A 57671-nucleotide genomic window follows, 5' to 3' on the forward strand; every position below is an offset into this window, starting at 1 on the left:
GCCCGCCGGCTGCCCGCCGTGCCCGCCGCCGGCGGCGGGCCGGTGAACGCGCACCGGGCCCTGGCGCCGGCCGAATCCGTGCCCGACGGCGAGGCGCGGGTGCTGATCGCGGAGAGCGCCGCGCAGGAGGCCGCCGTCATCGCCGACATCCTGCGCCGCGCCCACCTCGTGGACGGGGTGCCGTGGTCGGACATGGCGGTACTGGTGCGCTCGGCCGCCCGTCAGCTGCCCACCCTGCGCCGCGCGCTGTCGGCCGCAGGGGTCCCGGTCGCGGTGGGGGGCGACGAGATGCCGCTGGCCGTCGAGCCGATCGTGCGCGCGCTGCTGCTGCTCATCCGCTGCGCCCTGCGGCCCGAGACCATCGACGAGGCCGCGGCCCATGAGCTGCTCACCAGCCAGTTCGGCGAGGCCGACACGGTCCGGCTGCGCCGCCTGGCCCGCGCCCTGCGCCGCCTCGATCTGGACTACCGCGCCGCCGAGCGCCGCGCGGCCGAAGGCGGGCGGGACTCCGCCGAGCCCGGCCCCGCCCTTGCGGAGCCCGGCCCCGCCGAGCAGAGCGGAGCCCGGTCGCACGGCGGCCCCGGCGGCGCGGAGGCCGCCGAGTCCGCCCCGGACGGGGCGGCGGAGCCCGCCGCGGCCGGGGGCGACCCGTCCGAGCCCCGCCCCCTCGGCGAACCCGCCCACCCCCACCCGCGCGGCAACCGCCCCTCCTCGGCGCTGCTGGCCGACGCGCTGCGCGACCCCCGCGAGCTGACCCTCGTCGACCCCGAGGTCGCGGCGCCCGCCCGGCGCATCGCCGGCTACCTGCGGCTGATCCGCGACCGCGCCGCGGCGGGGGCCTCCGCCGAGGACGTGCTGTGGGAGGTCTGGCAGGCCTGCGGGCTGTCCGAGCGCCTGCTTCGCGCCAGCCAGGCCGGCGGGCGGCGCGGCGCCGCCGCCGACCGCGACCTCGACGCCGTCGTGGCCCTGTTCGAGAGCGCCGCCCGCTACTGCGACCGGCTGCCGCCCGGCCCGCCGCTGGGCTTCCTGGACGACCTGGAGGCCCAGGAGATCCCCGCCGACAGCCTCGCCGAACGCGCCCCCCAGGGCGAGGCGGTGCGTATTCTCACCGCGCACCGGTCCAAGGGACTGGAGTGGGACCTCGCCGTTGTCGCCGGCGTCCAGGAGGGCGACTGGCCCGACCTGCGGCTGCGCGGCTCGCTGCTGGGCGTCGAACAGCTCGTCGACACCGCGAGCGGCTTCGGTGCGGCCGCCGGCGGGCCCGCGGACCCGGCCGGAGCGGCCGGTGCGGCGGCGGCCTCCAAACTGCTCGACGAGGAGCGGCGGCTGTTCTACGTCGCGGTCACCCGCGCCCGCCGGCGCCTCGTCGTCACGGCCGTGGGCGGCGACGACACCGAGGAGCGCCCCTCCCGCTTCCTCGCCGAACTCGGCCTGGGCGAACCCGAGCGCGTCAGCACGGGGCGCCGGTGGCTGTCGCTGTCGGCGCTGGTGGCCGACCTGCGCTCGGTGGTCACCGATCCCCAGCGCCCCGACCCGCTGCGCCGCGCCGCGGCCGCCCACCTCGCCCGGCTCGCCGACGAGGGCGTCCGCGGCGCCGACCCCGCGGAGTGGTACGCCCTCACGCCCGTCTCCGACGACCGCCCGCTGGTCGACGGCGCCGACGACGGCACCATCCGGGTCTCGCCCTCCCAGGTCGAGCGGTTCACCACCTGCGAGCTGCGCTGGCTGCTGGAGAACGCCGCCGGAGCCTCCTCGATGGAGGTCACCTCGGCGCTGGGGAGTATCGTGCACGCGGTCGCCGTACTCGTCGCCGAGGGCGCCGGGATGGAGGAGGTCCGGCGCCGCATGGACGAGATCTGGTCCGAGCTGGACTTCGGCGGCCCGTGGTTCGCGGGCAAGGAGCGCGAGCGCGCCGACGAGATGGTGCGCAAGCTCATCGACTGGCACGAGGCCGGCGAACGCGAACTCGTCGTGACGGAGGAGGGATTCAGGGTCGACATCGGCGGCATCGAGATCACCGGGCGCGTCGACCGGTTGGAGAGGGACGCCCAGGGCCGCGCCGTGGTGGTCGACATCAAGACCGGCAACAGCCGTCCCAAAGACGCCGACCTGGCGCGCCACCCCCAACTGGGCGTCTACCAACTCGCGGTGCTCAAGTCCGCTTTCGCCGGATTGGGGCTGACCGAGCCCGGCGGCGCCGAGCTGGTGCAGGTGGGTACGAAGGCCTCCTTCAAGGGCGGCGCCCGCACCCAGGCCCAGGCCCCGCTGGGCGAGGACCCCGACCCGGGGTGGTCGGCGGAACTGGTGCGCGGTGTCGCCGAGGGCATGTCCGGCGCGCGCTTCCAGGCGGTGCGCAACGACTTCTGCGACTCCTGCGCCGTGCGCTCCAGCTGCCCGGTGCACGACGAGGGGAAGCGCGTGTGACCGCCGCGGAGTCCGGGCCGATCCCGGTCGGCGGCGCACCCGGCGCCGACTTCCCCCGCCGCCGGCTCAGCCCCGCCGAACTGGCCCGCATGCTGGGGCAGCCCGAGCCCACCGCCGAGCAGGCCGACGTCATCGCGGCGCCGCTGGAGCCGGGCGTGGTCGTCGCCGGCGCCGGCTCCGGCAAGAGCGAGACCATGGCCGGCCGGGTGGTGTGGCTGGTGGCCAACGGCCTGGTCCGCCCCGAGCACGTACTGGGGCTGACCTTCACCCGCAAGGCCGCCGCCGAGCTGGCCGACCGGGTGCGCCGGCGGCTGGACCAGCTGCGCGCCACCGAGCAGGTGCCCGAGGAGGTCCTCGACGGCGACCCGGCCGTGTCCACCTACAACTCCTACGCCGCCCGCCTGGTCGGCGACCACGCGCTGCGCGAAGCGGTCGAGCCCTCCACCCGGCTCATCAGCGAGGGCCAGGCCTACCAGCTCGCCGCGCGCATCGTCGCCGACTACGACGGCCCCATGGACGCCGTGACGGTCGGCCCCCGCGCGGTGACCGACCGGGTCCTGGAGCTGGCCGGCGAGCTCTCCGACCACCTGCGCACGCCCGACGACGTCCGCGGCATCGGCGCCTGGATCGCCCAGCGCGTCGCGGCCCTGCCCGGCAGGCCGCGCGCCGAGACCCGCGGCCTGGAGGAGGTCCAGCGCCGCCGCGAGCAGCTGCTGCCGCTGGTGGAGCGCTACATCGCCGCCAAGCGCGACCGCGAGGTCATGGACTACGGCGACCAGGTGGCGCTGGCGGCGCGCATCGCGATGCGCCACGCGGAGGTCGGGCTGATCGAGCGGGGCCGCTTCCGCGTGGTGCTGCTGGACGAGTACCAGGACACCAGCCACGCCCAGCTGCTGCTGCTGCGTGCGCTGTTCGGCGGCGGCCACCCCGTCACGGCGGTCGGCGACCCCTGCCAGTCCATCTACGGCTGGCGCGGTGCCAGCTCGGGCAACCTCACCAGTTTCCCCACCGACTTCCCCGAGGCGCCGGGGCGTCCGGCCCCGGTACGCAAGCTCGCGACGAGCTTTCGCAACGGCGAGCGGGTGCTGCACGTCGCCCGGCGCATCTCCGAGCCGCTGCGCGAGGAGAGCGGGTACGTGCCGGTGCTGCACCCGGCAGCGGCGCGCCGGGGCCGGGGCCGGGTGGCCTGCGGGCTGTTTCTCACCGAGACCCAGGAGGCGCGCTGGATCGCCGAGGCGATACGCGAGCGCATCGACCACTCCGCCCGCTGGGCCCCCGACGGCCTGGAGTGGCCGCCCGGCGAGGGCGGCGAAGGGCTGCGCTACAGCGACGTGGCGGTGCTGTGCCGCAAGCGGTCGCAGTTCCCCGTGCTGCGCGAGGCGCTGGAGGAGCAGGGCATCCCCGTCGAGGTCGTCGGCCTGGGCGGGCTGATGACGGTCCCGGAGGTCCGCGACGTCATCGCCACGCTGCGGGTCCTGCACGACCCCACCGCGGGCAACGAGCTGGCGCGGCTGCTCACCGGCCCGCGCTGGCGCATGGGGCCGCGCGACCTCGTCGCACTGGGCGAACGTGCCGCCGAACTGGCCAAGGAGACCCGCCGCGACCTGTCCGCGGCGGCGCAGGAGCCCGCCGACGACGACGGCGAGGACCTGCTGCGCCGCACGGTGCTCGACCTCACGGCCGAGAGCGGCAGCCTCGTCGACGCCCTGGACGACCCCGGGCCGCCCGAGCGCTACTCCGAGACCGGTTTCCGGCGGTTGGCCGCCCTCGGCGCGGAGATGCGCGCGCTGCGCCGCCTGGCCGCCCAGCCGCTTCCCGACCTGATCGGCGAAGTCGAGCGCGCCCTGGGGCTGGACATCGAGGTCGCTGCGCGGCCCGGGCGCGACCCGGTGGCCGCGCGCGCCGACCTCGACGCGTTCCTGGACGCGGCCGTGCGTTTCGTCGGCAACAGCGAGGATCCCACGCTGGGCACGTTCCTGAACTACCTGCGCTCGGCCGAGGACGCGGAGAAGGGCCTGCAGCCGGGCGAGCGGGTCGGCGGCAGCGACACGGTGAAGCTGATGACCGTGCACGCCGCCAAGGGACTGCAGTGGCCTCTGGTCGCGGTGCCGGGGCTGTCCGGCGGCACGGGGTCGCCGGTGTTCCCCACCAAGGCGCGCGACGCCGGCGGCTGGGTCGCCAAGGAGCAGCGGCTGCCGTTCCCGCTGCGCGGCGACGCGGCCGGGCTGCCCGCGCTCGCCGACGTCGACAAGGAGAGCATCAAGGCGTTCGTCGCCGCCGACCGCGACCGGCACCGCATGGAGGAGCGCCGGCTCGCCTACGTCGCCGTCACCCGGGCCTCCTTCGGCCTGCTGTGCTCCGGGCACTGGTGGGGCCATGCCAGCGCGGGCAGGCGGGGCCCCTCGGTGTTCCTGGAGGAGGTCCGCGAGGTCTGCGAGCAGGGCGGCGGCAGCGTGGCCGCCTGGGCCGACCCGCCGGAGGAGGGCGAGACCAACCCGCAGACCGCCCGGGCGGCCTCGGTGGCCTGGCCGCAGCCGCCCGAGGAGGAGGGGGAGGCCGCGGCACGGCGCCACCGCGAGATCCTGGAAGGCGCCGAACTCGTGGCGCAGGCGCGGCGGGAGCCGTCCTCGGAGGCCGGCGAGGCGCACGGCGGCGGGGCGCACAGCCGCGAGGCGGATGCCCGGGGTGGTGCGGTGCGAGGCGGCGGCGAGGCGCGGGCCGGCTCCGGCGGAGCGGATCTCGCCGGGCCACCGGAGCACCCGGAGCACCCGGAGTCACCGAGGCCCTCGGAGCAGGACGGGACCGCAGTCGAGGCCGAGGGGCGGTCCGCCGACGGATCGTGCACCGGCGGCGACCCGCCCGAGACCGTCGGCCGCCGGTGGCTGGCCACACTCGAACGCGCCCGGATGCCCGAGCGCATGCGGCGGCGCCTGGACGGCTGGAACCGCGACACCGAGCTGCTGCTGGCCCACCGCGACACCGCGCCCGCGGGCACCGACGGCACGATCCCCGTCGAACTTCCCGCCCACCTGTCGGTCTCCTCGCTGGTGTCGCTGGCCCGCGACCCCGCCGCGCTCGCCCGCCGCATCCGCCGCCCGCTGCCTCGGCCGCCCGCGCCGCACACCCGGCGCGGCACCGCGTTCCACGCCTGGCTGGAGCAGCGCTTCGGGCAGCAGAGCCTGCTGGGGCCCGACGAACTCCCCGGCGCGGCTGACGACGGCGCCGGAAGCGACACGGACCTGGCCGAGCTGCAGCGCCGCTTCGACGCCGGCGAGTGGGGCGGGCGGATCCCCCTGGAGGTCGAGGTCCCCTTCGAGACGATCATCGGCGACCGCCTGATCCGCGGGCGGATGGACGCGGTCTTCCACGACGAGGCCGGCGGCACCTACGACGTCGTCGACTGGAAGACCGGCCGCCCGCCCCAGACGGCCCGCGAGCGCCGGGCGGTGGCGGTGCAGCTCGCGGCCTACCGCATCGCCTGGGCGGAGCTGGCGGGCGTGCCGCTCGACCGGGTCCACGCGGCCTTCCACTACGTGCGGGCCGACGAGACCGTCCGCCCCGCCGACCTGCCGGACGCCGGCGGGCTGGCCGCGCTGCTGGACGGCCTTCCGCAGGAATAGCCGCAGGCACCGTGCGGCGGGACTCCGTGTGTCATAGGCCGCGAATATTCTCCTCCGCAACCGATGAGTTTCACCGTGCGCGCCGGTCTCCACCCGGCAAACACGATCGCACCGAGGAGCGTGCCATGACCGAGACGACGACCCGCGAGCCGCAGACCCGCACGGTGGACGCGCCCGGCGCCACCATCCACTACGACGTGCGCGGCGACCTGAGTGAGGCGAGTGCGGACAAGCCCGCCCTCATGCTCGTCGGATCCCCGATGGACGCGAGCGGCTTCGCCACGCTGGCGGGGTACTTCGCCGACCGCCCCGTGGTGACCTACGACCCGCGCGGTGCCGGACGCAGCCCCCGCACCGACGGCACGCAGACGACCCTGCCCGAGGAGCACGCCGACGACCTCCGCCGGGTGATCGAGGCCCTCGGCGTCGACCGGGTGGACCTGTTCGGCAGCAGCGGCGGAGCCCTCAACGGCCTCGTCCTGGTGTCGGGCCGCCCCGACCTGGTGCGGACCCTCGTCGCCCACGAGCCGCCGGTCGCCGAAGTCCTCCCGGACCACGACGTGATCGCGGCCGTCTGCGAGGACATCTACGACACCTACCAGAGCACGGGGATGGGGCCCGCGATGGCGAAGTTCATCGCCTTCGTCCAGTACTCGGGGCCGCTGCCCGCGGACTACCTCGACCGCCCCGCCCCGGACCCCGCCGCATTCGGACTGCCGACCGAGGACGACGGCTCCCGCGACGACCCGCTGCTCGGCCAGAACATCCGCAACAGCCCCACGGTCGGGCTCGACTACGAGGCCCTGGCCGCGTCCCCGACCCGCGTCGTCCTCGCGGCCGGCCGGGAATCGGCCGAGGAGATGCCCGGCCGCGCGGCGGCGGCGGTCGCCGAGCGGATCGGCATCGAGCTGACGATGTTCCCCAGCCACCACGGCGGATTCATGTCCGGGGAGTTCGGCATGGAGGGCGAGCCCGAGGCGTTCGCCGCCACGCTGCGGAAGGTGCTGGAAGCCTCCTGACGCGTCCGGCCCGCCGCCGATCGCCTGCCCGCGCGAATCGGTCCGGGTGCCCGCCGGTGGCGGTGAGCGACGGGGGCAGCGACGGCGGCGGGTGGCTGGGCCGGCGACCACCGGCCCTGGTCGGCGCATGGCCGATCACCCGACGGGGGCGGCGAGGTCGGCGGGTGGCTGGGCCCGCGCGGATCGGTCCGGGTGCCCGCCGGTTGCCCACCCGACGAGGGGCGGTGACGGCGGCGGGGGTCCGGGCCGGCGGTGACCGGTTGCTGGAGGCGGATGGCGGGTCGCCCGATGGGGGCGGCGACGGCGGCGGTGGGTTGGGCCCGCGTGGATCGGTTCGGGTGCCCGCCGGATGCGCGCCCGACGGGAGCGGCGAGGGTCGGCGGGGGTTGGTTGGGCGGTCACCGGTTGCTGGAGACGGATGGCGGGTCGCCCGACGGAAGCGGCGAGGGCCGCGGAGGGCTCAGCCCGCACGGATCGGTTCGGGTGGGCGCCGGTGGCGGTAGGCGACGGGGGCGGCGAGGGCGGCGAAGGGCTGGGCCCGCGCGAGTCGGTTCGGGTGCTCGCCGGTGGCGGTGAGCGACGGGGGCAGCGACGGCGGCGGGTGGCTGGGCCGGCGCCCACCGGCCCGGGTCGGCGCATGGCCGATCACCCGACGGGGGCGGCGAGGTCGGCGGGTGGCTGGGCCCGCGCGGATCGGTCCGGGTGCCCGCCGGTTGCCCACCCGACGAGGGGCGGTGACGGCGGTGGGGGTCCGGGCCGGCGGTGACCGGTTGCTGGAGGCGGATGGCGGGTCGCCCGACGGGGGCGGCGACGGCGGCGGTGGGTTGGGCCCGCGTGGATCGGTTCGGGTGCCCGCCGGTTGAGCGTGCGACGAGGGGCAGCGAGGACGGCGGGGGTCCGGGTCGGCGATCACCGGCTGGTGTGGGCGGGTGGCGGATCACCCGACGAGGCGGCGACGACGGCGCGAAGGGCTCGGGCCGCGGGATCGGTCCGGGTGGGCGCCGGTGGCCCGCGCGACGGGCGGCGCGCCCGGGTGGCGTTCCGGTGCGCCCCATCCACGGATACACCCGGACCGGAACCCCGAATGCCCGATTTAATTTAACTCGCTCCGGCCCCGGTCGCGTCGAGGGTGTCGGTGGGGCCACGCTCGGCGCCGAAAGTGACCCTGGCGACACCCTCGACGCGGAACCCGGACACAGAAACCCGACATTCGGCACCTTCGAGGCGGCGGCGGGGCGACGAGACGCGCCGCGCGATCGCCGGGGCGGGCTCCGGCCGCGCGGAGGGCCGTCCGCGGCGTCGAATCCTCCCGCGATGTCCGGTATGCGGGGGCGCCGGGATGGCCCGCAGGGCCCGGATCGGCGATGATCATGGCGTTTGGAGCGGAATCGGCGCCTGAAGCGCTCCAAACGCGCACCTCGTGGCGCCCCGGCCGCCTCCACCCCCTGCCACAGCCGGGCATTCCGGGTAAACCACCCCGGATTCCTTCCGCATCCCGGAAGATCCGGGGTTGCGGTGCGCCGCGCAGCCCCACCGCGCGCCATCGGCGGGCATCGTCGACCCGCGCGAGGCGATATGCCCGAAAAGTCCCCGCCCAGATCGTGTGCAAGAACGGGAGGGACCGCTTTCCAGGAACCCACCGGGCACCCCGTGGGACGGCCGCCACCGGGGCTGCGGCAATGGGTGCGCCCCGCGAAGCGCGATCACAGCTTGCCGCCGAGCGCACGCAGCCCGTCCCAGGTGGAACCGCACCACCGGTGGCGGGCCTCCGAAACACAGGTGCACCGCCGCTCGGCGGCAAGCTGGCGCACCGTGCTTCGCGCAACCCAGCCCCATTGCCGCAACCTCCTGTGGTGACCGACTCCTTGGACACAACGTAGGCGGCCCCCACCACCGACCTCGCCGCCGCGTCGGGCGGCCCGCCGTCCGCCGCCGGCAACCGGTGATCGTTCGGCCCAGCCCCTACCGCCTCGCCGCCCCGTCGGGTGATCGGCCATACGCCGACCTCAACCGGTGACCGCCGACCCCAACCCCGCGCCGCCGTCGCCGCCCCCGTCGGGCGCGCAACCGGCGAGCACCCGGACCGATTCCCGCGAGCTGAGCCACCCGCGGCCCTCGCCGCCCCGTCGGGTGATCGGCCATACGCCGACCTCAACCGGTGACCGCCGACCCCAACCCCCGCCGCCCTCGCCGCCCCGTCGCAAGCCCAACCGGCGGGCACCCGGACCGATCCGCGCAGGCTGAGCCACCCGCGGCCCTTGCCGCCCCGTCGGGTGATCGGCCATTCGCTGCCAGCAACCGATGATCGCCCAGCCCGGCCATCCGCCAGCCGTCGCCGCCCCCGTCGCTCACCGTCACCGGCGGGCACCCGGACCGATCCGCGCGAGCCGAGCCACCCGCATCCGTCACCGCCCCGCCGGGCGACCCGCCATCCGCCTCCAGCAACCGGTGATCGTCCAGACCGGCTACCCACCGCCCTCGTCGCCCCCGGTACCGTACCGACCGCCACCGGTACCCACCGCCACCGGGACCGACCCGCACGGGCCCCTCGGTGGCGCGCCCGCCGCCGCTCATGGCCGCGTGCCGGCGACCGCGCCGTACTCGCCGACGGCGATCGCCGCCGTGGCGGCCAGGGCGGCGCTGCCCGGGCGGTAGTACTGCGTGTGTCCGCTGATGTGCCCCGGAGCGAATCGGACGGCGCCGAAGGCGGGGTCCATGGGGTCGGCGCCCAGGCCCAGCGGCCCCAGGCGCAGGCTGGGCACCCAGCGGATCCAGTCGTCGGGCGCGCGCGTGGCCCAGACCCGGGCGCGGATCGCCTCGGCGTCGGCCACGCCCATGCCCGGGCTGGCCAGCGCGACGACGTCCTCGGCCACCCCCGCGCGGGCGGCCGCCAGCCCGCACACGGCCGTGCCGTAGCTGTGGCAGGCGAGGGTCACCCGCGCGCCGGAGGGCAGCACTTCCCGCGCGAACCGCGCGAGCGCGTCCGCGCCGCGGCGGGCCCGCGCGATTCCGGCGAGGTCCGCGCTGTAGCCCTGGGGCGGCAGGTAGCCCAGCCACACCACCACCGCGGAGGGGACCTCGGGCGCGCGCTCGCGCATCTCCGCCTGCAGCGCGCGGCCGTTGGCCAGCGGCACAGCGCCCGGGTGGGCGCCGCTCGCGCGGAAGTTGCCCCGGTGCTGCCCCGATCCGGGGACGACGACGGCGATGTGCTCGGCGCCGTCGAGGTCGCCCAGCACCTCCACCACGCGCCCGGAGCCCCAGGGGTCGTCGGCCAGCAGCCGGTGCCCGTCCACGGTGGCCTCGGCGTAGTGCAGCGGCGCAGGCGGCCGCGCCTGCGTCCCGGCCTCGGGGCGTCCGACGCATGCCGCACCGACGACCGCCAGCAGCGCGCCCAGGAACAGAACCCGCAATCCTCGCGTCATGGGGCATGACGCTAGAAACCGGCGCTTCGAGATCGCGTCGCCGCGCAGAGCGAATCCGCCCCTGCCCCCTGCGGGGGATGCCGAGCGGTATCGGGGCCCGGGCGGCCAGGGAGTTCAGTGGGCGGGCGGCGGTACGGAGGCGGGTCGGCGGTAGGGGGAGCCTCAGACCAGCCCGTTCTCGTAGGCGAAGACGACGGCCTGGGTGCGGTCGCGCAGGGAGAGCTTGGTGAGGATGCGGCCGACGTGGGTCTTCACGGTCTGCTCGGCCAGGAACAGCTCCTCGGCGATCTCGCAGTTGGACAGTCCGCGGGCGATCTGGCGCAGCACGTCGACCTCCCGCGGCGTCAGCACTTCGACGCTCTCGGGCCGCGCGTGGATGCGCTCCCGGCGCCGCGCGGCGATGTCGGCGATCAGCCGCCGGGTCACCGAGGGCGCCAGCAGCGCCTCGCCCTCGGCCACCACCCGCACCGCGCTGCGCAGGTCCTCCACCGGCGCGTCCTTGAGCAGGAAGCCACTGGCGCCCGCGCCGAGGGCCTCGTAGACGTATTCGTCGAGGTCGAAGGTCGTCAACATCAGCACCCGCGGGCCGCCCCCGCCGGGCTCGCCCACGATCTCGCGGGTGGCGGCGAGCCCGTTCATGGCGGGCATGCGCACGTCCATCACGACCACGTCGGGGCGGTGCTCGCGGGCCAGCGACACCGCCTCGCGGCCGTCGGCGGCCTGGGCGACGACCGAGATGTCCTCGGCGGCGTCGAGCAGGGTGGCGATCCCGTCGCGGACCATGGCCTGGTCGTCGGCGACGAGCACGGTGATGGGCACGGCGACCAGCTTAGTCGGCGGCCGGGCCGGCGGCGTCGGCGGGAAGCTCGGCCACGACGCGGAATCCGCCCTCGGGCGTGCGCTCGGCCTGCAGCGCGCCGCCGAGCATGGCCACGCGTTCGCGCATGCCCACCAGCCCGTGGCCGCCGGAGTCGACCGCGGTCGCCGGGGGCCGCGCCGCCGCGGCGCCGCCTTCCCCGGATGCGGGCGGCGGGCCGTTCTCGACGCGGATCGTCAGCGCCGCGGCCGTGCGCGCAAGCGCGACGGCGACCGGCGCCCCCGGCGCGTGGCGCCCCGCGTTGCTCACCGATTCCTGCACGATCCGGTACGCCGACACCTCCACCGCGTCGGGCAGGCCGCGCGCGGCGGCGCGCGCGGCCTGGGCGCCGCCTTCCAGGGTGATGTCCATGGCCGCCCGCCGGGCGCTCTCGATCAGGTCGGGCAGCGTCTCCAGGCCCGGCTGCGGCGCCTCGTCGGGCACCTCGCCCTCCTCGCGCAGCAGTCCCACCACGCGCCGCATCTCCGCGAGCGCGTCGCGGGCGGCGTCGCGGATGGTCGTGAAGGTGGCGGCGGGGCCGGTGTCCAGGTCCGCGAACTTGTACGGGGCGGCGTCGGCCTGGATGGCGATCATCGACATGTGGTGGGAGACCACGTCGTGCAGCTCGCGGGCGATGCGCGAGCGCTCCTCCAGCACGGCCTGGCGGGCGCGGTCCCGGCGGCGCAGGGCGGTCTCCTGGGCCAGCCGCCGCTGCGCGGCGCGCCGGCTGCGGACGTTGTAGCCCAGCAGCAGCACGGCCGCGGCGACGGCGGCGATCCAGGCCGTCTGGCCGGGGTGTGTGCCGACCAGCAGGGAGGCGGCGGCGATGTCGGCGGCGACGGTGACCAGCCCGACGCCGAGCGCGATCCGACCCGGGTAGTTCACCGCCACCGCGTACAACACCACCGGCAGGGCCAGCAGCGCCGCCACCGGCCACGGCCACAGCTCGTAGGGCGCTGCGCCGGCCGCTCCCGCGGGGACCGGCGGGGCGCCCAGGCCGATGGCGGCCAGCACGGCGAACAGCCCCGCCGCCGTCATCCGCCACGTCAGCAGCGGGGCGACCGGCAGCAGGGCGAACGGCAGGCCCACCGCGAAACCCAGCACGATCGCGAGCACCGGGTCCAACCGGTGGAACTGGGCAAGCTGCACGGCGACGAGGGCGGAGAGCCCGCCGCTGACCCCGAGCAGCAGGAACCACGCGGTCACCTCGCGGGGCTGCACGGGGGGAAGGCCGCCGCCGTCCCTCCCGGCTCCCTCCTGCGCGCTGTCGTCGGGGACCTCGTCGTCTCGCGGCAGCAGCATCCACAGCAGCAGGTAGACGAGGAGGCCCAGTGGAAAGGAGAACAGGGGGAAGACCACGCGCAGGGTGATGGTCATGGGCTGGGAGCCGCGCGCCAATCCGGCGCAGACCCCCGCGACGATCCGGCCCTCCGCGGGGCGGGACGGACCGTGGAACAGCCGAACCGGGCCCTGGGGGCGCCCGCCGGGGCTGCGCCACAGCGCGTCCCGCACGGAACCCAGGACCCACGCCGGGCCCGGCGGCCGGCCGCGTCCGCTGTCCTGCGCACCCTGCGGATCGGAACCTTCCTCGCCGGACCCGCTCGGCCGCGTGCCGCCGAAGCCTGCACTCGGCGCCGCGGCGGGGACGGGGGCCGCGGACTCCGTCCGGTCGGCGGTACCGGCGACCCCGGCCGGCGCGGACGCGGTCGCGGACACGGCCGGAGCGCCGGGAGCGGCCTGCGCGGCTCCGTCCGGTCCGCCTGCGCAGACCGCGCACCGCAAGCGGGCCGCATCGGCCCGGCGCATCCGCACGTTGTCCCCGATCAGCAGGACCGCTGCCGCCGCGACCGCCGACCACACGCCTGCCGGCGCGGCGCCGGCGAGCATCCCGGCCGCGACCACGACCGCCGCTGTGCAGGCGCCGACCGCGGCGGCGACCGGCCGCGCGTACTGGGCGCCCGCGAGGTACAGCACGAGCAGGTAGGCCGCTGCGGCGGCGGCCGGAACCGGCACGCCGGGAAGCGCCTCCGCCGCCTCCGGCCGTGGGGTGACCGGCAGCGCCGTGACGAGCAGCGCCGCCGTCATCCACCGCCAGGCCAGCAGCACCGAGGTCCGCAGCGCCAGGAGCGGCGCGCCCAGTGCCAGGCCGAGGACGGAGGAGGCCAAGCCGCCCGGTCCCGAGGCGCTCAGCTGCGCCGCGCTCGCAGTGGCCGTGACCAGGGCCGCCGCGGCGAGGAAGAGGCTCCCGTCGAACCGCTCGCGCCCCGCGGCCCCGGGGCGCTCGGCCAGCCGCACCAGCCACAGCAGGGGGTAGGCCAGCGAGGGGGCGACCAGTGCCGCGAAGCGCCGCCGCACCCGCTGGGCCGAGCGCCCGCGGCGTGCGGCGATCCCGGCGCAGACCCCGCCGAGGACCGGGGGAGCGGCGGAGGTGCCGGTGTCGTCGGCGGGCAGCCACCGCGGCACGCCGCTCGGCCGCCGCCACAGCGCGTCGGCCGCGGCGGAGGCCCCAGCCGCGGCCGGACCACGCCCGCGCTCCGCCGCGCCCGCATCCGGGCGGCGCCGCGTCCCGCCGCCGGCCGATCGTTCTTCGCCCGCCATCTCCCGCTCACCGTTCCACCCGCCGCACAGAGCCGCCCCCGGGCGCAGCCCACCGCCAGCCTAGGCCGCACGACCGCGCCCGCGGCATACCTCGGAGGTGCCGCACCGCCGTGGCTCTCAGGTAGGGGAGGGCGGCCATCGCCCGGTAGCAGCGTCGGGACGGCCGCGCCCCGGAGCGCCACTGCCGGGACCGCCGGAACCGCCCCCGCGATCCGTGCCGGGGCGGGCATAGGCTTTGCCTAGCGGCGATCGGCCGCGGGACCGGCGACGAACAGGAAAGGAAGCGGTCGGGAATGGATGTGCGCGGCTACGTCGAGAGGCATCGGGGCGAGTTCGTCGCCGCACTCAAGGAGTGGGTCGCGATCCCGTCCGTCTCGGCCGATCCCGGGCACCACGGCGACGTGCGGCGCTCCGCCGAGTGGCTGCGCGACCACCTCGCGGCCACCGGGTTCCCCACCGCCGAGATCTGGGAGACCGACGGCATGCCCGCCGTCTTCGCCGAGTGGCCGGCCGCCGACCCCGGCGCCCCGGTGGTTCTCGTCTACGGGCACCACGACGTGCAGCCGGCCCGCGCGGCCGACGGGTGGCACACCGACCCGTTCGTGCCCGAGGAGCGCGGGGACCGGCTGATCGGCCGCGGCGCCTCCGACGACAAGGGGCAGGTGCTCTTCCACGCCCTGGGCGTGCGGGCCCTGCTGGAGACCGCGGGGGCGAGCGCGCCGCCGGTCACCGTGCGGATGCTCGTCGAGGGTGAGGAGGAGTCGGGCTCGCCGCACTTCCCCGACCTGCTCCGACGCCACCGCGACCGCCTGGCCTGCGACGCCGTGGTGATCTCCGACACCACCATGTGGTCGGCCGACGTGCCCTCGATGTGCGTGGGCATGCGCGGCCTGACCGACTGCGAGATCAGCGTCTTCGGCCCGGAGACCGATGTGCACAGCGGCTCCTTCGGCGGCGCGGTCCCCAACCCCGCTCGCGCCATGGCCGACCTGCTCGCCGGGCTGCACGACGAACGCGGCCGCGTCGCGGTACCCGGCTTCTACGACGACGCGGCCGCTGTCAGCGACGAAGAGCGGGCGCTCATCGCCAAGCTCCCCTTCGACGAGGCCGCGTGGCTGCGCACCGCCGGCAGTCCGGCCGCCGCCGGCGAGGCGGGCTACAGCACCCTCGAGCGCATCTGGGTGCGGCCCACCGCCGAGATCAACGGGATGTGGAGCGGGCACACCGGCGCGGGAACCAAGACGATCGTGCCGCGCTCCGCCCACGCCAAGGTCAGCTTCCGGCTGGTGCCCGGCCAGGAGCCCGCCCGCGTGCAGCAGGGCGTGCGCGCGTTCGTCGCCGAGCGGGTGCCCGAGGGCCTGCGCGCCGAGGTGGAGTTCGGCGGGCCGGGCGTGCGCGCCTGCGCCTCCGACCTGTCCTCGCCGGTGCTCCGGGCGGCGCGCGCGGCGATGGAACAGGCGTTCGGTACCGAGGTGCTGTTCACCCGCGAGGGCGGCAGCGGCCCCGAGGCCGACATCGCCGATATCCTCGGTGCGCCGCTGGTCTTCCTCGCCGTCGGACTCGACGAGGACCGCATCCACGCCCCCGACGAGAAGGTCGAGATCCCGCTGCTGCTCAAAGGCGCCGAAAGCGCCGCCTACCTGTGGGAGCGGCTGGGCCGGCAGGCGCCGCAGGCGGGGTAGCGGCCTCCGCGGTGTGCGGCGGGCCGTTCGCGGCGGCGCGGCGGCGCCCGTCCCGCCGCCTCCCTACCATGAGAAGGGCCGATGCTTTCCTCAGACGAGACCCCAGCGCTCTCCCGCGGCACGATCGACCCGGTCGGCCACCGGCGCGGCGACCAGGCGTGGCTGGAGAAGGCCTGGGCCGACCCGGACACCCGCGTCGTGGTGCTCCAGGACGCCGACCCGGCCGCCGAAGGGTGGCGCGCGCGGCTGGACCGCCGCTCGCGCGCCCTGGTCGCCGCGGACGACAGCGGCCCCCGGCTGGTGTTCTCCCCGCCCGCGCAGGCGCCCGAGGGGGAGCGGTTCCTGCTCGGCGTCGACGACTCCGGCCGCGCGTACTTCGGCGTCCTTGCCGCGGAAGCCGAGCCGCCGCCCGCCGCGCCCGGCGCCGAGCCGGCCTCCCTGCGCGAGGTCGGGGCCCTGCTGGGCGACCGCGACTCCGGCCTGTTCACGCGCGCGGTCGCACTGGCCCACTGGAACGCCACCCACCGCTTCTGCCCGGCCTGCGGCGCCCCCGCCCGCTCGGCCGGCGCGGGCCACCTGCGGGTGTGCACCCGCGAGGGTACGGAGCACTACCCGCGGACCGATCCCGCGGTGATCATGCTCGTGCACCGCGAGTCCGGCGGGGTCCAGGAGTGCCTGCTGGGCCACAACCCGCGCTGGCCGCAGGGCCGCTACTCCGTGCTCGCCGGCTTCGTGGAGCCGGGCGAGTCGCTGGAGCAGGCCGTGGTGCGCGAAGTGGCAGAGGAGGTCGGCGTGGCCGTGGCCGACCCGGTGTACCAGGGCTCGCAGCCCTGGCCGTTCCCGCGCAGCCTGATGCTGGGCTACACCGCCCGCGCCGTCGGCCCCGCCAAGCGCACCGACGACCAGGAGATCTCGGACTCCCGCTGGTTCTCCCGCCCGGCGCTGCGGGAGGCGGTGGAGTCGGGCGAGGTGCTTCTGCCGGGTTCGGTCTCCATCGCCCGCAAGCTCATCGAGCACTGGTACGGCGGCCGCCTGCCGGGGGAGTGGTAGGCGCGGGCCGGGCGCCGGGGTCGGGGGCGCGGACGGGCGGGCTCGGGTGCGGGTGTCAGCCGCCGCGGCGCGGCGACGCCTGCGCGGCGGCGCCCTCGGCGGCGAGTTCGCCCGGAAGGGCGGTCAGGGGGTTGGTGCAGCTCGACACCACTTCGCGCGCCATGTCGGCGACCTTGCGGCCGCGCGAGCGCGAGGCCGAGCGCAGCAGCTCGAAGGCCTTGCGGGGCGCCACGCTGTGGCGTTCGGACAGCACGCCGATGGCCTGCTCGGTGACGACGCGGGTGTGCAGGGCGTGCTCCAGCTGCGCGACGGTCAGCCGCAGCCGCGCCTGCTCGTCGTCCTGGTCGCTCGCCCGCGGGGGAGCGGGAGCGGAGGAGCGCGGCTGGTCCTCGGCCGCCAGCAGGTCGGCCAGCACCATGGCGTTGAGCAGATCGGGCAGCTCCTCGCCGTTGTGCACGCGCCATCCCGTGGCGGTCCGCTGGATCGCGCCTAAAACGGCGGCCTCCGCGGTCGCCGCCTCGGCAGCGCTGTTCGACGTCACGTCTTTCCCCATTTCCTCACTCCCCCGTGAAGGGCGCCGGCCGCCGTCCCCGCGGGGCGGCGGCCTGGCGTGCCGTACCGGTCGGTCACGAGACCGACGCCGCGATCTTCTCCTTGACCTGCGCCAGCGACGGGTTCGTCATCGCCGATCCGTCGGCGAAGACCACGGTCGGAACGGTCTGGTTGCCGCCGTTCACCCGCATGACGTACTCGGCGGCGCCGGGGTCCTGCTCGATGTTCACCTCGTCCACCCCGATGCCCTCGCGCGCCAGCTGGCTCTTCAACCGCTTGCAGAAGCCGCACCAGGGAGTGGTGTACATCGTGATCGAACCGCCGTCCTGGGTGGTCATCGCACCGTCTCCTTAGAACGTAGGGGCGGGTTCCGACAATCGGAGCCCGCGTGACGTAGACGCGTCATACCCAACGCCGCGTACCGCGCGGAGCTTCCCCGGCACCGCTTCGTGTCAGCTGGTGGGACGTGCGCCGGCAGACCCCGGTTCCGCGAAAAGTCGCCGCAGGCCCGGCCGCGATCGGCCGCGGCGCCGTCCACAGCCGGTCGGGTCGGCGTCGATCGCGCGCGCCGGGCGGGCGAGACTTGAGAGACTGAGCGGACGGATGTGATCGGCGCGGCCGGACGTGGCCGCTGAGACCCGAGCCGACGCGACCCGAACCCCACGGCCCGGCTCCGGCGCCCCGGCGCCGGACCCGAGCGGAATGGAGGCGCAAGCATGGACCCGGACCGCGTGCTGGAGGGGCTCGACCCCGAACAACTGGAGGCGGCGCGCGCCCTGCGCGGACCCGTGTGCATCCTGGCCGGAGCCGGCACCGGGAAGACCCGCGCCATCACGCACCGCATCGCCCACGCGGTCGCCGGCGGAGTCGTCACCGAGCAGCAGGTCCTGGCGGTGACCTTCACCACCCGCGCCGCCGGCGAGATGCGCGGCCGGCTGCGGTCGCTGGGCGCGCCCCGGGTCCAGGCGCGCACCTTCCACTCCGCGGCCGTGCGCCAGCTCTCCTACTTCTGGCCCCAGGCGATCGGCGGACCGATGCCCACGCTCATCGAGAGCAAGATCCAGGAGGTCGCCCGCGCCGCCCATGCCTGCGGCCTGCAGCTCGACCGTACCGGGCTGCGCGACCTCGCCGGAGAGATCGAGTGGTCCAAGGCCACCCAGGTGCGCCCGGCCGACTACGAGAAGTCCATCGCCAAGGCCGGCCGCACCGCCCCCATGCCCGTCCACGACGTCGCCCGCGTCTACGAGGCCTACGAGGAGCAGTGCCGCGACCGCAACCTGCTCGACTTCGAGTCGATGCTGGAGCTGACCGCGGCCATGATCGCCGACCACCCGCGCATCGCCGAGCGCGTCCGCGACCAGTACCGCTACTTCGTCGTCGACGAGTTCCAGGACGTCAACCCGCTGCAGAAGCTGCTGCTGGACGCCTGGCTGGGCGACCGCGACGACATCTGCGTGGTGGGCGACCCCAACCAGACCATCTACTCCTTCGCCGGAGCCACCCCCGGCTACCTCACCGGCTTCTCCGCCGCCTACCCCCACGCCACGGTCGTGCGCCTGGTCCGCGATTACCGGTCCACCCCGCAGGTGGTGCGCGTCGCCAACGGTGCGCTCAAGCACGCCCGCGGGCCGGCCGCCGAGCACCGGCTGGAACTCGTCGCCCAGCGCCCCGACGGCCCCGACCCCCTCTACACCGAGTACGACGACGAGCCCGCCGAGGCCACCTCCGTGGCCCGCAAGATCGGTGCGCTGATCGACGCCGGCACCCCCGCCCGCGAGATCGCGGTGCTGTTCCGCACCAACGCGCAGTCGGCGGCCTACGAGCAGGCCCTCTCCGACGCCGGCGTCGCCTACACCGTGCGCGGTGCCACCCGCTTCTTCGAGCGCCCCGAGATCAAACAGGCCGTCCACACCCTGCGCGGCGCGCGCCAGGGCGCCGGCTCCGACCCCCTCGTGCGGACCGTGCGGGACATCCTCGCCCCCCTCGGGCTGACCCCCGAGCCGCCCGAGGGCCGCCAGGCGCGCGAGCGGTGGGAGTCGCTGGCGGCGCTGGCCCAGCTCGCCGAGGACGTCGCCGCCGCGCGGCCCGGCGCCACCATGGAGGACTTCGCCGAGGAGCTCGACGCGCGGGTGGCCACCGAGCACGCCCCCGAGTACGAGGGGGTCACCCTGGCCTCCCTGCACTCGGCCAAGGGGCTCGAATGGGACGCGGTGTTCCTGGTGGGGCTCACCGAAGGGCTGATGCCCATCGTCTTCGCCGAGTCGCCCGACCAGATCGAGGAGGAGCGCAGGCTGTTCTACGTCGGCGTCACCCGCGCCCGCGAGCACCTGTCGCTGTCGTGGTCGCTGGCCCGCTCGCCCGGCGGCCGCAAGAGCCGTAAGCCCTCGCGCTTCCTCGACGGCCTGCGCCCGGCCTCGCCGTCGCTGGCGGGCCGCGACAACCGCAGGCAGGCGCGCCTGGTGCAGTGCCGGATCTGCGGGAACACCCTCACCGAGGCCGCCGAGCGCAAGCTCGCGCGCTGCCGGGACTGCCCGGCCGAATACGACGAGGAGCTGCTGGACCGGCTCAAGGCGTGGCGTCGCGGCGTGGCCGAGGAGCAGAAGATCCCGGCCTATGTCGTCTTCACCGACGCCACCCTGCAGGCCATCGCCGAACACGTGCCCGCCGACAAGACCCGGCTCTCCCGCATATCCGGCGTGGGTGCGGTCAAGCTGGAGCGCTACGGTGATGCGGTGCTGGCCCTGTGCGCAGGCGAGGAGCCCGCCGCCGACGATCGAGGAGGAGAGCCCCATGGGGGACGGACGCAGCAGCAGACCGGCTGACACCGCCGATCCGCCGGCCCGGTCCGACGCGCCCGAGGAGCCCGGCCGCTCGGCGCAGACGGTCGCCGGACTGCTCGACATCCTCGACCTCGAGCGCATCGAGGACAACATCTACCGCGGCCGCAGCCCCGACGGCGGTCCGCAGCGCGTCTTCGGCGGCCAGGTCGCCGGCCAGGCCCTGGTCGCCGCCGGCCGCACGGTCCCCGAGGAGCGCCGCGTGCACTCCCTGCACGCCTACTTCATCCGCCCGGGCGATCCCGCGGTGCCCATCGTCTACGACGTCGACCGGGTGCGCGACGGCCGCTCGTTCACCACCCGGCGCGTCACCGCGATCCAGCACGGCAAGGCGATCTTCACGCTCTCGGCGTCCTTCCACGCGGCCGAACCCGGCCTGGAGCACCGGGTGGCCATGCCCGAGGCGCCCGCACCCGAGGAACTGCCGACCATGCGCGACCGGCTGCACCGGGCCTTCGGCCGGGTGCCGCGCTTCGCCAGCTGGCACCCGATCGAACTGCGCCCGGTGGGCCCGCTGTCCTTCGAGGTCGAGCGCGACCCCAGCCTCAGCACCACCGACAACCTCGTCTGGCTGCGCGTGGGCGGCAACCTGCCCGACGACCCGATGCTGCACGTCTGCCTGATGACCTACGCCTCGGACATGACGCTGCTCGACACCGTGCTGCTGAGCCACGGGCGCTCGTTCTCCGGGATCTCCATGGCCAGCCTCGACCACGCCATGTGGTTCCACCGCCCCTTCCGCGCCGACGAATGGCTGCTCTACGCCCAGGAGACCCCCACCGCCGGCGGAGCACGCGGCCTGGCGCGCGGCCTGGTGTTCACCCGCGAAGGCGATCTGGTGTGCTCGGTGGTCCAGGAAGGGCTGCTGCGCCTGGTCGAGCCCGAGGGTTCCTAGGGGCGCGTTCAGCGGTTCGGCCCGCGGGCCTGCGGATTCGCCGCGGCCGGCGGGCGGGGCCGCCGCCGTAGCCGGATTCCAACGCCGTCCGCATGCGGGCCATTCCCCGCCGCCGCTGGCCGAGTTCGGCCGAAACCCCTGGTCAAAAATAGGTTGCCGGTTTTCGTTGCGCCACTCTAGTCTTGACTGCGTCAGCGCCCGCGCAGGCTGCGGACGAAAGTCCGCCGGCCCGACTGTGAAGGAGGTGTCCCATCTGATGATCGTGAATTTGCAGCCCGGTCAGTTCGCCGTGTCCGGCGAGCCCGTCGCGATGTCCTGGGACACCCTGCGCAGCGGCGCCATGTGCGCTGAGCCGCAGCGGGGCGACTTCCAGGGCGTCCGGCGGAGCTCCGTGCGGACGCGCCGCGGAACGGGGATGGGGCACCGCTATGCCCGCCTCGCCTCCGGCGCGGATATCAGCCGACTGGAAACCGGATTCGCAGGAACCCCGCGCCTCAAGGGCGTAGTGGGGGAGTGTCCACGGGGCATTCCGGCCTAATACGACGGCCGGGTGTCTTCCCCGTGGCCGCGGACCCCACATCGGGGCCGCGGCCTTTTTGATCCTCAGCGGAGAACGCCCCTTCCACGGGGCGGCACCGTCTCCGCCGAACGCATCGCAGGTCTTGGCCCCACCAGCCGGACAGCCGTCCGGCCGATGCAGACGCCAACCGCGTTCGACACCAATGATCAGGGAGGACACCGATGCTTGCGTCGGTCCTGGAGACGTCGAGTTTCGGCGAGATAGAGATCCCCTGCAGGCAGGAGCCCGACCTCTTCTTCGCCGAGGCGCCGGCGGAGGTCGAGGCGGCCAAGGAAATCTGCCAGGACTGCCCGGTCCGCGAGCAGTGCCTGGCCGACGCCCTTGAGCGCCGGGAGCCGTGGGGAGTCTGGGGCGGTCAGCTGCTCGTCTCCGGCAAGGTCGTGCCGCGCAAGCGCCCGCGCGGCCGTCCCCGCAAGAACGCCGAGCCCGTGGCGGCCTGAGCCGCCGCAGACCGCGCCGCCGATCTCGCTATCCCTTCGACCGCTTCGACACACACCGCACACTCCCCGAAAAGGACATCCGCGATGCTTCTCTACGAACTCGTCAACCTGCAGCGCAACGTCGACGAACGCCGCGAGCGCCAGCGCCGCCTGCTGTCGGCCCGCCGCCTGCGCGCCGCGCAGCGCGAGCGCGAGCGCTCGGAGCGCCTTCTGATGGAATTACCGTGGTCGCGCCTATCCTGACGTGACCTGCCGCGCCCCGTACACCCGCGGGAAAGCCCGAGCGGGTGTCCGGGGCGCTCTACGTCGTGTTTAAGAGGCCGGTCACCACAGGGGTTGCGGCAATGGGGCTGCGATGCGCGAAGCGCTGTGGGCCGGCTTGCCGCCGAGCGCACGGCGCACTTTTGCGCCGGAGGCCCGCCCCCGGTGGTGCGGCTCCACCTGGGAAGAACCGCGTGCGCTCGGCGGCAAGCTGCGAGCGCGCTACGCGAAACGCGCCCATTGCCGCAGCCTCGGTGGTGCGGGCTTTCCTGCGGTTCCCGGTAGGTTCCTGGAGAGCGGCGCCTCCGCCGTTCTCAAACACGGCCTGAGCGCCCCGCACGCCCGCGGAGAAATGGCGCTGAGCACGGGCCCGCCCCGGTCCGCTGTGGCCACAACCGGACAGTGCGCATGCCGCGGCAAGGCGCCCAGGTCGCTGCGGATCGCGGTGTTCGCCCGGTCGGCGACGGCGGCGCAGACGGGACCACACTTCCGATAAGGAGCAAAAAGTCACAACACGGCCCTGTGGTGCCCGTCTCGTCTGAGCTACCGTGAAGCTGTGCCTCAGAACACCAAGGTCGAGGTACGCCGAAGTCCCCGCCGGCGGCGAACGGTGTCGGCCTACCGCGACGGGGACAAGACGGTGGTCCTCGTTCCCGCCACGTTCTCCCGCGCCGAAGAGAAGCGCTGGGTCGATCGCATGCTGGAGCGCCTTGAGGCACGCGAAGGGCGCCGCCGCCCCGACGACGAATCGCTGCACTCCCGCGCACTCGACCTCGCCGACCGCTATCTCGAAGGCCTCGCCCAACCCACCAGCGTGCGCTGGGTCGACAACCAGCAGACCCGCTGGGGCTCCTGCACCCCCGAAAACGGCTCCATCCGGCTGTCCCGTCGGCTTTCGGGCATGCCCGCCTGGGTCGTCGACTACGTCCTGCTGCACGAGCTGGTGCACCTGATCATCCCGCACCACGGCCAGGAGTTCTGGGACCTGGTGCACCGCTATCCCAAGGCCGAGCGGGCCCGCGGCTACCTTGAGGGCGTCAGCGCCGCGCCGCGGCTCGACGCCGGCCACAGCGGCGACGTCGGCGAGGACGAGGACGACATCGAGGGCGATCTCGGTGCCGACCTCGACCGCTCCGACAGCGCCTGACCCCCCGACCGGGGAAGCGCCCTCTGCCGGAGTCAGCGCCCGAACGGGCGCGGAAGCGGTGCCGGCTCCCGTTCCGATACCCGGCGCGCGGCACGGGCCGCCGCGCCGACCAGGAGGCGGCAGGCCTCATCGCTGGGTTCGGGCAGGTCCTCGACCGCGAACCACCCCAGATCGGCGGACTCGGCGGCGTCGATGGACAGCGCCGCCGCGGGATCGGCCGCCACCACCGCGTACTGCACGTCCAGGTGCCAAGTGCCGCCGCAGCAGCCCACCCGGTGGCGGTCGAGCCGCACCGGCCCCGGCAGCAGCCGCAGGCCCGCCAGCCCCGACTCCTCGGCGGCCTCGCGCAGCGCCGCGCCGCCCAGCGAAGCGTCACCGTCCTCGCAGTGGCCGCCCGTCTGCAGCCACTTGCCGATCTTGCGGTGCAGGGTCAGCACCACCCGGGTGCCGCCCGGGTCGACCACGGCGGCGCTGGCCGTCAGGTGCCCGGCCGCGCAGGTGCGCGAGCAGGCGTCGGGATGGCGGTCCAGGTGCTCCAGGTAGCTGCGGCGCAGGCGGTCCTGGTCGGGGTCGGGGGCGTTCCAGGCGGCGAGTTCGGCGCGGGCGCGGCCGTGCAGCTCGGACAGGGTCACGCGGAGCCCTCGCCGGATCCCGTGCCGCGGTCGTCGCCCCGGTCCCCGCCCTCAGGGCCGCCCCGGTCGCCGCGGTCGTCCCCGCCGGCGGGCTCGCCGCCACCGGATGCGTCCTCGGTGAACTGGCTGATGTCGATCTCGTCGGCCGCGGACTCCCCGCGGCCGTGCACGAACGCCTCGGGATCGTCCAGGTCCTCGCCCGAGGGCATCAGGTCCGGGTGCTCCCACACGGCGTCGCGGCCCTCGATCCCGCGGGCCTCCTCCAGCGCGGTCCACAGCGCCGCGGCCTCGCGCAGCCGGCGCGGCCGCAGCTCAAGCCCCACCAGGGTGGCGAAGGTGTGCTCGGCCGGCCCGCCGGTGGCCCGGCGGCGCCGGGTGGCCTCGGCCAGCGCGGCCGACTGCGGCAGCCGCTCGGCGACCGCGGAGTCGACCACCACCGACAGCCAGCCCTCCACCAGCGCCAGCGTGGTCTCCAGGCGCGCCAGCGACGCCTTCTGCTGCGGGGTGTCCTGCGGCTGGAACAGGCCCTCGCCCTCGCTGCCCGAGAGCGCCTCCTGCAGCGCCTCGGGGTTGGCGATGTCGATCTGGCCGAGCTTCTCCTCCAGCCCGCTCATGTCGAAGGACATGCCCCGCGCGTACTCCTCGACCAGGCTGAACACGTGCGCGCGCAGCCACGGCACGTGCCCGAACAGCCGGTGCAGCGCGGCCTCGCGCGCGGCCAGGTAGAGCCGGATCTCGTCCTCGGGGATGCCCAGGCCCTCGCCGAAGGCCGCCACGCCGTCGGGAAGCAGCGCCGCGGTGCCCTCGCCGGCCAGCGGCAGCCCCACGTCGGTGGAGCCCACCACTTCGCCGGCCAGCTCGCCGATGGCCTGGCCGGCCTGCTGGCCCACGAGCATGCCGCCCATCTGGCGGACCATGCCCATCAGCGGGCCCGCCATCGACTGCATCTCCTCGGGCAGGTTCTGGCCCATGGACTCCACCAGCCGGCCGGTCAGCGGCTCGCACAGCTTCGACCAGGTGGGCATGGTCTTCTCGACCCACTCCGACCGGCTCCAGGCCTGCATGGTCTGCACGCCGGACGGCAGCGTCGTGGCCTCGTTGGTCCACAGGTCGGCCAGCCGCAGGGCCTCCTGCACCTTGGCGTAGTCGTGCGCGCCGACGCTGGAGTCGCCCTTCTGCGACACGGCGTGGCGCGCGATGTTCTTGGCCATGTCCCAGTTCACCGAACCGGAGGAGGACTGCTGCTCCCCGGGCGAGGACTGCGCCGCCATCATGTCGGCGAACTGGCGCAGCATCTGCGCCATCTGCTGGGGGTCGCCGAAGGGGAAGCCGCCGGGCATACCCGGTTCGCCACCGCCTGGGCCGCCGCTGCCGGCGCCCGAGCCGGAGTCGCCCGATCGGCGCCCGGACTCGTCGTCGGGGTCGTTCGGCATGCTGAAACCAAAAGGCAGGTCGCTCACGATTAGACCTCAGGCAGGATTAGGTTTGTCTCCACTGTCACGTTAGCTGGGAGCCGCCCGGAGTGAATACCGAAACCAGCCAGGTTCGCCCACAGCACACCACGCGCCCGGGTGCCCCGGTGGTCGCTGTCACCGGCGCCGCCGAGGGCATCGGCCGCCTCCTTGTGGAACGCCTGGTCACGGCCGCGGGTTCCGGTGCCGTCGCGCAAATCGTCGCGATCGGCGACCGCGACGCCGAAGCGGCGGGCGTTCCCCTGGGCACGACCTGGCGCAGGGCGGATGTCCGGAACCCCTCGCTGGCGGGCTGCCTCGCCGGCGTGGACGTGCTCGTGCACACCGACGACGACCGCACCCTGGAGACTCCGCCCAAGCAGCGGCGCGCCGACAACCTGCGCGCCGCCCAGACGGTGCTCACCGCGGCCGCCGCCCAGCGCGTCCCGCGGGTCGTCCTGATCACCAGCACCATGGTCCACGGCGCGAGCCCCGACAGCCCCGTGCCGATACCCGAGGACTCCGAGGTCTGCACCGAGACCGGGCCCGGGCTGGTCGGCGACTGGGTCGAGATCGAGGACCTGGCCTGCCGCGCCCGGCGCGCCCACCCGGGCCTGTCGGTGACCGTGGTGCGGCCCGCGCCGCTGGTGGGGCCCGGACTCGACACGGCGCTCACCCGGCATTTCGCCGCACCGCGCCTGCTGTCCGTGCGCGGCCGCGAGCAGAGCTGGCAGTTCTGCCACGTCGACGACCTCGCCGGCGCGCTGGAGCACGTGGTCGTGCACGGGATCGAGGGCAAGGGCGGCGCGCTGGCGGTGGGCTGCGACGGCGCGCTGTCCCAGAGCGAGGCCGAGGAGATCGCCGGGCTGCGCCGCTTCGACATGCCCGCCAGCCTGGTCTTCGGCGCCACCCAGCGGCTGCACAGCGCGGGCGTCACGCCCGCGTCGGCCGGCGAGGTGAAGTTCCTGGTCTATCCCTGCGTGGTCGACTGCGCGACGCTGCGCGAGAGCGGGTGGCGGCCCGCCTACGACAACGCCGAGGCGCTGCGGACGCTGCTGGAGGCGCGCAGCGGCAAGTCCGCGCTGGTGGGTCGCAACGTCGGCCGCAAGGAGGTCACGATCACCGCGGCCAGCGCCGCCGGGGCCGCGGCCGCGGCCATCGGGACCGCGGCGGCAGTGCGCCACCTGCGCAAACGGCGCGGGCGCTGACTCGGCAGCACCGGGGGAGCGGCACACCCGCCGCCGTAGGCCCGGGGCCGCGAGAAGTCCGCTTCCGGGAACCGGCCGCGGCGGGACATCTGTTGATACGGTCGGCATGTGGATGCCATCAGCCTGGTAGGACTGCGCGAAACCCCGATCTCGGTCGACGAGGTGCTCGCCGCCGTCGGCGATCCCCGGGCCGGGGGAACCGCCTTCTTCATCGGAACGGTCCGCGACCACGACCACGGCCGGGCCGTCTCGCGCCTGGCCTACTCCGCCCATCCGCGCGCCGAGGCCGACATGCGGCGCGTGATGGAGAAGGTCGCGGCCGACACCGCGGGCGAGGGCCGGCCCGTGTGGCGGGTGGCCGCGCTGCACCGCGTCGGCGACCTGGAGATCGGCGACACCGCCGTGGTCGTCGCCGCCGCGGCCGGGCACCGCGACGAGGCGTTCGACGCCTGCCGCCGGCTCATCGACGACATCAAGGCCGAGGTGCCCATCTGGAAGCACCAGGAGTTCACCGACGGCCGCAGCGAGTGGGTCGGCGCGGAGTAGCGCGTCGCCCGGAGACGGGATGACCGCGAGGACGGGCCGAGCGCGATAACGGACGACCCCATGGGCGGGGCGTCCGCGGCGGCGGGTCCCGGTCGGAGCGACTGCCGCGCCGTTTAGGCTGTGCAGCATGTTCCGTCGCGCTATGACCCTGATCGTCGCGGTGATCCTGTTGGCAGGGCTCGCGGCGGGAGCGGTGTATTTGCCCGTCCCCTACCTGGTCGCCTCACCCGGCATCGCGCTGAACACGCTGGGCACCTACGACGGCGAACAGGTCATCCGGATCGACGGAACCGAGAGCTACACCCACGACGGCGAGCTGTCCATGGTCACGGTGCAGTACTCGGGCGGACCGGACGTGCGCATGGACCTGTTCACGGTGCTGGGGGCCTGGCTGTCGCCCACCCAGGCGGTGCTCCCCCAGGAGGCGCTGTTCCCGCCCGACCAGACCGTCGAGGAGATCACCCAGACCCAGACGGTCGAGATGAACAGCTCGCAGCGCAGGGCCACCGCGGCGGCGCTCACCCAGATGGGGGTCGACTACGAGACCAAGGCGTTCGTCGCCGAGGTCATGAAGGACATGCCGGCCCAGGGCGAGCTCCGCAAGGGCGATGTGATCACCCGGGTCGACGGCGAGCCCGTCGCCGACAAGGAAGAGGCCGTCGAGCTGGTCGGCGACCGCCGTCCCGGCGACACGGTCGCGCTCACCGTCGACCGCGGCGGCGAGAAGGTCCGGGTCGAGGTCGCCACCGAGGAGAACGACGAGGGCGAGCCCATCATCGGCGTCCTCATCGCCGACCGGATGAACTTCCCCTTCGAGGTCGAGATCAGCGTCGGCGAGATCGGCGGACCCAGCGCCGGCATGATGTTCGCCCTGGGGATCATCGACAGGCTCAGCGAGCAGAGCCTCACCGGCGGCCACGAGATCGCGGGAACCGGCACGATCACGCCCGAAGGCGAGGTCGGCGGCGTAAGCGGCGTGGCGCAGAAGATGGTCAGTGCCCAGCGCCTGGGCGCCGAGTACTTCCTCGTCGCCGGCGAGAGCTGCGCGCAGACCTTCGAGTCCGCGGCCACCGGCGAGATCGAGGTCGTCAAGGTGCAGACCCTGGACGACGCCGTCGAGGCGCTGAAGGCCATCCGCACCGGCGAGGGCGCCGGGGACCTGCCGAGCTGCCGGCCCCGGTAGCGCCGCCCCGCGCGGGGCGCGGAGCGGCCTCGCGCTCACCCCTCGTCGTCGTCCTCCAGCGTGAGCGCCAGCGCCGAGGTCAGCCCCGGAACCAGGTCCTGGCCGTTGAGCACCTCGTCCTCGGAGTCGTGGCTGCGCATGCGCAGAGCGGAATGCCTGCTGCCGTCGCGCAGCACACCCGCCACCATGCGGACCTCCTCGCTGCCGTCCTGGTTCTGCGCCCAGTCGCCGGGGTCGGCGTCCTTGGGCGGCTCCAGGGTGGCGTCGGAGCCCTTCACGACCAGGCGCTCCATCACCATGGCGCACCCGGCGACCGCCTCGGGCCAGGCCATCCGGCCCAGCGCCTCCTCCAGCGGGACGCTCTCGGGCAGGGGCTCCTGCTCCACCGGGATGAGGTCGTCGGCGTCGACGTCGCCGGTCAGCCCCAGCATCTCGGCCAGGGCGGGTTCGCGTTGCACGAGGTCGGTTGTGGGCACCAGCGCATAGATGCGCACCGGCTGGTCCCAGCCCTGGCCGGCGGCGTGGCGCTCGAGTTCCAGGACGGCTTCACGAATGTTGAAAGACACCCTTCCATGGTGGCGGACGCGGGGGACCGGAACGCGCGCCGTCCGCGGAGTAAAGTCGGACCGGCGGGGACGTCCCGATGCGGGCCCGAATCCCAGTCGATGCCATGTTGTCACCACCTGGCGCGGAGTTTCGGGAACCCGCAGCACAGCCCATAAGTTGCGGGGATACCGAGGAACAATGGGACTCCTCGTCTTGGACCGACCGACCGCAGTGCTACCTACAAGGGGGAGGCGTGAGCTTCCGATCGCCCGGCGCACCGTCCGCGCGTATGCCCCGTCGATCCCGGCTGCTCGCGCCTGTCGCGGTGGTCGTGGTCGTGATCATCGCGGGGCTGCTGACCGCCGCGAACTTCTGGACCGACTACCTGTGGTTCGACTCCGTCGGGTACACGTCCGTCTTCCTCACCGAGCTGCGCACCCGTGCGTTCATGTTCGTCCTCGGCGGCCTGCTGATGGCCGCCGCCGTGGGCTCCAGCATGTACTTCGCCTACCGCAGCCGCCCGCTGGCGCCGCCCATGAGCCCCGAGCAGCAGGGGCTGGCCCGCTACCGGGCCTCCATCGACCCGCGCCGCAAGCTCTTCTTCTGGGTGATCGTCGGCGGCCTGGGCCTGTTGACCGGAGCCTCGGCCAGCGGTGAGTGGGGCACCTTCCTGCAGTTCGCCAACGGCGCCGAGTTCGGGGTCAACGACCCGCAGTTCGGCCGCGACATCTCCTTCTACACCTTCACCTACCCGTTCCTGCGGGTGGTGCTGGGCTACCTGTTCGCGGCCGTGGTGCTGGCGTTCATCGCCGCGGTGGTCGTGCACTACCTCTACGGCGGCGTCCGGCTGCAGAGCCAGGGGCAGCGCGCCACCCCCGCCGCGCGGGTCCACCTCTCGGTCCTGCTGGGCGTCTTCGTCCTGCTGCGCGCCGCCGCCTACTGGCTCGACCAGTACGGACTCGTCTTCTCCAGCCGCGGCTACAGCTTCGGCGCGTCCTACACCGACGTCAACGCGGTGCTGTATGCGGTGATCATCCTGTCGGTGATCTCGGTGGTCTGCGCGCTGCTGTTCTTCGCCAACATCTACGTGCGCAACGTGATGATGCCGGTGGCCAGCCTCGGCCTGCTGGTGCTCTCGGCCATCCTCATCGGCGGCGTCTACCCCGCGATCGTGCAGCAGTTCCAGGTCAGCCCCAACGAGCAGCGCCTGGAGCGCCCGTTCATCCAGCGCACCATCGAGGCCACCCGCGCCGCCTACGGCATCGACGACGCCCAGGTCACCCAGTACGACGCCCAGACCGAGCTGACCCCCGACCAGCTGGCCGAGGAGGCCGCCACCATCCCCAGCGTCCGCCTGGTCGACCCCTCCGTGGTCTCCCAGACGTTCCAGCAGATGCAGCAGGTCCGCGGCTTCTACGAGTTCCCCGAGGTCCTCAGCGTCGACCGCTACCAGAACGGCGAGGGCGAGACGGTCGACACCATCATCGCCGCCCGCGGGCTGTCGGGTCCCCCCGAGGACCAGGACAACTGGCTGACCCGGCACCTGGTCTACACCCACGGCTTCGGGATCGTCGCCGCGGCGGGCAACCAGGTCGACGAGCAGGGGCGGCCGGTCTTCACCGAGTACAACATCCCGCCCGAAGGCGAGCTGTCGGAGGTCACCGGCGGCTACGAGCCGCGGATCTACTACGGGCGCGAAGGCGCCGAGTACGTCATCGTCAACGCCGAGCCCGAGTACGACCACCCGCTGGGCGGCGGCAGCGAGGACGTGACCACCAGCGAGGACGCCGGCGAACCGGAGGGCGACCCGTCGCCGGACAACGCCAACGCGCCCGCCCAGGCCGGCGCCCAGGGCGGCGAGCAGCAGGGCCAGGGCGGCGAAGGCGGCGGCCAGGGCCCCGAGGGCCAGGGCGGCGAAGGCGGCGGCCAGGGCGGCGGCGGTGCCGCCGAAGGCAGCGGCCAGCGCACCAACCGCTATCAGGGCGACGGCGGCGTCGAGCTGAGCGGCTTCTTCACGCGCATCCTCTACGCGCTGCGCTACCAGGAGCCAGACATCCTGCTGAACAACGCGATCTCCGAGGAGTCGCGGATCATCTACGACCGCGACCCGGCCGACCGCGTGGAGCGCGTGGCGCCCTTCCTGACCGCCGACGGCAAGCCCTACCCGGCGATCGTCGACGGCCGCGTGGTGTGGATCGTGGACGCCTACACCACCTCGAATATGTACCCCTACTCCGAGCGGATCGACCTGGGCGACGCGACCCAGGACACGTTCACCGAGAACACCGACGCGGTCAACGCGCTGCCGGACAACCAGGTGAACTACATCCGCAACTCGGTGAAGGCCACCGTCGACGCCTACGACGGCACGGTCAAGCTCTACGGCTGGAACGAGCAGGATCCGGTGCTCAAGACCTGGTCCAACGCGTTCCCGGGCGTCATCACTGAGCGCGACAAGATCAGCGAAGAGCTGATGTCGCACCTGCGCTACCCCGACGACCTGGTCAAGGTCCAGCGGGAGATGCTGCGGCGCTACCACATCACCGACGCCGACGCGTTCTACGGCGGCCAGGACTTCTGGAACGTGCCCGCCGACCCCACCACCGACGGCGACAGCCCCGAGCCGCCCTACCGGCAGACCATCCGCTACCCGGGCGAGGACGACACCGACTTCTCCGTGACGTCGACGTTCGTGCCGCGCGGCCGCGAGAACCTGGCCGGCTTCCTGGCGGTCAACAGCGACGCGACCGAGGAGGACTACGGCAAGCTGCGCATCCTCCAGCTGCCGCAGGACACCGTGGTCATGGGTCCCGGCCAGGTGCAGGCCCAGTTCGCCGCCGACGACGCGATCCGCGACGAGCTCCTGCCCCTCCAGCAGAGCCAGCAGTCGCGGATCATCTACGGCAACCTGCTCACGCTGCCGTTCGCCGACGGGCTGCTGTATGTGGAACCGCTGTACGTGCGGGCCGAAGGCAGCCAGACCTCCTATCCGCTGCTGCAGAAGGTCATGGTCGGCTTCGGCGAGCAGGTCTCGATCGGCAACAACCTGCAGGAAGCGCTGAACAACCTCTTCGAAGGCGGCGGGCCGCTGGAGGAGGGCGGTGACATCACCGACACCGGCGACGGCGAAGGCGACCAAGGCGGCGGAGGCGGCGGCGAGCTCGCCGCGGCCCTGGAGGACGCCGCACAGGCCTACGAGGACGGCCAGCAGGCACTCCAGGACGGCGACTTCAGCGCCTACGACGAGGCCAACCAGCGCCTTGAGGAGGCCCTGCAGCGCGCCGAGGAGGCCTCCGGCCAAAGTGGCGGCTCCGGTGACGGCGGAGGCGAAGGCGGCGGCTCGAACTGAGCCGGCCGCCGGCCACCGGAGCCGGTGGCCGCGGCGGGAGGGCCTCCCGCCGCGGCCACCGCGGGATCCGATTTGGTGTCTGGGTCCGGGCGCGATACTGTGGAATCACACCGACGCGGGGTGGAGCAGTTCGGTAGCTCGCTGGGCTCATAACCCAGAGGTCGCAGGTTCAAATCCTGTCCCCGCTACCAAGGCGAAAGGTCCGGCTCCCGGGAAACCGGGGCCGGACCTTTCTCATTGCCTTTTCTCCGCGGGCCCGCGGGGCCCATTCAAGCGTTCTCGGGTCCGCTCGGCCGCCCGCAATGGGGGCATTCGCCGCCTCGGCGGGGTGGGGCAGCGCGCCACCTGCGCTGCGACGGGCTCGCCGCGGCATCCGATTTGGTGTCTGCGTCTGGGCGCGATACTGTGGAATCACACCGACGCGGGGTGGAGCAGTTCGGTAGCTCGCTGGGCTCATAACCCAGAGGTCGCAGGTTCAAATCCTGTCCCCGCTACCAAGGCGAAAGGTCCGGCTCCCGGGAAACCGGGGCCGGACTTTTCTTATTGCCTTCGTCGCCGGCATTCGACCGCGTCCGGAAGTCGCGCCGGCACCACGGGCGCCCCCGGAAGCCGCAGCAGCCGGGAACCCCGGGGTTGCGGCAATGGGGCTGTGATGCGCGTAGCGCTGTGGGCCAGCTTGCCGCCGAGCGCACGGTGCACCTTTGCGCCGGAGTCCCGCCACCGGTGGTGCGGTTCCACCTGACAAGTTCCGCGTGCGCTCGGCGGCAAGCTGTGTTCGCGCTTCGCGAGGCGCCCCCATTGCCGCAGCCCCGGTGGTGGCCGCCCCGGGTGGTTCCCGGTGGGTTCCTGGAAAGCGGCCCCCGCCGTTCTTAACCACGGACTGGCTAGGCGGGCCTACGCGCCCTTGAAACCGTCGCACGCGATGTAGGCACCCTCGCCGGTGGTCCACACGACGGTGAAGGGTCCGCCGGCCAGCGACGCCTCGGGGAAGTCGGCCGGGAAGGCCAGTTCCACCCAGTCGGTTCCCGACAGCGCGGCGTCGGCCCGGTAGGTCTGCCCGCCGGGGCCGGTGACCGTGGCGGTGACGGGCGTCTCGCCGGATCCCTCGGTGTTGCGCAGCTTCAGCGGCGCGCTCTGGGAGACCTCCGTGCGCGGGGCCGCCGTCTCCCACGCACCCGGGGCGTTGGCCGTGATGCGGGGATCGCAGGCGACGGACTCCGGGTCGAAGCGCAGTTCGGCAAGCGCCGAAGGGTCCGCCACGGGAGCGGAGGGCTCGGCGGTCGGGGCGATCTGGGCTTCCAGCTCCTCCAGCGACGGCCCGGACTCCGACCCGCACGCGCTCAGCGCGAGGCAGGCCGCGGCCGCGGCGGGGAGAAGGAGGCGCAGGGGGCTACGGGTGGGCTGTTGCGACACGAGCCGCAGACTACTACGCGCCGAAGGCCGCCGCGTCTGGCCGCCGGGGCGCCGGCGGCTCAGGTCAGCCGCAGCGGCGCCGGGCCGCCGCCGGGGGTGGGGCCGCCGTTCAGCCACGTCAGCACCTCGTCGTGCAGCGCCCCGTTGGTGCATACCAGCGCGCCGCCGTCGGCGAAGTCCTGGCCGCGCAGGTCGGTCGCCCGGCCGCCGGCCTCTTCCAGGATGACCGGCAGGGGAGCGGCGTCCCACAGCGACAGCTCCGGCTCGGCGGAGATGTCGACCGAGCCCTCCGCGACCATCACGTGGGACCAGAAGTCGCCGTAGGCCCGCGTGCGCCAGACCGAGCGCGTGAGGCCGAGAAAGCTGTCCAGGCGCTGCTGGTCCTCCCACTCCGACAGCTCGGAGAACGACAGCGACGCGTCCTCCAGCGCCGAGACCTGCGAGACGGTGCAGCGCGTCGCCTTGGTCAGGCTGCGCCCGGTCCAGGTGCCGCCGCCCCGCGACGCCCACCAGCGGCGGGTCAGCGCCGGCGCGGAGACCACCCCGACCACCGGCCTGTCGGCCTCCAGCAGGGCGATCAGCGTCGCCCAGACGGGCACGCCGCGCACGTAGTTCTTGGTGCCGTCGATGGGGTCGAGGACCCACACCCGGTGGCTGACACCGGTCCTGCCGTACTCCTCGCCCACCACGGCGTCGCGCGGCCTGGCGCGGGAGAGCACTCCGCGCAGCGTCTCTTCGACGGAGCGGTCGGCCTCGGTCACGGGCGTCAGGTCGGGTTTGGTATCGACCTTGAGGTCGAGCGCCTTGAAATGCCTCAGGGAGATGTCGTCGGCCGCATCGGCGAGGACGTGGGCAAGACGCAGATCATCGTCAAAGGACGCCATGGCGGCTTACGCTACCCTTCCGGGAACCGGCGCGGTCGACCGGCGCCCTGCGGGATCGGAGAAATCGCGGGTCTGTCGTGACAGTATGGCGGCATGGACCCAACGGACGGGCAGCGCACCCCCGCCGCTGAGGAGTCGGGCACCCGCACGCGGCTGCTCGACGCCGCCTACGTCGAGGTCGTGGCCGGCCGGTGGCCGCGGATGCGCATGGCCGACATCGCGGCGAGCGCCGGGGTGTCGCGCCAGACGCTCTACAACGAGTTCGGCAGCAAGGAGGGTCTGCTGCAGGCCGTGGTGGTGCGCGAGGCCGGGCGGTTCCTCGACGGGGTGGTGGACATCCTCTCCGGCTCCACCGGCGACCCCGCGCACGCGGTGGCCGAGGCGGCGCGCTGGACGCTGACCGCGTCGGCGGACGATCCGCTGCTCGGGGCGATCATCACCGGCGACTCCGAACTGCTGCCGGTCCTGACCACCCGAGCCGAGCCGCTGCACGTGGAGCTGGGCTCCCGGATGACGGGCTACCTGCGCGAGCGCCTGCCCGGCATCGGAGCCGAGCAGGCCGCGGCCGTGGCCGAGGTGGCGCTGCGGCTCACCCTGTCCTACGTGCTGCTGCCCACCGATCAGGCCACCGCGGCCCGGCGCGTGGAGCTGGCGGTGCACAGCATGCTCGGCGCGGTCCGCGAAGGCGCGCGGGGCTGAGCGCCGCGCGGCGGCGGCTCAGTGCCGCTCGTCCTCGGCCTCGCGGCTGCCCAGCAGGCGGCGCAGCGACGCGACGCGGTCGGGATCCAGGCGGCCCTCGGCCGCGCCGGCGTCCAGGGCGCAGCCGGCCGCGCTCTCGGTGTGGGGGCATCCCGGCGGGCACTGCGCCGCCGCTTCGCTGAGGTCGGAGAAGCCCGCCACCACGTCGTCCGGGCTGACGTGGGCGAGCCCGAAGCTGCGCACCCCCGGGGTGTCGATGATCCAGCCGCCCTCGAACGGCAGCGCCACCGCGGAGGTCGAGGTGTGCCGGCCGCGGCCGGTGACGGGGTTGACGTCGCCCACCGAGCGCTCGGCCTCGGGGATCAGCAGGTTGACCAGCGTCGACTTGCCCACGCCGGAGTAGCCCACCAGGACGCTGATCCGGTCGGCCAGGCGCTCGCGCAGCCGGCTCAGGTCGCCGGTGGCGCTGGTGACGACGTAGGGCAGGTCCAGGCCCGCGTAGGTGTCCAGCAGCTCGTCCGGCTCGCCCAGGTCGGCCTTCGTCAGGCACAGCAGCGGGTCCAGTCCGGCGTCGAAGGCGGCGACCAGGCACCGGTCGATGAATCGGGGGCGGGGCTCGGGGTCGGCCAGCGAGCAGACGATGACGAGCTGGTCGGCGTTGGCCACGATGACCCGCTCGACTGGATCGGTGTCGTCGGCCGTGCGGCGCAGCACCGATTCGCGGTCCTCGACCCGCACCACCCGCGCCAAGGTGTCGGGCCGCCCGGAGAGGTCGCCGACCAGCGCCACGCGGTCGCCCACCACGATGCTGCCGCGGCCCAGCTCGCGGGCCTTCATCGCCACCACCGGGCGGCCGTCGACCAGGCAGCGGTAGCGGCCGCGGTCCACGGCCGTGACGAACCCCTGGCGGGCGTCGGCGTGCTTGGGGCGGATGCGGGTGCGCGGGCGCGAGCCGCCGCGCGCGCGGACCGGGACGTCGTCCTCGTCCAGATCGCGCCGGCCGCCCCTCATCGAGTGACCTCGGCCCACAGCTCGGGGAATCCGGGCAGGGTCTTGGCCGTCGTGGCGATGTTCTCCACCTCCACTCCGCCGACCGCGAGACCGATCACCGCGCCGGAGGTGGCCATGCGGTGGTCGTCGTAGCTGTGGAACACCCCGCCGTGCAGCGGCCGCGGCCGCACGACCAGGCCGTCGGGCAGCTCCTCGGCGTCGCCGCCCAGGGCGTTGATCTCGCGGACCAGCGCCGCGATCCGGTCGGTCTCGTGGCGCCGCAGGTGGGCGATGCCGGTCAGCCGCGAGGGGCCCGACGCCAGCGCCGCGACGGCGGCGATGGTGGGGGTCAGCTCGCCGACTTCGCGCAGGTCGGCGGTGATGCCGCGGATCTCGCCGGTGCCGCGCACGGTCAGCCCATCGGGACCGGTGGCGACCTCGCCGCCCATGCGCGCGAACAGGTCGCGCAGCGCGTCGCCGGGCTGGGCGGTGTGCTCGGGCCACCCCGGCACGGTGACGCGGCCGCCGGTGACCAGCGCGGCGGCGAGGAAGGGAGCGGCGTTGGACAGGTCGGGCTCGACCACCACCTCGGCGGCTTTCACCGGGCCCGGCGCCACCCTCCACACGTCGGGAACCGAGGTGTCCACGCCGACGCCGGCGCTGCGCAGCATCTTCACGGTCATGTCCAGGTGCGGCCGGGAGGGCACCGGCGGGCCTTCGTGGCGGATCTCAACGCCCCGCTCGAAGCGGGCGCCGCTAAGCAGCAGCGCCGAGACGAACTGGGAGGAGCCCGAGGCGTCCAGGATGGCCGTGCCGCCCCGCACGCCGCCGCTGCCGCGGATGACCAGCGGCAGCGCGCCGCGGCCGCCGTCGTCGATGTCGGCGCCCAGCGCCCGCAGCGCCTCCAGCAGCGGGCCGATCGGGCGCTCGCGGGCCCGCGGGTCGCCGTCGAAGGAGATGTCGCCGTGTGCCAGCGCCGCCAGCGGCGGCAGGAAGCGCATCACCGTGCCCGCGTTGCCGACGTCCACGTGCGCGGGGCCCCGCGGCGGCGCCGGCGCCACCTCCCAGTCGGCGCCCGACTCGGTCATGGCGATGCCCAGCGAGCGAAGCGCGGCGGCCATGAGGTCGGTGTCGCGGCTGCGCAGCGGTCGGCGCACCACGCTGGGAGTCTCCGAGAGCGCCGCCAGGACGAGCGCGCGGTTGGTCATCGACTTCGACCCCGGCAGCGCGACCGTGGCGTCCACGGGCGTGCGGGCGGTGGGTGCGGACCAGTGCTGCGCGGAATCGGGCATGCCTCCAAGGTTAGCCGCCGCGACCGCCGCCTCCGGGCCGTGCGCGCGCACCCGCGATGGTGCAGGCTGGGTGGGGGCCGGACCGGATGCGCGCCGGGACCGGCCGGCGATTCGTCGAGCCCGCTCAGACCGCGGAGGCAGCCATGGCGGACAAGCAGCACCACTACGAGGTCGGCGTCCGGTGGACGGGCAACACCGGTGCCGGCACCGAGAGCTACCGGAGCTTCGAGCGTGCGCACGACATCGAGGCCGAGGGCCGCCCCGTCCTCCAGGGCTCGGCCGACGCCGCCTTCCGCGGCGACCCGGCGCGGTGGAACCCCGAGGACCTGCTGGTCGGCGCGCTCAGCGAATGCCACATGCTCTCCTACCTCTCGCTGGCCCCGGCCGCGGGCGTCAACGTCGTCGCCTACACCGATACGGCCACCGGCACCATGACGACCCACCGCGACGCCTCAGGCGAGTTCGACGAGGTGGTGCTGCACCCGGTGGTGACGGTCGCCGAGGCGGGCATGGCGGAGGCGGCGCGCAAGCTGCACGAGAAGGCGCACGAGGTGTGCTTCATCGCCCGCTCGGTGAACTTCCCCGTCCGGCACGAGCCGGAGATCCGCGTCGACGGCGGGGGCCGGGCCGCCGGCTGACCGGCGCCCGACCGCGTTTGTCGGCGGGCGCGGCTAGGCTGAGCCGCATGTGCGGTCGATACGCCCAAGCCCGCAACCAGCACGAGCTCCAGCTCGCGTTCGACTTCCCCGAGGCCGACGAGTCCGCGGCCCCGGACGCCGCTGCGGGCGGCACCCGTTCCCGGCCCCCGCTGGAGGAACTGGCCCCCGACTACAACATCGCCCCCGGCAAGACCGTCTACGCCGTGCTGGGCACTCCCCCGGGCGAGGCCGGCATCGCCGGCGGCGGGCACCGGGGTCCGCGCTCGCTGGGCACGATGCGCTGGGGGCTGGTGCCGTCCTGGGCCAAGGACCCCAATGTCGGCTACAAGATGATCAACGCGCGCAGCGAGACCGTCGCCGAGAAACCCGCCTACCGCAACGCCTTCGCGCGCCGCCGCTGCCTCATCCCCGCCGACGCCTACTACGAGTGGCAGCTGCTGCCCGATGACCGCCCGGGCGACGCCGAGGCCGGCACCTCCCCGGTCACCGATGCCGGCCACCAGCGGCGCAAGGCCCGCTCCCGCAAGCGGCCCTATGCCATCGGCTACGCCGACGGCTCCCCGCTGGCCCTGGCGGGCCTCTTCGAGCGCTGGCGCGATCCCCAGCGCCCCGACGACGACCCCGCGGCCTGGCTGTGGAGCTGCACCATCGTCACCACCCAGGCGGCGCCCGGGCTGAGCCGCATCCACGAGCGCATGCCCGTGGTCGTCCCGCCGCGGCTGTGGCCGATGTGGCTGGATCCCGCCGCCGAGCCCGGCGACCTGCACGCGGCCCTGTCGGCCACCCCTGTCGACGACTTCACCGTCACCCCGGTGAGCACCGCGGTCAACAGCGTCCGCAACAACGGCCCCCAGTTGCTCGATCCCGCCGCCGAACCGCCGGGTCCGCACAGCCCCGAGGGCGCCACGCTCTTCTAGGCGGTCCCGCCGGAGACCCCTGTCCCTCCGATGCCGATGGGCCCCGGGTCTGGTACCCGCGTGCGGGCCGCGGGTATGGTGGCCCCGATCACTCGATCGCCGCTGACCGGACGCGGCCGGCGGCGCACCGTGACGACGGTGCCACGCAACCGGAAACCCACTACGACATCCGGCCGCCGGGCAGCCCGGCGGCGAGCCGACACCATCACACAACCGCGGGAGCTCGCGCCATGGCGGGCTGAGAGGGCGGCTGCCCGATGATCGGGCCGGTGCCGCCGACCGCAGAACCTGTTCGGGTAATTCCGACGTAGGGAGGCGTGCCTTGACGGCGCTCGACGACCGTAGTGTCCAGCCCACCGTGACCACCGGTCCCATCATGGGATCGAAGAAGGTCTACCGTGAGGTCTCCGACCCCGACTCCGCGCGGCCGCTGCGCGTGCCGCACCGTCGGGTCGAGCTGGACAATGGCAGCCACATCGACCTGTACGACACCTCCGGCCCCTACACCGACTCCTCGGCCGAGATCGACGTCCACGCGGGCCTGGCCCGCATGCGCGAGGAGTGGATCCGCGACCGCGAACCCGTCGACGGGGCGGTCACCCAGATGGCCTACGCCAAGGCCGGCGTCATCACGCCCGAGATGCGCTACATCGCGGCGCGCGAGGGCATGGACCCCGATTTCGTCCGCTCCGAGGTGGCCATCGGCAGGGCGGTCATCCCGGCCAACCGGTGCCACCCCGAATCCGAGCCGATGATCATCGGCAAGAACTTCCTGGTGAAGATCAACGCCAACATCGGCAACTCCGCGGTGACCTCGTCGGTCTCCGAGGAGGTCGAGAAGATGGTCTGGGCCACCCGCTGGGGGGCCGACACGATCATGGATCTGTCCACGGGCAAGCGCATCCACCAGACGCGCGAGTGGATCATCCGCAACTCCCCGGTGCCGGTGGGCACCGTGCCCATCTACCAGGCCCTGGAGAAGGTCGACGGCGATCCCGCGGCGCTGACCTGGGAGATCTACCGCGACACCGTCATCGAGCAGGCCGAGCAGGGCGTGGACTACATGACGGTGCACGCCGGCGTGCTGCTGCGCTACGTCCCGCTGACCGCCCGCCGCGTCACCGGCATCGTCTCGCGCGGCGGCTCGATCATGGCGGCGTGGTGCCTGGCCCACCACCAGGAGAGCTTCCTCTACACCCGCTTCGAGGAGCTCTGCGAGATCTTCCGGCGCTATGACATCACGTTCTCGCTCGGCGACGGGCTGCGGCCCGGATCCATCGCCGACGCCAACGACGAGGCCCAGTTCGCCGAGCTGCGCACGCTGGGGGAGCTGACCCACATCGCCCGCGCCCACGGTGTCCAGGTGATGATCGAGGGGCCGGGCCACGTGCCCCTGCACAAGATCGCCGAGAACGTGCGGCTGGAGGAGGAGCTGTGCGGCGAGGCGCCCTTCTACACGCTGGGACCGCTCGCCACCGACATCGCGCCGGGCTACGACCACATCACCTCCGCCATCGGGGCGGCGCAGATCGCCTGGCACGGGACGGCGATGCTGTGCTACGTCACCCCCAAGGAGCACTTGGGGCTGCCCAACCGCGACGACGTCAAGACCGGCGTCATCACCTACAAGCTGGCGGCCCACTCCGCCGATCTGGCCAAGGGGCACCCCCGGGCCCAGGAGTGGGACGACACGCTGTCCACCGCCCGCTTCGAGTTCCGCTGGCAGGACCAGTTCCACCTGGCCCTCGATCCGGAGACCGCCCAGTCCTTCCACGACGAGACCCTGCCGGCCGAACCCGCCAAGACCGCGCACTTCTGCTCGATGTGCGGTCCCAAGTTCTGCTCGATGAAGATCACCCAGGACGTGCGCAGGTACGCCGAGGAGAACGGCCTGTCCACGGTGGCCGCCATCGACCAGGGCATGCGGGAGAAGTCGGAGGAGTTCGCCGAGGCCGGCAAGCGGGTGTACCTGCCCCTGGCGGAGTAGCCGGGGGCGCTCCCGAGTACGGCGAGCAAGCGCCGGTCCGCCGCTGAGCGCGGCGGTCGGCGCGGGCGCGAGGCTCTGAGGCCCGCTTTCGGGCTTGCCCGCGGGCGAACCCGAAAGCGGGCCGAGCCGCGTTCAGCCTCAGGTCGAGCCGGAGCTACATCCTGTCGAGAAGTCGGCACCACAGAGGTCGCGGCCGCCCCAGACGCCACCTGGTGGGTGCCTGGAAAGCGGCGCCCCCGCCGCTTTCAAACACGGACTAGCGCTCCCGGCGGGGCTTGCGGGCGCCGGCCAGCAGGTGCACCCCGACGTAGTCGTCGGACTCCGCCGCCCGCAGTTCCATCTCGACCAGCCGGCCCAGAGCATGGGGGTCGCGGGCGAGCATCATCTCGACCGTGGAGGCCGAGAGAACGGTGCGCGGCCGGACCCACTCCAGCTCCAGGCCCACGTCGGTGATGACCTCGGCGAGCTGCTCGGCGGTGAAGCACCGGGTGATCGAGCCGTCGGGCCAGGGCACCAGCAGCACGTCGGCGCGCGGAGCGAAGCTCAGCTCCGGCCAGCAGTCCTGCTCGGCCAGCAGCGCCATGCCGAGCACGACCGAGTCGACGCAGAGCAGCACGCGCCCGCCGGGCCGCAGTACGCGGGCGATCTCGCCCAGCGAGGCCTCGGTGGCCAGGTGGCGCGAAAGCACCCGGTTGTCGGCGACGACGCCGTCGAAGGCCTCTGAGGCGAATCCGGACAGGAACGTGGTGTCGCCGACCACCGGCTGCAGGCGCCCCGGCGAGCGCCGCCGCGCCGCGGGGACGTGGCCGTTGACCAGAGTGAGCTGGCGGCGCGGTCGCAGCTCCTGCGACGGCAGCAGGGTGACCACGTCGTGCCCGTCGGCGACCGCACGCGGGGCGCCGCGGAAATCGGGGCCGGACAGGTCGAGGATGCGCCCGGGCTTCTCGGGAAGCCACCGGGCCAGCTGAGCGTCCGCCACCGCCCAGTAGAACCGCCAGTAGGCGGACAGCGAGTCGCTGGTCGCGAAGTGCGCGGCAGCCGAACGCGCCTGGCGGGTGTCAGGCGCGGATCCGGCGGACCGGTATGGCGGCGGCTGGGACGCGGAGTCGGAGGACGGTCGCACGCATGCTCCTCTCCACGCCTTTGCTGAAGGTTTTACCCTCACTCTTGCACGGGTCACCCGTGCCGATGCCCGGAAAACCCCGAGCCCGCTTGCGATCGCGCAACCGGCTGCCGCGCGGAATCAGCTGGGGGGACCGGTTGTTGGCATGCACATCACTACCCGGCCTGTCCGGCTGCGGAACACGCCGGGACGGTGCGTCCGCCGGCGTCCGGCGTCCCGACAGACGAGGAGAGTAAAGGCAGGCAGATGCCTACTGCTACCGCTGAGTTCGTTGAGCCGCGCGGCGCTTCGCCGCCCGGCGATGTGCCCTCCACGGGTGCGGCGTCGTATCGTGAGGCAACGGTTGCCCCACGGGAGGCCAGCACAAGGAGGCAGGCGGGCTTGAATCAGGGCCAGGAGACACTCGACGAGCAGGGGGCTCGGTTCGAGCGGGACGTGCTCCCGTACTTGGACCAGCTGTACTCGGCGGCGTTGCGCATGACCCGCAACCCCTCTGACGCCGAGGATCTCGTCCAGGAGACGTTCGCCAAGGCGTTCGGTTCGTTCCACCAGTTCAAGCAGGGAACGAACCTGAAGGCGTGGCTGTACCGCATCCTCACCAACACCTTCATCAACTCATACCGCAAGAAGCAGCGCGAGCCCAAGCAGGCCGGCACCGAGGACGTCGAGGACTGGCAGCTCGCTCAGGCGGCGTCGCACTCCTCCTCCGGGCTGAAGTCGGCCGAGGCCGAAGCGCTGGAGCACCTGCCCGACACCGACGTCAAGCGTGCCCTGCAGGACCTGCCCGAGGACTTCCGCATCGCCGTCTACCTCGCCGACGTCGAGGGCTTCGCCTACAAGGAGGTCGCCGAGATCATGGAGACCCCGATCGGCACGGTGATGTCGCGGCTGCACCGCGGTAGGCGCCAGCTGCGCTCGATGCTCGAGGAGTACGCGCTGGAGCGCGGGATCCTGGATTCGGAGGACGGCGAGGGTATCGCGGTCGAGGCCAACACCGGGTCGAGTCGGAGGGACCAGCGATGAGCTGCGGAGGAGAGCACGCTACCCCGTGTAGCGAGGTCCTGGCGAAGGTCTACTCCTACATCGACGGGGAGCTCGAGGAGAGCAACTGCGCCGAGATCCGCGAGCACCTCGACGAGTGCGGCCCGTGCCTGGCGGAGTACGGCCTGGAGGAGGTCGTCAAGAAGCTGGTGGCCAAGCACTGCGGCGCTGACCCGGTCCCCGGCGACCTGCGCGACAAGGTGCTGCACCGGCTGGAGGCGGCCCGTGCCGACCTCCAGGTGCGGGAGAGGGCCGAGTAGGCGCTCCCGGCGCCGGGGGGGCGGAGCGGGAGCCGAGCGCCCCGGTCGATTCCGACAATGCGCCCGAAGTTTCTTGAATGAGTTCTGCGTTGGCGAAAGTCCGCAGAACACCCGGAATCAAGATCAGTCCGGCGGCCTGTCAGACGGGCCGCCGGTTTTTTCGTCCTGCCTCCTTCTCCGGCCGATGTGCGGCACCGGCCGCGGCGGCGGGTTTTGGTCAGCGGATGCACAGGTGTCCGCGGTGGCGACGAGTCGACACGCCCGAAGCCGGTCGGGTTCAGGTCAAAAAATGGTCGATTCTATTGTAGACGATATACCGCATGCTGTGCACGTTCGGTCACTCTCTGTTGTAAGCGGAGGTGGGGGTGGTGTTTCAAGACGGGAGAAATCCGGGCGGCGCAGCCGGGTGCGGGGCGGGTGCCGTCGTCGGAGGCGACTTCGGAGAGTGATCGAATTTACTACGATGGAGCTTCGGAATTCCGTGATCCGAAAAGCGTGCGCCGGTCGCCGGTCGGCGGTGCCGTGCGGATCGGGCCAGGGAAATCGCGCCCCCCGTACAGCCCGTTAAACTGGACGCCATATCCACCGTATGGGGTAATTCGCGCGCCGTACCGGGGGTTCCGGTCCGGAGGGGGTCGGAGCGGCGCGCATGGACCGGAAAACAGGGGGGCTGCCGTGGGCTTGCTCATTTCCCAAATGGTGCATCAGGGAATCATGGCGACCGGGTTCATGTCCTGCGTGAACGGGTGGTGCTGGTGGTAGAACGGAATCGATGAAACCATGGCGGTTCGGTCGGCTTTGGGGTGGGAGGTACCAGAAATTGCGTGCCCTTCCGGGAGCGGCACGGGTCTACATCGGGCTCGTGGTCCTCAGCGCCGTCGCCGCGATAGGACTCGGCCCGCACACCGGGATCGATCCGGCCACGCTCGCGCTCGTCGTGGTGCTGTTCGTGGTCACCGAGTCGATCAGCACCGCCATGCACAACGGAAAAGCGGGGATCTCGCCGAGCGCAGCGGCGTCGCTGGCCGCGGTCGTCCTGGTCGGACCGGTCGGTGCGGCCGCCGGCGCCCTGTGCTCGGCGCCCTTCGTGCTGCGGCGGCAGAACATCGTCAAGCGGATGTTCAACGGCGGCCAGCTCGCCCTGGTCGGCTACGCCGCCGGACACGCGTTCCTGGCACTCGGCGGTGAGGTCGGCCCGCCCGACCGCGCCGACTTCCCGTGGATACTGCTGCCGTTCTGCGCGGCGCTGGGCGTCTACGGCGTGGGCAACGCCGTGCTGATGGGCCTGCTGATGTGGTGCCTGGGCGTGGTGCGCCTGGAGCCGCCGCGCCGGGTCCGCTGGCGCACCCTGGCGACCCTGGAGGGGGCGTCGCTGGGCTACGGGATGCTCGGACTGTTCATCGCGGCCGTGTGGGGCGTGATCGGCGCGCCGGCGATCCTGCTGGTGCTGCTGCCGCTGTTCATCGCCCGCTGGGCCTTCGACCAGTGCATCGCCGAGCAGCGCGCCCACGAGGCCACGCTCGCCACGCTGTGCCAGGCCGTCGAGACCAAGGACTACTACACCCGCGGGCACTGCATGCGCGTCTCCAAGGGAGCGGGGATGATCGCCCAGCAGCTGGGCATGCACGCCGAACGCGTGCAGACCATCCGCTACGCCGGCATGCTGCACGACGTCGGAAAGCTGGGCGTGCCCACCAAGGTGCTGCAGAAGCCCGACAAGCTCACCGAAGAGGAGTTCGCCGCCATCCAGCTGCACCCCATGCGCGGCTATGAGATCGTCCGCGAGATCGGCTTCCTGGACGAGGCCCTCGCCGGGATCATGCACCACCACGAGCGCATGGACGGCCGCGGCTACCCGATGGGGTTGGCCGGCGGCGACATCCCCGAGTTCGCGCGCATCATCGCCGTCGCCGACGCCTTCGACTGCATGACCTCCACCCGCTCCTACCGCAAGGCCCGCAGCATCGAGGAGGCCTTCGCCGAGCTGCGGCGCGGCGCCGGCACCCAGTTCGATCCGACGATGGTCGCCGCACTCATCGCGGCCGTCGACCGGGAGGGCTGGGAGCTGCCCGACGCCGTCGAGCCTCCCGGCGACGACTCCGCGGTGGTGGCCCAGCAGGACCACGACGACCCGAGCGTGCCGCTGCGCGTGGCCGGGGAGGCGGAGCGGTGACCGCGCACGCCACGCTCACGCGACCTGCTCGCGCAGCCGAGGCCGGGCACAGGGCCGGCCGGCGCCGCCCCGGAGCCCTCAGGAAAGGCGCGAGCCTATGACACAGGAGCAGCGATCCGCGGGCGAAGGCGGACCGGCCGTCCGCGCCCGCGAGGAGATCAGCACCGAGGAGCTGTACAAGCGGGTGCCGCGCCGCCGCGGTCCCTGGCGCGTCCTCGACGAACCGGCGCGCGCGCTGGTGATCGCCACGGCGGCGGCCTTCGCCGTCGGCTCGCTGCTGTGGACACTGGTCACCGGGTTCGTCGAGGCCGAGGCCGCGCTGGCCTTCGGCGTGCTGATCGCGCTGGGGGAGCTGGCGCGCATCACCCTGCCGGGCAACCGCGAGGTGGCGCCCGTGGCCTCGGCCGGGGCCATCGGCTACACGTTCCTGCTCACCATCGGCGGCGCCGACGTCCACCACTCCGGCTGGCAGGTCCTGGCCGTGGTCACGGTCGGCTTCGCGCTGGGCGAGCTGCCGCACATCGCCGCCGGACGCACTCCCGAGTGGAGCGACCTCGCCCGGCGGATGATGGTCATCGTGGTGATCACACTGGGCTTCCGCCCCTTCGCCGGCGACCTGTCGCCCGGCTCGGAGGAGTCGGAGTGGTGGCCGGCGCTGGGCCTCATGGCGGCCCTGGTGCTGGCGGGATGGCTGACCGACGCGGTCATCGCCGCGGCCATCCGCGCCGAGCGGCTGCGCACCCGCTTCACGGTCGCGTTCCGCGACGAGCTGCGCGCGCATGCGGGCCTGGGCATGGCCATCGGCTCCTCGGGCATCCTCATCGCCCTGGCCAGCACCATCACAGGGCTCGCGGGCCTGCTGGTGTTCACCGCGCCGCTGCTGGTCACTCAGGTCGCCTTCCGCAGGTTCGCCGAGGTCCGGCTCACCTACCTGCAGACCGTGCGGGCGCTCTCGCGCGTCACCGAGGTCGGCGGCTACGTCGCCACCGGGCACTCGCGCCGGGTCAGCCGCCTGGCCAAGTCGATCGGCTGCGAACTGGGCATGCGCGAGTCCGACCTGCTGGAGCTGGAGTACGCCGCCCTCATGCACGACATCGGCCAGCTGTCGCTGCGCGACCCCATCGCCAGCGGCGCGACCGTGTTCGCCCTGCCGCGCGAGCAGCGGCGCATCGCCGAGCTCGGCTCGGCGGTGATCCGCGAGACCGGCGTGCTCGACTCGGTGGCCGAGCTGGTGCGCCGCCAGTGCGAGCCCTACGCGGGCGACGGCGACGACGGCCCGCCGCCCCTGGGCAGCCGGATCATCAAGGTGGCCAACGCGGTCGACGACCTGGTGGGCGAGTCCGCCGATAGCGAGCGGATGCAGGCGGTGCTGGAGCGGCTGCGCATGGACGGGTTCGGCGAGTACGACCCCGAAGTGGTCGAGGCCGCCGCCCGCGCCATCGAGCGCGCCGCCGCCCGGTGGTGAGCCGGCCGCCCGACTCCGCGCCGCGCCCGCGCGCCCGTGCCGCCGCTCCCGGTGCCGTAAGACGGGCGCTTTCGGGGTAGGCGTCCCCGGGCCGCGGTGTCAGGCATGTCCGACGGAAAGGGGGCACGATGGCTGAGATCCGCTCCGAGATGGTCGCCAGCGTCTACGAGGTGGCCGTGCGGCCGGGCGATGAGCTCGACGACGGCGACACCCTGTTCGTCCTGCAGGCGATGAAGATGGAGGTCCCGGTACGCGCCGAGGACCATTACCGGGTGGTCAGCGTCGAGGTCGGCGAGGGCGACACGGTCCAGGAGGGCGACCTGCTGGCCGTCGTCGAATAGCCCGGGCCCGCCGCCCGCGGGTCCGGGCCGCGGCACGGCGGCCGCCTACGTCCTGTTTGAGAAGTCGGTCACCACAGGAGGTTGCGGCAATGGGGCTGGGTTGCGCGAATCCCGCCCGTCACCCGCCACCGCCCCTAACGGAGGCGCTGCGCGCCACGTACCTGTTCTGGGCCGGCTTGCCGCCGAGCGCACGGCGTTCCTTTGTGCCGGAGGCCCGCCCCCGGTGGTGCGGCTCCACCTGGGAAGAACCGCGTGCGCTCGGCGGCAAGCTGCGACCGCGCTACGCGAGACACGCCCATTGCCGCAGCCGCTGTGGTGGCCGTTTCGTGTGGATCCCGGGGGTTCCTCGCTGTGGCGCCGCTGAGGAACCCCCGAGAACCACGCGCAGCCGGAACCCGAGAGGCTGCGGCAATGGGGCCGGGATGCGCGAAGCGCTGTGCGCCGGCTTGCCGCCGAGCGCACGGTGCTCCTTTGTGCCGGAGGTCCGCCCCCGGTGGTGCGGCTCCACCTGGGAAGGATCGCGTGCGCTCGGCGGCAAGCTGCGACTGCGCTACGCGAGGCGCGCCCATTGCCGCAGCCGCTGTGGTGGCCGTTTCGTGTGGATCCCGGGGGTTCCTCGCTGTGGCGCCGCTGAGGAACCCCCGAGAACCACGCGCAGCCGGAACCCGAGAGGCTGCGGCAATGGGGCTGGGATGCGCGAAGCGCTGTGCGCCGGCTTGCCGCCGAGCGGCGGTGCACCTTTGCGCTTGAGACCCGCCACCGGTGGTGCGGCTCCACCTGGAAAGGATCGCGTGCGCTCGGCGGCAAGCTGCGACTGCGCTACGCGAGGCGCGCCCATTGCCGCAGCCGCTGTGGTGGCCGTTTCGTGTGGATCCCGGGGGTTCCTCGCTGTGGCGCCGCTGAGGAACCCCCGAGAACCACGCGCAGCCGGAACCCGAGAGGCTGCGGCAATGGGGCCGGGATGCGCGAAGCGCTGTGCGCCGGCTTGCCGCCGAGCGGCGGTGCACCTTTGCGCTTGAGACCCGCCACCGGTGGTGCGGCTCCACCTGGAAAGGATCGCGTGCGCTCGGCGGCAAGGAAAAATGTGACGCGCAGCGTCTCCGATGGGGCGGCGGCGGGCTGACGGGCGGGCCGCGCTACGCGAGGCGCACCCGTTGCCGCAACCCCGATGGCGACCGCCCCAGGCGGTACCCGGCGGGTTCCTGGAAAAGCCGGCGCCCCCGCTGTTCTTAAACACTGCCTAGCCGTCGCGGACCACGGTGTTCTGGCCGGCGTGCAGCAGCCAGCGGCCGTCGTCCTGCTTGGTCATGACATAGAGCGGGGAGCCCTCGTAGGGGTCGTCGGAGTGGTCGACCTGGCGGACCTTGACGGCGGCGACGTCGGGCCGCAGGAACCGGATGTGCCGGGCCTCGTAGGTCACCTTGCCCGTCCCCTGCGCGTCGGGGAGCACCGCCCGGGTGAACTCGGCGATGGCGTCGCGTCCGACGAGCACTCTGCCGTGCGCGGTCGTCCAGACGGCGTCGGGGTGGAAGAGCGCGAGGAACCCTTCGGCGTCCCTCGCGCGCTGGGTGCGCTCGACGCTCGCGACGACCTGCTTGATGGCTTCGACCTCTGCTGCTTCGGTGTCCATGCGGACCAGCTTGGATCCTCAAGCTGAGTTGAGGTCAAGGGCGCGTGCCGCGCGGGTCCCCGCAGCGGGCGGGCCCGGGCTGTAGCATCGGCGACCATGATCACCGAGGGACTCCGCGGCACCGCGGAGCTGGTGGTGGGCCGGGAGGACACCGCCGCCGCGCTGGGCAGCGGGGACGTCGAGGTACTGGCGACGCCGCGCGTGCTGGCGCTGGCGGAGGCCGCCACCGTCGCCGCCACGGCCGGCGAGCTGGAGGAGGGCCGCACGACCGTGGGCACCGAGGTGGCGCTCTCCCACCTGGCCGCCTCGGCCGTGGGCGCCCGGGTGCGCGCCGAGGCGCGCCTGCGCCGCGTTGACGGCCGGCGGCTGTTCTTCGACGTCACCGTGGCCGCGCGGGACGGGCGCACCCCGCTGGCCAGGGGGAGCGTGGAGCGCGTCGTCGTCGACCGCGCCCGCTTCACCGCCGCGGCGCGGTCCTGACGCGCGCCCGGACGCGGCCGGGCTCCGCGGGGTACCGCGTGCCTCCTCCGGCCTCAGACCCCCATCGTCTTGCGCGGGTAGACGTTCTCAGGGTCGGTGGCGATGTTGACCATGTAGGGCACCCCGGAGTCGAAGGCGCGGCGCAGGGCCGGGGCGATCTCCTCGGGGTCGGTCACCAGCTCGCCACCGCCGCCCAGCGCGCGCACGACCTCGTCGTAGCGCGTCTGCGGGCTCAGCTCGGCGGCCACGTCGTAGCCGTAGAGCATCTGCATCGGCGCCTTCTCCAGCCCCCAGATGCCGTTGTTGCCGCAGACCATCACCACCGGCAGCCTGTGGCGCACCAGGGTGTCGACGTCCATCAGCGAGAACCCGGCCGCGCCGTCGCCCATCAGGGTCACCACCTGCGCCGAAGGGCGCGCCAGGCGGGCGGCGATCGAGTAGCCCATCGCCGTGCCCAGGCAGCCGAAGGGGCCCGGGTCGAGCCACTGGCCGGCGTGCTTGGGCTCGACGTACTTCCCGGCATAGGAGACGAAGTCGCCGCCGTCGCCGATGACCACGGCGTCGTCGTCGAGCAGGCGGTTCAGCTCGCCGTAGATGCGCGCGGGGTGGATCGGGTCGGCGCCGCTGGCCAGCGCCTCGGCGTCGGCGGCCGTCGCCGCGTGGGCCGCCTCGGCGATCTCGGTGCGCCAGCGCGCGGCGGCCGCGGTGAGGCGGGCGGCGTCGGCGATGCCGCGCAGGGCGGCGGAGAGGTCGCCCCAGACCGCGGCGGCCGGGGTCATGTGGTCGGTGACCTGCTCGGCGGAGTCTGCGACGTGCACCACCTTGGCCAGCGGGTAGCCGTCCTTGCCGCCGAAGAGGCCGTGGCCGAGCCGGAAGTCCAGCGGCGTGCCCACCACCACGACCAGGTCGGCACGGCCCAGGGCGGCCCCGCGCGCCCGGTTGGCCAGCAGCGGGTGCCCGCCCGGCAGCACGCCGCGCCCCTGCCCGTTGGTGATCACGGGCACGCCCAGCGCCTCGGCGGCCTCCCGCGCCGTCTGGGCGGCCCCGTCGAGCCAGACGTCGGAGCCGTAGACGAGTACCGGCCGCTCGGCCTCGCTGAGCAGCCGCGCGGCCTCGCTGACGCGCCCGGGGTCGGGGGAGCGGTCGGCGGGTTCCGGCGCCCCCTTCAGCTCGGTCTCGGCCTGGTCGTAGAGGCGGTCCATCGGCACGTCGAGGAAGACGGGCCCGCGGTGGGCCCCGTTGGCCAGCCGCGCCGCCTCGTCCACCGCCGCGCCGATGCCGGCGGTGTCGTGGACGGTCCAGGCGCGCTTGGTGACCGGCTCCAGCAGCGGCGGCTGGTCGAGCTCCTGGAGCAGGCCCTGGCCCCACCGGCTGTCGGGGGCGCGCCCGCCGACCAGGATCAGCGGAGAGCCGCTGAAGCGGGCGGTGGCGACGCCGCTGACGGCGTTGGTGACCCCGGGGCCCGCGGTGACCACGGCCAGCCCGGCGCGGCGGGTCAGCTTGCCGATCCCCTCGGCGGCGAAGACGGCGGTCTGCTCGTGGCGGACGTCGACGAGGCGCATCACGGGTTCGGGCTTGACCGCGCCGTCGTAGAGCGGGAACACGTGCCCGCCGCTGAGGGTGAACATGGTGTCGATGCCGTGGTGGCGCGCGACCTCGACCGCGTGCGAACCGCCGTGCCCGCTCAGGCGGCCGGTGAACGGAGCGGGTTCGGGAACCGGGGGCGTGGACATGGCGGCGGCACACTCCTTCGTGGGCGGCGGACGACACGGCGGGCTACTCGCCGGTAATTTATCAGTCTCCGGGTGATCCGCCCCACACGGGTGCGGTGGACCACCGAGGACAGTCGGCACCCCAGTCCTCCGGCGCCGATCTTGTACCTGTGGTCCCTTGTGAACGCTCACAATGACCACAGGCACAAGATCAGCGCCACGGGGCAGTGACCGGTGACCGCACAGCCCGGGCGGGTCCGGAATCAGTCCTCCTCGGGCGGGCGCAGCCGGGTGACGAACTTGTAGCGGTCGCCCCGGTAGAGCGAGCGCACCCACTCCACGGGGTGGCCCTCGCCGTCGAAGCTGTGCTGGCAGTGCAGCACCAGCGGCAGTCCCACGTCCACCCCCAGCAGCCGGGCCTCGTTCGGCGTGGCCAGCACGGTCTCGATGGTGGCCTCGGCCTCGACCAGCCGGACGTCGTAGGCGCTGGCCAGCGCCTCATACAGCGACGCGTAGCGGTCCAGCTGCCGGCGCAGGCCCGGGAACCGCCGCGCCGCCAGGTGCGCGGTCTCCACCGCCATCGGCTCCCCGTTGGCCAGCCGCAGCCGCTCGATGCGCAGCACCCGCCCGCCCGAGCGGATCGCCAGCAGCTCGGCGAGCTGGTCGTCGGCGTTGATGTAGCTGACGTCGAGGATGCGCGTGGCCGGGTGCAGGCCGTGCGAGCGCATCTCCTGGGTGTAGCTGGTCAGCTGCAGCACCTGAGCCACCTTCGGCTTGGCGACGAAGGTGCCCTTGCCCTGGATCCGCAGCAGCCGGCCCTCGACCACCATCTCGGTCAGCGCCTGGCGCACGGTCGTGCGGGAGGTGGCGAACTGGGCCGCGAGCGCGCGCTCGGGCGGGACCGGGTTGCCGGCGGGCATGGCCTCGATGAGATCCAGGAGCAGCTTCTTGACCTGGTAGTACTTCGGAACTCGGTGCCCGTCTTCGAGCGCTCGCTGACCCGTCACGTCGGACTCCTCCACCGCTTCCCGGTCGCTATTGGTGTGGACCACTGGTCGAGTGCGTTCCTATGAGTATGCCTGCAACCGTGGGATGATTTGTGAGTGCCTCACCTCAGTGATCTCATCCGGCGCTACACGGCACTGAAGACGGCGGATCTGGAGTGGTTCCACTCCCTTGTATCGGACTGGCAGCTGCTGGCCGACCTGTCCTTCGCCGATCTGGTGCTGTGGGTGCGCCTGCGCGACGACAGCGGCTGGGTGGCCGTCTCGCAGATGCGCCCCACCACCGGTCCCACCGCCTTCCAGGACGACCTGGTCGAGGCGGTGCTGCGCGACGACACGGTCGAGGCCGCCACGGGCGCCCGGCTGGCGGGGCGGCGCACGCTGATCGACCGCGCGTGGAACGAGGGGCGCATCTGCCGCGAGGGCGACCCCGACTGGTCGGGCGGCGTCCCGGTGCGCGAGGAGACCATTCCCGTGCGCCGCGCGGGAAAGCTCATCGGGGTGATCCAGCGCAGCACCAACCTCAGCTCGGCGCGCACGCCCAGCCGGCTGGAGCTGACGTATCTGCAGAGCGCCAGCGACCTGGCGCAGATGATCTCCGAGGGAGAGTTCCCCTTCAGCGATCAAGGGCCGCTGATGGTGCGCTCACCGCGCGTGGGGGACGGCCTGCTGCGGCTGGACCAGGACGGCGAGGTCGTCTACGCCAGCCCCAACGCGCTCTCGGCCTACCGCAGGCTCGGCCTGACCGCCGACCTGGTGGGAGCGCGCCTGGACCGCACCACGCTGGAGCTGGCGGCCGCCGCTGACGCCCGCGACGAGTCGCTGACCTGGACCGCCGGCGGGCGCGTGCCCCAGGAGGCCGAGGTCGAGGGCCGGGGCTCCACCATCCAGCTGCGCTCCATCCCGCTGGTGGTGGGGGGCGTGCGCATCGGCGCACTGGTGATGGTCCGCGACGTCACCGAGCTGCGCCGCCGCGAGCGCGAGCTGATGACCAAGGACGCCACCATCCGCGAGATCCACCACCGGGTGAAGAACAACCTGCAGACGGTCGCGGCCCTGCTGCGCCTGCAGTCGCGGCGGCTGGACGTCCCCGAGGGCCGGGCGGCCCTGGACGAGGCGGTGCGCCGGGTCGGCTCGATCGCCATCGTGCACGAGATGCTCTCCCACACCCCCGACGAGGTGGTGGACTTCGACGACATCGCCGACCGCGTCATCGAGATGGCGGCCGAGGTCTCCTCCACCGAGGCCGCGGTGGTGCCCCGCCGCACCGGGCACTTCGGCCTGCTCTCGGCGCTCGTGGCCACCCCGCTGTCCATGGTCCTGGCCGAACTGGTGCAGAACGCCGTCGAGCACGGGCTGCGCTACGGGGACGGCAGGATCGAGGTCCGCGCCGAGCGCGACGACGCGCCGTTGGGCGAGGAGCACAACGGCGGCCGGCTGCTGATCGAGGTCACCGACGACGGGGGCGGACTGCCCGACGACTTCGACATCGAGAGCACCGCGAGCCTGGGCCTGCAGATAGTGCGCACGCTCATCGTCAGCGAGCTGGACGGGTCGCTGGAGATCAAGCCGCAGGAGAGCGGCGGCACCAAGGTCGCGATCGAGCTGCCGGTGGAGCGCCACTTCGGGCCCTACGCGTGAGCTTTCGCGAGGAGGAAAACGGCGGGAAAGGCGCTTCGCTTCACGAGCGGGCGCCGGCCGAGCCCTCGACCAGGGGCGTTGCCGCGGTGGGGCACCCCGCGCCGCGCGCGGAATGCCCCATCGCCGCAACCGGCCGGTCGGAGCCGGGTCCGGCTCGGGAGGTACGGAAAAGGCGGGGCGGAACGGGTCGGGCTCGGCGCCGGTCCGCAAGCCCGGGGGCGCGGTGACCGGGCGAATCGGGCCGTGCCATGCTGGGGGCCGTGGAGACGGAGCTAGGAGCGCGCCATGGCGACCGGCGTGCGGCGGCGCTTCAGCGCACGGCGCTCGTCCTCGCTCATGCCGCCCCACACACCGCCGTCCTGGCCGGTTTCCAGGGCCCAGCGCAGGCACGCGGTGCTGACCGGACACGCCCGGCACACCTCTTTGGCCTCCTCGATCTGGATGAGGGCCGGACCGGAGTTCCCGATCGGGAAGAACAGCTCGGGGTCCTCGTCACGGCAGGCGGCGTGGTGACGCCAGTCCATGCGGATCACTCCTCACGGTGAGGGAAGCGTGCGCTTTGTGAATGAATTCACTAAGTCGGCGGCGACCAGGCGCAAGTCATCGTTGACTCCCGGTCCGGCGTGCGCCCAGATGGCGGGCGCCCAGGGGTCCGGTGATCGGACGGAGCCGCGCCGTGCTCCCTGACCTCGGAATCTCCCTTTTACTCGCCCGTAACGTGCGGCGACACTTTGAGCGTGACAGCATTGATCGACGCATGCAAGGGCGCCTGTAAACCAACCTGGGCGACGCCGTGTCGTGTGCGTCACAGGCGTTATCGGCGGGTTATTTCCCGCTTCTTAACCGACGATTCGTAATGCCTTCGGTACGGATTCGAGATTGACCTGTTTCCGGTGTCCGAGGTATTCGCCGTCGATCTGGAATGCACGCGGCGCGCGCGATGTGATGCTGATCGCACTCTGGTCGTGCCAGGAGACGTAGCCCGGCCCGTAGGGCGGCACCCCCTTGTGCGAGAGCATCTGGCGCAGCAACTGGGCGGTGCGGACGGTGTTCAGCTGGGTGAGCGCGAACAGGTCCAGGCCCAGGCCGAACCGCGAGCGCGGCGTGGGCTGCACCGGCACCGACCCCGCATAGGTCCACGGCGTCGTGTTGGTCACCAGGGCGAAGTACAGGTCGTGCACGGGATCGTGGCCGGGCGCGGCGATGCGCAGCGAGGGCACGTTCGCGTCGCCGCGCAGGAACAGCTTCAGCGCGACGGTGATGTAGAGCCCCGGCGACGCGCGCCGGCCCCCGCGCCGCAGCCGGTCGACCTCGTGGACCACGTCGGCGTCCCAGCCGAAGCCCGCGCAGAAGGTGAAGTAGCGGTCGTCCTCGTCGGAGCGCAGCCGCCCCAGACCCACGGTGCGCCGCTCTCCCGCGCGCGCCGCCTCCAGCATCGCCCCGGTGGCCTCGACGGGATCGGTCGGGTGCCCCAGCGCCCGGATGAACACGTTGGCGCTGCCGCCGGGCAGGGCCGCGAAGCTGGGCCGCTCCAGGGTGTCGGGGGTGGCCAGCAGGCCGTTGACGATCTCGTTCACCGTGCCGTCGCCGCCCAGGCTGATGACCAGCTCGTAGCCCGCCTCCGCCGCCTGCCGGGCCAGCTCGCGCGCGTGGTCGCGGTACTCGGTCTGGGCGACGTCCAGCTCCATCTCGCGCGCGATCGCGCCGACGAGGACGTCGCGAGACCGGGGCGTGGTCGTGGTCGCCTGCGGGTTGACGATGAACAGGGCGCGCACGCGGCCCAGTCTAGAGCGCGGCTCCCGCCGGCCGCGCCCGCCCCCGCCGAGGTCGCGGCGGGGGCGGACGCGGCGACCCCCGTCGGCGAACTAGGCTGGAACGTGTCTTCGCGCCCCATCACCATCACGCTCGCCGCGGCCGTCCAGGCCCTGGTCGCCGCGGCCGTCGCCGCGGCCGGCGGCTACGTGCTCGTCACCACGCTGCTGGGCCGTGCCGCCGACGTCGGAACGGCGATCCCGCTGACCGCCTTCGCGCTGCTCGCCGCCGCGGCCGCGGGCTACTGCGCGTGGGGGCTGCTGCACCTGCACAACTGGGCCCGCAGCCCGGTGGTGCTCACCCAGCTGTTCGTACTCGTGGTGGCCTACTACATGTACACCAGCGGCCAATACGCGGTCGCCGCCGTCATGGTGGCGGTGGCCGCCGCCGGCCTGGCGCTGGTGCTGGCGCCGTCCACCACGGCCACGCTGTTCCCCGACGGCACCGTGCGCCGCGGCGGCTCGGCCGACGAGGAGTAGGCCCCGCCGACGGCGGCCGAGGGCGTCCTCGGCCGTCCTGGCACTCTGTGCGGCCCTTCACGGGCCTCGGCGGGCGCTCAGTCGTCGGTGGTCAGCGCCTGGCGCAGCTGCGCCAGCGTGCGGGCGAGCAGCCGGGAGACGTGCATCTGCGAGATGCCCAGCTCTTGGGCGATCTGCGACTGGGTCATGTTGCCGAAGAAGCGCAGCAGCAGGATCCGCTTCTCGCGCGGCGGCAGCTGCTCCAGCAGCGGCTTGAGCGACTCCCGGTACTCCACGCCCTCCAGGGAGTCGTCGACGATGCCCAGCGAGTCGGCCACCGCGGGAGCGTCCTCGTCCCCGCTGTCGGGGGCGTCCAGGGACACCGTGGAGTAGGCGTTGGCCGACTCCAGGCCCTCCAGGACCTCCTCCTCGGTCATGCCCAGGTGCTCGGCCAGCTCGTGGACCGTGGGCGCACGGCCCTCGCGCTGGGAGAGGTCGCTGACCGCCTTGGTCAGCGACAGCTTCAGCTCCTGCAGCCGGCGCGGCACCCGCACGGCCCAGCCCTTGTCGCGGAAGTGCCGCTTGATCTCGCCGACGATGGTGGGCGTGGCGTAGGTGGAGAACTCCACCCCGCGGTCGAGGTCGAACCGGTCGATCGACTTGATCAGCCCGATCGTGGCGACCTGGGTGAGGTCGTCCAGCCACTCGCCCCGGTTGCGGAAGCGGCGCGCCAGGTACTCGACCAGGGGCAGATGCAGCTCGACCAGTTCGTCGCGGATGCGCTGCCGTTCGGGAGCGTCCTCGGGAAGCTCGCTCAGGCGTTCGAACAACTCGCGCGCACGGGCGCGGTCAGGCACCGCGTGCTCCGTCTTCGCCGTCAGAGCGGGCCCCCTCTCGCTCACGCCGTCTCCGCCACGCCGCGCCGTTTGTGCAGCACGATGGAGACGCGGTCCTCGGGGCCGGTATCAGCGTCGACCTCTCCGGCCAGGGCCGAAAGAACGGTCCAGGCGAAGGTGTCGCGCGCGGGGAGCCGGCCGTCGGCTGTCAGCACCGAGACGGAGATGCGCATGCCGTCGCCGGTGAGTTCGAACTCGGTGGTCAGGTCGGTCCCCGGCAGTGCCTGGGTGAGCAGCATCGCGCACGCCTCGTCGACCCCGATGCGCAGGTCCTCGATCTCGTCGAGGGTGAAGTCGAGTCGGGCCGCCAAGCCCGCCGTCGCGGTGCGCAGCACGGACAGGTAGGCGCTGTCGGCCGGCATCCGGACCGTCACAGCGTCCCGCACCTCCGTTGCACCCGGCGACGGTGCGGCGGTTTCTTCGGTCACGTGCCTCCTCCGGGAAGCGAGTTTGCCGCTTGAGTGAAATCTATCTTGTTTGGATCCCCGTTCGGTGC

At 73.5% G+C, this 57671-nt stretch carries 46 protein-coding genes, 2 tRNA genes and 1 riboswitch (1 of these 49 cut by a window edge); of the genes, 28 read left to right on the forward strand and 20 right to left on the reverse strand.

What is annotated here, in order from left to right:
• The 3 genes from FZ103_RS01455 to FZ103_RS01465 form a co-directional block, all read left to right on the forward strand.
• Positions 1–2424, forward strand: partial view of an ATP-dependent DNA helicase gene (locus FZ103_RS01455; RefSeq protein ID WP_186355641.1) — the 3' portion only. The gene continues 963 nt to the left of window position 1, outside the view; 2424 of the gene's 3387 nt are visible here — the last part of the coding sequence; its start codon lies off the left edge, out of view; the stop codon is at positions 2422–2424.
• Between the two features lie 89 nt (positions 2425–2513).
• Positions 2514–6044, forward strand: coding sequence for an ATP-dependent DNA helicase (locus tag FZ103_RS01460; RefSeq protein ID WP_155998602.1), 3531 nt, complete (start codon positions 2514–2516; stop codon positions 6042–6044).
• A 125-nt stretch (positions 6045–6169) separates the two neighbouring features.
• On the forward strand, positions 6170–7063 hold the full coding sequence (locus FZ103_RS01465) for an alpha/beta fold hydrolase (RefSeq protein ID WP_155998175.1): 894 nt from the start codon (positions 6170–6172) through the stop codon (positions 7061–7063).
• A gap of 2570 nt (positions 7064–9633) precedes the next feature.
• Here FZ103_RS01465 and FZ103_RS01470 read toward each other — a convergent pair.
• The 3 genes from FZ103_RS01470 to FZ103_RS01480 form a co-directional block, all read right to left on the reverse strand.
• Entirely contained in the window at positions 9634–10485 is an 852-nt protein-coding gene (locus FZ103_RS01470; RefSeq protein WP_155998176.1) for an alpha/beta hydrolase, read from the reverse strand.
• Positions 10486–10647: 162 nt separating this feature from the next.
• Entirely contained in the window at positions 10648–11304 is a 657-nt protein-coding gene (locus tag FZ103_RS01475) for a response regulator transcription factor (RefSeq protein ID WP_186355642.1), read from the reverse strand.
• 10 nt (positions 11305–11314) lie between these two features.
• On the reverse strand, positions 11315–13804 hold the full coding sequence (locus FZ103_RS01480) for an ATP-binding protein (RefSeq protein ID WP_155998177.1): 2490 nt from the start codon (positions 13802–13804) through the stop codon (positions 11315–11317).
• Between the two features lie 428 nt (positions 13805–14232).
• On the opposite strand from FZ103_RS01480, the gene FZ103_RS01485 reads away from it, so the two are divergent.
• Together FZ103_RS01485 and nudC are read left to right on the forward strand one after the other, a co-directional pair.
• A complete protein-coding gene (locus FZ103_RS01485; protein WP_155998178.1) occupies positions 14233–15621 on the forward strand; it encodes a dipeptidase in 1389 nt (462 codons plus the stop codon).
• An 81-nt stretch (positions 15622–15702) separates the two neighbouring features.
• Positions 15703–16671, forward strand: coding sequence for an NAD(+) diphosphatase (gene nudC, locus FZ103_RS01490; RefSeq protein WP_155998179.1), 969 nt, complete (start codon positions 15703–15705; stop codon positions 16669–16671).
• Positions 16672–16726: 55 nt separating this feature from the next.
• On the opposite strand, the gene FZ103_RS01495 is transcribed toward nudC, so the two are convergent.
• A complete protein-coding gene (locus FZ103_RS01495; protein WP_155998180.1) occupies positions 16727–17224 on the reverse strand; it encodes an ANTAR domain-containing protein in 498 nt (165 codons plus the stop codon).
• 73 nt (positions 17225–17297) lie between these two features.
• Entirely contained in the window at positions 17298–17561 is a 264-nt protein-coding gene (locus FZ103_RS01500; RefSeq protein WP_155998181.1) for a mycoredoxin, read from the reverse strand.
• 378 nt (positions 17562–17939) lie between these two features.
• On the opposite strand from FZ103_RS01500, the gene FZ103_RS01505 reads away from it, so the two are divergent.
• The 5 genes from FZ103_RS01505 (at position 17940) to FZ103_RS01520 (ending at position 23383) form a co-directional block, all read left to right on the forward strand.
• Entirely contained in the window at positions 17940–20045 is a 2106-nt protein-coding gene (locus FZ103_RS01505; RefSeq protein WP_155998182.1) for an ATP-dependent DNA helicase UvrD2, read from the forward strand.
• Positions 20014–20955, forward strand: a complete 942-nt coding sequence (tesB, locus tag FZ103_RS01510; protein ID WP_155998183.1) for an acyl-CoA thioesterase II — start codon at positions 20014–20016, stop codon at positions 20953–20955. Before FZ103_RS01505 ends, tesB begins: the two co-directional genes overlap by 32 nt.
• Before the next feature lie 741 nt (positions 20956–21696).
• Positions 21697–21975: a WhiB family transcriptional regulator gene (locus tag FZ103_RS01515; RefSeq protein ID WP_155998184.1), complete on the forward strand. Its 279-nt coding sequence runs from the start codon at positions 21697–21699 to the stop codon at positions 21973–21975.
• Positions 21976–22059: 84 nt separating this feature from the next.
• Positions 22060–22218, forward strand: a complete 159-nt coding sequence (locus FZ103_RS24785) for a hypothetical protein (protein WP_186355643.1) — start codon at positions 22060–22062, stop codon at positions 22216–22218.
• A 574-nt stretch (positions 22219–22792) separates the two neighbouring features.
• The gene (locus FZ103_RS01520; RefSeq protein ID WP_186355644.1) at positions 22793–23383 is read left to right on the forward strand and encodes a M48 family metallopeptidase; all 591 of its coding nucleotides are present in this window, start codon (positions 22793–22795) and stop codon (positions 23381–23383) included.
• Positions 23384–23415: 32 nt separating this feature from the next.
• Here FZ103_RS01520 and FZ103_RS01525 read toward each other — a convergent pair whose 3' ends face one another.
• Complete coding sequence (locus tag FZ103_RS01525) at positions 23416–24009, reverse strand: NUDIX hydrolase (protein WP_255429712.1); 594 nt, start codon at positions 24007–24009, stop codon at positions 23416–23418.
• A 2-nt stretch (positions 24010–24011) separates the two neighbouring features.
• Entirely contained in the window at positions 24012–25475 is a 1464-nt protein-coding gene (locus tag FZ103_RS01530; RefSeq protein ID WP_186355645.1) for a zinc-dependent metalloprotease, read from the reverse strand.
• A 119-nt stretch (positions 25476–25594) separates the two neighbouring features.
• On the opposite strand from FZ103_RS01530, the gene FZ103_RS01535 reads away from it, so the two are divergent.
• From FZ103_RS01535 to FZ103_RS01545, 3 genes are all read left to right on the forward strand, one after another.
• Positions 25595–26674 carry an NAD-dependent epimerase/dehydratase family protein gene (locus FZ103_RS01535; protein ID WP_186355646.1) on the forward strand — a complete coding sequence of 360 codons (1080 nt, stop codon included), beginning with the start codon at positions 25595–25597 and terminating at the stop codon, positions 26672–26674.
• 108 nt (positions 26675–26782) lie between these two features.
• Positions 26783–27220: a molybdenum cofactor biosynthesis protein MoaE gene (locus FZ103_RS01540; protein ID WP_186355647.1), complete on the forward strand. Its 438-nt coding sequence runs from the start codon at positions 26783–26785 to the stop codon at positions 27218–27220.
• Between the two features lie 127 nt (positions 27221–27347).
• Entirely contained in the window at positions 27348–28403 is a 1056-nt protein-coding gene (locus tag FZ103_RS01545; protein WP_155998187.1) for a PDZ domain-containing protein, read from the forward strand.
• 35 nt (positions 28404–28438) lie between these two features.
• Here the strand turns inward: FZ103_RS01545 and FZ103_RS01550 are convergent, their stop codons facing one another.
• Positions 28439–28969 carry a PPA1309 family protein gene (locus FZ103_RS01550; RefSeq protein ID WP_343233327.1) on the reverse strand — a complete coding sequence of 177 codons (531 nt, stop codon included), beginning with the start codon at positions 28967–28969 and terminating at the stop codon, positions 28439–28441.
• A 269-nt stretch (positions 28970–29238) separates the two neighbouring features.
• On the opposite strand from FZ103_RS01550, the gene FZ103_RS01555 reads away from it, so the two are divergent.
• From FZ103_RS01555 to FZ103_RS01565, 3 genes are all read left to right on the forward strand, one after another.
• Positions 29239–32298: a UPF0182 family protein gene (locus FZ103_RS01555; protein ID WP_155998188.1), complete on the forward strand. Its 3060-nt coding sequence runs from the start codon at positions 29239–29241 to the stop codon at positions 32296–32298.
• Between the two features lie 114 nt (positions 32299–32412).
• Positions 32413–32489, forward strand: a tRNA-Met gene (locus tag FZ103_RS01560).
• Between the two features lie 229 nt (positions 32490–32718).
• Positions 32719–32795, forward strand: a tRNA-Met gene (locus FZ103_RS01565).
• Between the two features lie 397 nt (positions 32796–33192).
• Here FZ103_RS01565 and FZ103_RS01570 read toward each other — a convergent pair.
• Both FZ103_RS01570 and hisN read right to left on the reverse strand, forming a co-directional pair.
• Positions 33193–33711 carry a hypothetical protein gene (locus FZ103_RS01570; RefSeq protein WP_155998189.1) on the reverse strand — a complete coding sequence of 173 codons (519 nt, stop codon included), beginning with the start codon at positions 33709–33711 and terminating at the stop codon, positions 33193–33195.
• A gap of 59 nt (positions 33712–33770) precedes the next feature.
• Positions 33771–34595, reverse strand: coding sequence for a histidinol-phosphatase (hisN, locus tag FZ103_RS01575; protein ID WP_155998190.1), 825 nt, complete (start codon positions 34593–34595; stop codon positions 33771–33773).
• 93 nt (positions 34596–34688) lie between these two features.
• Between hisN and FZ103_RS01580 the strand changes: the two genes are divergently transcribed.
• On the forward strand, positions 34689–35294 hold the full coding sequence (locus tag FZ103_RS01580; RefSeq protein ID WP_155998191.1) for a TetR/AcrR family transcriptional regulator: 606 nt from the start codon (positions 34689–34691) through the stop codon (positions 35292–35294).
• An 18-nt stretch (positions 35295–35312) separates the two neighbouring features.
• On the opposite strand, the gene rsgA is transcribed toward FZ103_RS01580, so the two are convergent.
• Together rsgA and aroA are read right to left on the reverse strand one after the other, a co-directional pair.
• On the reverse strand, positions 35313–36305 hold the full coding sequence (gene rsgA / locus FZ103_RS01585) for a ribosome small subunit-dependent GTPase A (protein ID WP_155998192.1): 993 nt from the start codon (positions 36303–36305) through the stop codon (positions 35313–35315).
• Positions 36302–37576, reverse strand: coding sequence for a 3-phosphoshikimate 1-carboxyvinyltransferase (aroA, locus tag FZ103_RS01590; RefSeq protein ID WP_155998193.1), 1275 nt, complete (start codon positions 37574–37576; stop codon positions 36302–36304). The genes rsgA and aroA overlap by 4 nt, the downstream gene beginning before the upstream one ends.
• A gap of 143 nt (positions 37577–37719) precedes the next feature.
• Here aroA and FZ103_RS01595 point away from each other — a divergent pair, with 143 nt between their 5' ends.
• The 3 genes from FZ103_RS01595 to thiC all read left to right on the forward strand — a co-directional run bounded on the left by FZ103_RS01595 (position 37720) and on the right by thiC (position 41139).
• Positions 37720–38214: an OsmC family protein gene (locus FZ103_RS01595; protein WP_155998194.1), complete on the forward strand. Its 495-nt coding sequence runs from the start codon at positions 37720–37722 to the stop codon at positions 38212–38214.
• Positions 38215–38261: 47 nt separating this feature from the next.
• Positions 38262–39152, forward strand: a complete 891-nt coding sequence (locus FZ103_RS01600; protein ID WP_155998195.1) for an SOS response-associated peptidase — start codon at positions 38262–38264, stop codon at positions 39150–39152.
• A 205-nt stretch (positions 39153–39357) separates the two neighbouring features.
• A riboswitch (TPP riboswitch) is annotated at positions 39358–39484 on the forward strand.
• Positions 39475–41139, forward strand: a complete 1665-nt coding sequence (gene thiC, locus FZ103_RS01605) for a phosphomethylpyrimidine synthase ThiC (RefSeq protein ID WP_255429687.1) — start codon at positions 39475–39477, stop codon at positions 41137–41139. It overlaps the preceding riboswitch by 10 nt.
• A gap of 256 nt (positions 41140–41395) precedes the next feature.
• On the opposite strand, the gene FZ103_RS01610 is transcribed toward thiC, so the two are convergent.
• Positions 41396–42262, reverse strand: coding sequence for a methyltransferase domain-containing protein (locus FZ103_RS01610; protein ID WP_186355648.1), 867 nt, complete (start codon positions 42260–42262; stop codon positions 41396–41398).
• Between the two features lie 381 nt (positions 42263–42643).
• On the opposite strand from FZ103_RS01610, the gene FZ103_RS01615 reads away from it, so the two are divergent.
• The 5 genes from FZ103_RS01615 to FZ103_RS01635 all read left to right on the forward strand — a co-directional run bounded on the left by FZ103_RS01615 (position 42644) and on the right by FZ103_RS01635 (position 47542).
• Positions 42644–43285 carry a sigma-70 family RNA polymerase sigma factor gene (locus FZ103_RS01615; protein WP_155998196.1) on the forward strand — a complete coding sequence of 214 codons (642 nt, stop codon included), beginning with the start codon at positions 42644–42646 and terminating at the stop codon, positions 43283–43285.
• Entirely contained in the window at positions 43282–43563 is a 282-nt protein-coding gene (gene rsrA / locus FZ103_RS01620) for a mycothiol system anti-sigma-R factor (RefSeq protein ID WP_155998197.1), read from the forward strand. The genes FZ103_RS01615 and rsrA overlap by 4 nt, the downstream gene beginning before the upstream one ends.
• A gap of 820 nt (positions 43564–44383) precedes the next feature.
• Positions 44384–45736 carry an HD-GYP domain-containing protein gene (locus tag FZ103_RS01625; RefSeq protein WP_255429688.1) on the forward strand — a complete coding sequence of 451 codons (1353 nt, stop codon included), beginning with the start codon at positions 44384–44386 and terminating at the stop codon, positions 45734–45736.
• Between the two features lie 97 nt (positions 45737–45833).
• Positions 45834–47201, forward strand: a complete 1368-nt coding sequence (locus FZ103_RS01630) for an HD-GYP domain-containing protein (protein WP_155998199.1) — start codon at positions 45834–45836, stop codon at positions 47199–47201.
• Between the two features lie 128 nt (positions 47202–47329).
• The gene (locus FZ103_RS01635) at positions 47330–47542 is read left to right on the forward strand and encodes a biotin/lipoyl-binding carrier protein (RefSeq protein ID WP_155998200.1); all 213 of its coding nucleotides are present in this window, start codon (positions 47330–47332) and stop codon (positions 47540–47542) included.
• 1240 nt (positions 47543–48782) lie between these two features.
• On the opposite strand, the gene FZ103_RS01640 is transcribed toward FZ103_RS01635, so the two are convergent.
• On the reverse strand, positions 48783–49172 hold the full coding sequence (locus FZ103_RS01640) for an SgcJ/EcaC family oxidoreductase (protein WP_155998201.1): 390 nt from the start codon (positions 49170–49172) through the stop codon (positions 48783–48785).
• Between the two features lie 96 nt (positions 49173–49268).
• Between FZ103_RS01640 and FZ103_RS01645 the strand changes: the two genes are divergently transcribed.
• Positions 49269–49652, forward strand: a complete 384-nt coding sequence (locus tag FZ103_RS01645) for a thioesterase family protein (protein WP_155998202.1) — start codon at positions 49269–49271, stop codon at positions 49650–49652.
• Between the two features lie 53 nt (positions 49653–49705).
• Here FZ103_RS01645 and FZ103_RS01650 read toward each other — a convergent pair whose 3' ends face one another.
• Positions 49706–51385, reverse strand: a complete 1680-nt coding sequence (locus tag FZ103_RS01650; protein WP_155998203.1) for an acetolactate synthase — start codon at positions 51383–51385, stop codon at positions 49706–49708.
• A gap of 242 nt (positions 51386–51627) precedes the next feature.
• Positions 51628–52371: a GntR family transcriptional regulator gene (locus FZ103_RS01655; RefSeq protein ID WP_186355649.1), complete on the reverse strand. Its 744-nt coding sequence runs from the start codon at positions 52369–52371 to the stop codon at positions 51628–51630.
• A gap of 96 nt (positions 52372–52467) precedes the next feature.
• Between FZ103_RS01655 and FZ103_RS01660 the strand changes: the two genes are divergently transcribed.
• A complete protein-coding gene (locus FZ103_RS01660; protein ID WP_186355650.1) occupies positions 52468–54009 on the forward strand; it encodes a PAS domain-containing sensor histidine kinase in 1542 nt (513 codons plus the stop codon).
• Between the two features lie 272 nt (positions 54010–54281).
• On the opposite strand, the gene FZ103_RS01665 is transcribed toward FZ103_RS01660, so the two are convergent.
• Both FZ103_RS01665 and FZ103_RS01670 read right to left on the reverse strand, forming a co-directional pair.
• A complete protein-coding gene (locus tag FZ103_RS01665) occupies positions 54282–54533 on the reverse strand; it encodes a WhiB family transcriptional regulator (protein ID WP_155998204.1) in 252 nt (83 codons plus the stop codon).
• Positions 54534–54848: 315 nt separating this feature from the next.
• Complete coding sequence (locus FZ103_RS01670) at positions 54849–55784, reverse strand: diacylglycerol kinase family protein (RefSeq protein WP_186355651.1); 936 nt, start codon at positions 55782–55784, stop codon at positions 54849–54851.
• Between the two features lie 102 nt (positions 55785–55886).
• Between FZ103_RS01670 and FZ103_RS01675 the strand changes: the two genes are divergently transcribed.
• Positions 55887–56300, forward strand: coding sequence for a hypothetical protein (locus FZ103_RS01675; protein ID WP_186355652.1), 414 nt, complete (start codon positions 55887–55889; stop codon positions 56298–56300).
• Positions 56301–56377: 77 nt separating this feature from the next.
• Here the strand turns inward: FZ103_RS01675 and FZ103_RS01680 are convergent, their stop codons facing one another.
• Together FZ103_RS01680 and FZ103_RS01685 are read right to left on the reverse strand one after the other, a co-directional pair.
• On the reverse strand, positions 56378–57136 hold the full coding sequence (locus FZ103_RS01680) for an RNA polymerase sigma factor SigF (RefSeq protein WP_186355653.1): 759 nt from the start codon (positions 57134–57136) through the stop codon (positions 56378–56380).
• A gap of 41 nt (positions 57137–57177) precedes the next feature.
• On the reverse strand, positions 57178–57603 hold the full coding sequence (locus FZ103_RS01685) for an anti-sigma factor (protein WP_186355654.1): 426 nt from the start codon (positions 57601–57603) through the stop codon (positions 57178–57180).
• Positions 57604–57671 lie beyond the last annotated feature (68 nt).

The organism is Streptomonospora sp. PA3 (assembly GCF_009728995.1).
In the GTDB taxonomy this organism is placed as follows: Bacteria; Actinomycetota; Actinomycetes; order Streptosporangiales; family Streptosporangiaceae; genus Streptomonospora.

Excerpts from the sequence above, each read along its gene's own strand:
- FZ103_RS01460 (WP_155998602.1), top strand. The coding sequence starts at position 2,514 with ATGCTGGGGCAGCCCGAGCCCACCGCCGAGCAGGCCGACGTCATCGCG.
- FZ103_RS01465 (WP_155998175.1), top strand. The coding sequence starts at position 6,170 with ATGACCGAGACGACGACCCGCGAGCCGCAGACCCGCACGGTGGACGCG.
- FZ103_RS01470 (WP_155998176.1), bottom strand. The coding sequence starts at position 10,485 with ATGACGCGAGGATTGCGGGTTCTGTTCCTGGGCGCGCTGCTGGCGGTC.
- FZ103_RS01485 (WP_155998178.1), top strand. The coding sequence starts at position 14,233 with ATGGATGTGCGCGGCTACGTCGAGAGGCATCGGGGCGAGTTCGTCGCC.
- nudC (WP_155998179.1), top strand. The coding sequence starts at position 15,703 with ATGCTTTCCTCAGACGAGACCCCAGCGCTCTCCCGCGGCACGATCGAC.
- FZ103_RS01495 (WP_155998180.1), bottom strand. The coding sequence starts at position 17,224 with ATGGGGAAAGACGTGACGTCGAACAGCGCTGCCGAGGCGGCGACCGCG.
- FZ103_RS01500 (WP_155998181.1), bottom strand. The coding sequence starts at position 17,561 with ATGACCACCCAGGACGGCGGTTCGATCACGATGTACACCACTCCCTGG.
- FZ103_RS01505 (WP_155998182.1), top strand. The coding sequence starts at position 17,940 with ATGGACCCGGACCGCGTGCTGGAGGGGCTCGACCCCGAACAACTGGAG.
- tesB (WP_155998183.1), top strand. The coding sequence starts at position 20,014 with ATGGGGGACGGACGCAGCAGCAGACCGGCTGACACCGCCGATCCGCCG.
- FZ103_RS01515 (WP_155998184.1), top strand. The coding sequence starts at position 21,697 with ATGCTTGCGTCGGTCCTGGAGACGTCGAGTTTCGGCGAGATAGAGATC.
- FZ103_RS24785 (WP_186355643.1), top strand. The coding sequence starts at position 22,060 with ATGCTTCTCTACGAACTCGTCAACCTGCAGCGCAACGTCGACGAACGC.
- FZ103_RS01545 (WP_155998187.1), top strand. The coding sequence starts at position 27,348 with ATGTTCCGTCGCGCTATGACCCTGATCGTCGCGGTGATCCTGTTGGCA.
- FZ103_RS01555 (WP_155998188.1), top strand. The coding sequence starts at position 29,239 with ATGCCCCGTCGATCCCGGCTGCTCGCGCCTGTCGCGGTGGTCGTGGTC.
- hisN (WP_155998190.1), bottom strand. The coding sequence starts at position 34,595 with ATGGCGTCCTTTGACGATGATCTGCGTCTTGCCCACGTCCTCGCCGAT.
- FZ103_RS01580 (WP_155998191.1), top strand. The coding sequence starts at position 34,689 with ATGGACCCAACGGACGGGCAGCGCACCCCCGCCGCTGAGGAGTCGGGC.
- rsgA (WP_155998192.1), bottom strand. The coding sequence starts at position 36,305 with ATGAGGGGCGGCCGGCGCGATCTGGACGAGGACGACGTCCCGGTCCGC.
- aroA (WP_155998193.1), bottom strand. The coding sequence starts at position 37,576 with ATGCCCGATTCCGCGCAGCACTGGTCCGCACCCACCGCCCGCACGCCC.
- FZ103_RS01595 (WP_155998194.1), top strand. The coding sequence starts at position 37,720 with ATGGCGGACAAGCAGCACCACTACGAGGTCGGCGTCCGGTGGACGGGC.
- FZ103_RS01600 (WP_155998195.1), top strand. The coding sequence starts at position 38,262 with ATGTGCGGTCGATACGCCCAAGCCCGCAACCAGCACGAGCTCCAGCTC.
- rsrA (WP_155998197.1), top strand. The coding sequence starts at position 43,282 with ATGAGCTGCGGAGGAGAGCACGCTACCCCGTGTAGCGAGGTCCTGGCG.
- FZ103_RS01630 (WP_155998199.1), top strand. The coding sequence starts at position 45,834 with ATGACACAGGAGCAGCGATCCGCGGGCGAAGGCGGACCGGCCGTCCGC.
- FZ103_RS01635 (WP_155998200.1), top strand. The coding sequence starts at position 47,330 with ATGGCTGAGATCCGCTCCGAGATGGTCGCCAGCGTCTACGAGGTGGCC.
- FZ103_RS01640 (WP_155998201.1), bottom strand. The coding sequence starts at position 49,172 with ATGGACACCGAAGCAGCAGAGGTCGAAGCCATCAAGCAGGTCGTCGCG.
- FZ103_RS01645 (WP_155998202.1), top strand. The coding sequence starts at position 49,269 with ATGATCACCGAGGGACTCCGCGGCACCGCGGAGCTGGTGGTGGGCCGG.
- FZ103_RS01650 (WP_155998203.1), bottom strand. The coding sequence starts at position 51,385 with ATGTCCACGCCCCCGGTTCCCGAACCCGCTCCGTTCACCGGCCGCCTG.
- FZ103_RS01665 (WP_155998204.1), bottom strand. The coding sequence starts at position 54,533 with ATGGACTGGCGTCACCACGCCGCCTGCCGTGACGAGGACCCCGAGCTG.